The sequence below is a fragment of the Bacillus sp. SD088 genome, assembly GCF_017355205.1.
In the GTDB taxonomy this organism is placed as follows: Bacteria; Bacillota; Bacilli; order Bacillales; family Bacillaceae_C; genus Lederbergia.
This window is the reverse complement of the sequence record NZ_JADIJK010000009.1, coordinates 1-57671: the sequence shown is the minus strand read 5'-3', so window position 1 is coordinate 57671 and position 57671 is coordinate 1. Positions and strand designations below refer to the sequence as shown.

Annotated in this window: 40 protein-coding genes (1 of these 40 running past the window's edge); 37 read left to right on the top strand and 3 right to left on the bottom strand. The window is 39.2% G+C overall.

The window, feature by feature from the left end:
* The 3 genes from IPU53_RS09730 to IPU53_RS09720 form a co-directional block, all read right to left on the bottom strand.
* On the bottom strand, positions 1-22 hold the 5' end (the start) of the coding sequence (locus tag IPU53_RS09730; RefSeq protein WP_207450246.1) for an extracellular solute-binding protein. 1292 nt of this gene lie to the left of the window's left edge; the window shows 22 of its 1314 coding nt (coding positions 1-22); its start codon is at positions 20-22; the stop codon falls past the left edge of the window.
* 265 nt (positions 23-287) lie between these two features.
* On the bottom strand, positions 288-1160 hold the full coding sequence (locus tag IPU53_RS09725; protein WP_207450244.1) for a carbohydrate ABC transporter permease: 873 nt from the start codon (positions 1158-1160) through the stop codon (positions 288-290).
* A 17-nt stretch (positions 1161-1177) separates the two neighbouring features.
* A complete protein-coding gene (locus IPU53_RS09720; RefSeq protein ID WP_207450242.1) occupies positions 1178-2134 on the bottom strand; it encodes an ABC transporter permease in 957 nt (318 codons plus the stop codon).
* Between the two features lie 537 nt (positions 2135-2671).
* Here IPU53_RS09720 and IPU53_RS09715 point away from each other — a divergent pair.
* From IPU53_RS09715 to IPU53_RS09535, 37 genes are all read left to right on the top strand, one after another.
* A complete protein-coding gene (locus IPU53_RS09715) occupies positions 2672-3691 on the top strand; it encodes a response regulator transcription factor (RefSeq protein WP_207450240.1) in 1020 nt (339 codons plus the stop codon).
* A 124-nt stretch (positions 3692-3815) separates the two neighbouring features.
* Positions 3816-5654, top strand: a complete 1839-nt coding sequence (locus IPU53_RS09710; RefSeq protein WP_207450238.1) for a sensor histidine kinase — start codon at positions 3816-3818, stop codon at positions 5652-5654.
* 102 nt (positions 5655-5756) lie between these two features.
* The gene (locus IPU53_RS09705) at positions 5757-7313 is read left to right on the top strand and encodes an extracellular solute-binding protein (RefSeq protein WP_207450236.1); all 1557 of its coding nucleotides are present in this window, start codon (positions 5757-5759) and stop codon (positions 7311-7313) included.
* Positions 7267-9690 carry a glycosyl hydrolase family 95 catalytic domain-containing protein gene (locus IPU53_RS09700; protein ID WP_242698203.1) on the top strand — a complete coding sequence of 808 codons (2424 nt, stop codon included), beginning with the start codon at positions 7267-7269 and terminating at the stop codon, positions 9688-9690. The genes IPU53_RS09705 and IPU53_RS09700 overlap by 47 nt, the downstream gene beginning before the upstream one ends.
* A gap of 198 nt (positions 9691-9888) precedes the next feature.
* Entirely contained in the window at positions 9889-12096 is a 2208-nt protein-coding gene (locus IPU53_RS09695; RefSeq protein WP_207450235.1) for a glycosyl hydrolase family 95 catalytic domain-containing protein, read from the top strand.
* Between the two features lie 34 nt (positions 12097-12130).
* On the top strand, positions 12131-15067 hold the full coding sequence (locus IPU53_RS09690) for a discoidin domain-containing protein (protein WP_207450234.1): 2937 nt from the start codon (positions 12131-12133) through the stop codon (positions 15065-15067).
* A 355-nt stretch (positions 15068-15422) separates the two neighbouring features.
* Positions 15423-16196, top strand: coding sequence for a sugar phosphate isomerase/epimerase family protein (locus IPU53_RS09685; protein ID WP_207450233.1), 774 nt, complete (start codon positions 15423-15425; stop codon positions 16194-16196).
* A gap of 369 nt (positions 16197-16565) precedes the next feature.
* A complete protein-coding gene (locus IPU53_RS09680; protein ID WP_207450232.1) occupies positions 16566-18338 on the top strand; it encodes a cache domain-containing sensor histidine kinase in 1773 nt (590 codons plus the stop codon).
* A complete protein-coding gene (locus IPU53_RS09675) occupies positions 18328-19980 on the top strand; it encodes a response regulator transcription factor (protein WP_207450231.1) in 1653 nt (550 codons plus the stop codon). Before IPU53_RS09680 ends, IPU53_RS09675 begins: the two co-directional genes overlap by 11 nt.
* A gap of 97 nt (positions 19981-20077) precedes the next feature.
* Positions 20078-21457 carry an ABC transporter substrate-binding protein gene (locus tag IPU53_RS09670; protein ID WP_207450229.1) on the top strand — a complete coding sequence of 460 codons (1380 nt, stop codon included), beginning with the start codon at positions 20078-20080 and terminating at the stop codon, positions 21455-21457.
* Positions 21458-21534: 77 nt separating this feature from the next.
* Positions 21535-22431, top strand: coding sequence for a carbohydrate ABC transporter permease (locus IPU53_RS09665; RefSeq protein WP_207450227.1), 897 nt, complete (start codon positions 21535-21537; stop codon positions 22429-22431).
* Between the two features lie 18 nt (positions 22432-22449).
* Positions 22450-23349 carry a carbohydrate ABC transporter permease gene (locus IPU53_RS09660; RefSeq protein ID WP_242698202.1) on the top strand — a complete coding sequence of 300 codons (900 nt, stop codon included), beginning with the start codon at positions 22450-22452 and terminating at the stop codon, positions 23347-23349.
* 313 nt (positions 23350-23662) lie between these two features.
* Positions 23663-24961: an alpha-L-fucosidase gene (locus IPU53_RS09655; RefSeq protein ID WP_207450415.1), complete on the top strand. Its 1299-nt coding sequence runs from the start codon at positions 23663-23665 to the stop codon at positions 24959-24961.
* A 24-nt stretch (positions 24962-24985) separates the two neighbouring features.
* A complete protein-coding gene (locus IPU53_RS09650) occupies positions 24986-25858 on the top strand; it encodes a sugar phosphate isomerase/epimerase family protein (protein WP_207450225.1) in 873 nt (290 codons plus the stop codon).
* A gap of 92 nt (positions 25859-25950) precedes the next feature.
* Positions 25951-27327, top strand: coding sequence for an alpha-L-fucosidase (locus tag IPU53_RS09645; protein WP_207450223.1), 1377 nt, complete (start codon positions 25951-25953; stop codon positions 27325-27327).
* A gap of 306 nt (positions 27328-27633) precedes the next feature.
* Positions 27634-28959: an alpha-L-fucosidase gene (locus IPU53_RS09640; RefSeq protein WP_207450221.1), complete on the top strand. Its 1326-nt coding sequence runs from the start codon at positions 27634-27636 to the stop codon at positions 28957-28959.
* Positions 28960-29044: 85 nt separating this feature from the next.
* On the top strand, positions 29045-30379 hold the full coding sequence (locus tag IPU53_RS09635; RefSeq protein WP_207450220.1) for an ABC transporter substrate-binding protein: 1335 nt from the start codon (positions 29045-29047) through the stop codon (positions 30377-30379).
* Positions 30380-30394: 15 nt separating this feature from the next.
* Positions 30395-32095 (top strand): alpha-L-fucosidase, encoded by a 1701-nt coding sequence (locus IPU53_RS09630; RefSeq protein ID WP_207450218.1) that lies wholly within the window; start codon positions 30395-30397, stop codon positions 32093-32095.
* Between the two features lie 106 nt (positions 32096-32201).
* Positions 32202-33542: an ABC transporter substrate-binding protein gene (locus IPU53_RS09625; protein ID WP_207450216.1), complete on the top strand. Its 1341-nt coding sequence runs from the start codon at positions 32202-32204 to the stop codon at positions 33540-33542.
* Positions 33543-34157: 615 nt separating this feature from the next.
* The gene (locus IPU53_RS09620) at positions 34158-35126 is read left to right on the top strand and encodes an ABC transporter permease (protein WP_207450214.1); all 969 of its coding nucleotides are present in this window, start codon (positions 34158-34160) and stop codon (positions 35124-35126) included.
* Between the two features lie 27 nt (positions 35127-35153).
* Complete coding sequence (locus tag IPU53_RS09615; protein ID WP_396019936.1) at positions 35154-36050, top strand: carbohydrate ABC transporter permease; 897 nt, start codon at positions 35154-35156, stop codon at positions 36048-36050.
* Positions 36051-36147: 97 nt separating this feature from the next.
* Positions 36148-37776, top strand: coding sequence for an ABC transporter substrate-binding protein (locus tag IPU53_RS09610; protein ID WP_313886471.1), 1629 nt, complete (start codon positions 36148-36150; stop codon positions 37774-37776).
* 23 nt (positions 37777-37799) lie between these two features.
* Complete coding sequence (locus tag IPU53_RS09605) at positions 37800-39116, top strand: alpha-L-fucosidase (protein WP_207450212.1); 1317 nt, start codon at positions 37800-37802, stop codon at positions 39114-39116.
* 151 nt (positions 39117-39267) lie between these two features.
* A complete protein-coding gene (locus tag IPU53_RS09600; RefSeq protein ID WP_207450210.1) occupies positions 39268-40671 on the top strand; it encodes a sulfatase-like hydrolase/transferase in 1404 nt (467 codons plus the stop codon).
* A gap of 348 nt (positions 40672-41019) precedes the next feature.
* Entirely contained in the window at positions 41020-43308 is a 2289-nt protein-coding gene (locus IPU53_RS09595; protein ID WP_207450208.1) for a glycoside hydrolase family 95 protein, read from the top strand.
* Between the two features lie 80 nt (positions 43309-43388).
* The gene (locus IPU53_RS09590) at positions 43389-43634 is read left to right on the top strand and encodes a hypothetical protein (protein WP_207450206.1); all 246 of its coding nucleotides are present in this window, start codon (positions 43389-43391) and stop codon (positions 43632-43634) included.
* Positions 43635-43803: 169 nt separating this feature from the next.
* Positions 43804-46215: a PDZ domain-containing protein gene (locus IPU53_RS09585; protein ID WP_207450204.1), complete on the top strand. Its 2412-nt coding sequence runs from the start codon at positions 43804-43806 to the stop codon at positions 46213-46215.
* Between the two features lie 145 nt (positions 46216-46360).
* Positions 46361-46699, top strand: coding sequence for a UxaA family hydrolase (locus IPU53_RS09580; RefSeq protein ID WP_207450203.1), 339 nt, complete (start codon positions 46361-46363; stop codon positions 46697-46699).
* Entirely contained in the window at positions 46686-47846 is a 1161-nt protein-coding gene (locus tag IPU53_RS09575) for a UxaA family hydrolase (protein WP_207450201.1), read from the top strand. The genes IPU53_RS09580 and IPU53_RS09575 overlap by 14 nt, the downstream gene beginning before the upstream one ends.
* A 27-nt stretch (positions 47847-47873) precedes the next feature.
* Positions 47874-48683, top strand: coding sequence for an SDR family NAD(P)-dependent oxidoreductase (locus tag IPU53_RS09570; protein WP_207450200.1), 810 nt, complete (start codon positions 47874-47876; stop codon positions 48681-48683).
* Between the two features lies 1 nt (position 48684).
* On the top strand, positions 48685-49458 hold the full coding sequence (locus IPU53_RS09565; RefSeq protein WP_207450199.1) for an SDR family NAD(P)-dependent oxidoreductase: 774 nt from the start codon (positions 48685-48687) through the stop codon (positions 49456-49458).
* A gap of 24 nt (positions 49459-49482) precedes the next feature.
* Positions 49483-50376: a fumarylacetoacetate hydrolase family protein gene (locus IPU53_RS09560; protein ID WP_207450198.1), complete on the top strand. Its 894-nt coding sequence runs from the start codon at positions 49483-49485 to the stop codon at positions 50374-50376.
* A 19-nt stretch (positions 50377-50395) separates the two neighbouring features.
* Positions 50396-50827, top strand: a complete 432-nt coding sequence (gene fucU, locus IPU53_RS09555) for an L-fucose mutarotase (protein ID WP_207450197.1) — start codon at positions 50396-50398, stop codon at positions 50825-50827.
* Positions 50828-51236: 409 nt separating this feature from the next.
* On the top strand, positions 51237-53438 hold the full coding sequence (locus tag IPU53_RS09550; protein ID WP_207450196.1) for an AraC family transcriptional regulator: 2202 nt from the start codon (positions 51237-51239) through the stop codon (positions 53436-53438).
* A 244-nt stretch (positions 53439-53682) separates the two neighbouring features.
* Positions 53683-54648 (top strand): ABC transporter permease, encoded by a 966-nt coding sequence (locus IPU53_RS09545; RefSeq protein WP_207450195.1) that lies wholly within the window; start codon positions 53683-53685, stop codon positions 54646-54648.
* 12 nt (positions 54649-54660) lie between these two features.
* Positions 54661-55563 (top strand): carbohydrate ABC transporter permease, encoded by a 903-nt coding sequence (locus tag IPU53_RS09540; RefSeq protein WP_207450193.1) that lies wholly within the window; start codon positions 54661-54663, stop codon positions 55561-55563.
* 164 nt (positions 55564-55727) lie between these two features.
* Entirely contained in the window at positions 55728-57386 is a 1659-nt protein-coding gene (locus tag IPU53_RS09535) for an ABC transporter substrate-binding protein (RefSeq protein ID WP_207450191.1), read from the top strand.
* Positions 57387-57671 lie beyond the last annotated feature (285 nt).

The window sequence follows — 57671 nt, the reverse complement described above, 5'->3', positions numbered from 1 at the left end:
TTCCTTTAAGTAAATTCATCATTTACATCCTTCCGCATTTTTAATTTGTTTTTGTTTCTGACAAAAGGAAACGTCGGATATTTTTAGACCGTTCATCACTCCCTCTAACCGATAGATTTCGTTTTTACATTACATTCCTCTTCCTTATTAGGTTTCCAAAATCGTGTGCTTCTCCTCCTTCTTTATTCGTTTTGTTTGAACAGGCTATAATGAAAAGACAATAAAAATAAAAGCAACTACAAGTAGTTTTTTTATAAAAAAGTCTCCTTTCACCTGTTCTCTTTACATTAAGATTTAATAGAACCAATCATTGCACCTTTCACAAAATGCTTTTGCAAAAAAGGATACACTAACATAATTGGTAGGGTGGAGATGACAATCACCGCCATCTTAATCCCTTCTGGTGACATTGTCCCTGCTATTTCCTCTACCATCGAATTAGCCTGCCCGAAGTAGTCGCTCATAACAATTTCCCGAAGGCGGACCTGCAAAGGATACAACGTCCGATCATTGATGAAATAAAGTGCATTTGAATAGGCATTCCAGTGTGTTACTGCGTAAAATATTCCCATCGTTGCCATGACGGGTTTGGATAACGGTAAGACGATATTCCATAAAACACGTATTTCTCCACTGCCGTCTATACGCGCTGAATCAATCAATTCTTTAGGAATGTTCATAAAGAAAGAACGCATGATAAAAAAATTAAATGTACTAATCGCACCTGGTATCACCAAAGCCCATAACGTGTCAAGCATTTGCAATTCCTTAATCAATAAATAATTTGGAATGAGAGGTGCTTGAAACACCAAGGTTAGAAGTACCATGATCAAGACTACCTTTCTACCGACATATTCCGATCGTGATAATGGGTATGCTAATGACGAGGTAGCCATAAGGTTAATAAAAGTTCCGCCAACGGTAACGATGACACTAATGAGAAATGCTCTCCAAACAGAGTGATCACCAATCACTGCCTCGTAATTAGAAAGGACAAATTCTATGGGAAAAAAAGTAATTTTCCCGGAATTGATGGCAACGTTACTGCTAAAGGACTGTGCTATTACATGAATAATAGGAAGCACCATCATTAAGCTGATCAATACAAGCAATCCGTAATTGAAAATTTGAAATACCCGTTCTCCTTTGCCCATCTTCATATTTGCCCCTCCAAATGTTAATATAATCCCTCACCTGTCGCTTTTTTGCTTAGGGAATTACCAATGATGATTAAGAGAAATCCGACTACAGACTTAAATAACCCAATAGCCGTTGTATAACTATACTGTCTATTCAGCAATCCAACCCTATAAATATATGTGTCAAGAATGTCCCCATTTTCTGTATTAAGGGAATTTAAGAACACATAGACACGTTCAAACCCAAAATCAAGGAAATTTCCAAATTGCAATAAAAACAACATAACAATTGTTGGAAGTATTGCAGGGAGTGTAATGGAAAGTGTCTGCCTCCAACGGTTTGCTCCATCAATGGAAGCGGCTTCATAAAGGCTTGGATGAATGCCAGCAAGGGCGGCTAAATAAATAATTGTGCCCCAGCCGCTGTCCTTCCAAATGCCAGCACCAACCAAAATACTTCGGATATAATCGTTCTCACCAAGGAAGTAAATGGGGTCAATCCCGAACCATCCTAATACCAAGTTTATGAAACCGGTACGTGGTGATAATATTCCGGCCGCAATCCCACCAATAATTACCCAAGATAAAAAATGCGGCATATAAACGACTGTCTGCAAAATTCGTTTGTGTAAAGTGATTCGAATTTCATTTAGCAGTAAAGCGAGAATGATCGGGATAGGGAAAGCAAAAATAAGATCGTAGAGCCCAATCAGTAACGTGTTTTTCAGTATGGTCAAAAACTCGGGATATTCCAGCATTCTCTGGAAGTGATCCAAACCGACCCAAGGGCTGCCCGTAATCCCTTTGAATATATTGTAATCCTGAAAAGCAATAACGGATCCGAGCATGGGAACGTATTTAAATAACAAAAAATAAACAATTCCTGGTAACGATATTAAATAAAGTGCTTTATATTTCCAGATAAATCGAAACGTACTCCCCTTATTCGGATGACGGGAAACCAGACGAGCGGATGTTTCTATTTTACTTGCCATCGAACTCTCTCCTTTGATTACGGCCTATGTAAAGAATGTATTCCTGATAAACTGACTAGAAAATATCGAGAGCGAATTGGTCATTCAGTAACCCTTACTTTATTTTACAACGTCTTAACCGTGATAAACGATGTGTAAATTTTTATTAAGTTGTGTTTTTTTACGATATGGAGATAGGTTATGAATATGATTGTTTTCCAATCATTTACTTAAGCAAGAAGTTTGTAGCCATTTCATTCGGCTTATTATAAGACAAAAAGATATTATTATATTCCATTTTCATTTGTTCACTAATCTAATAAAATTAGATTGTCGCAATTTTTTGTCTTTAGGGAATCCCAAAAAATGCCAAGAAGAAGGTGCTTTCCAAGTGAACAAACCTATGCGTTAAGGTGAGGGTTGTAGTCAAGATGGACAAATTAATATGTCCAGCCTAATGGATAGAACACGTATGATGATCGTTATGGCCAATACCCACAAAGTATGATGGAGCCTATTGGAGAAAATAATTTATTTAAAAGGGGGACGATGACTGTTATGCATCTATTAGTAGCTGATGATGAAAGGGTTATCCGAAATGGCATTGCTAAGATGGCGTCACAGTATCAACATTCTTTTTCTTCCATTCGTACAGCCTATGATGGTTTGCATGCTCTTGAGCTCATTAACGAATACGTACCTGATATCCTATTTGTTGATATCCATATGCCAAAAATGAATGGAATGGAGCTGTGCAAACGTATTAATAAGCAATACCGAAATATTATCATGGTGGTTATTTCCGGTTACGACGATTTTGAATATGCCCAAACATGCATGTCTTATGGGGTAAATCGTTATTTACTAAAGCCCATAACGACAAAAGATGTGCAAAAAGTGATGGATGATATTTTGACAGCGCATTCATACCCTTCCGTATTTCTCTTGGAGTGTGAGGATTGGGTGAAACGAATAGAAGAGCATTTATGGTTGTTACAATGGGATGAAATTGAAAAATGTGTTTTACAGTGGGAAGAAGATTTATCGACACGAATGAATGTATTTCAAATTAGGAATCTTTTGAATGACTGTATGAAAATGTTAATCAGACGATTAGGGGAACGACAATTTACTCCTATAAGTCCCATAGAGGAAATGAAGTCTTATGTTGACTATGAAAGCCCTTTCGGACATTTTAGAGCGCAATTACGCCAAGTTGGTAATGACCTGGTTAAGTGGCGAAATGGCAATATTAAAGACCCACTTGAAACGGCCAAATCATATATCGACCATCATTTATCAGAAGAACTTACCTTGGAAAGTGTTGCTGAAGTAATCGGTATGAGTACTTCTTATTTCAGCGCATTTTTCAAGAACATGACAAATGAAACCTTTGTTCAATATCGTACCAAGAAACGAATTGAAAAAGCGAAAAGGCAATTGGCGGTTCCCTACATTCGAATTGTTGATATAGCGGCAGAAGTTGGTTATGAAGATTACCCGCATTTTTCGAAAGTGTTTAAAACGGTAACTGGATACACGCCATCTGCCTATCGTAAGAAGCTAGGGATTAAATAATAAAAGGTCCAACCGAAAGATATCAAGGGTATAGTTTTAATGAATCTAAAAATATCCGACTTTCTCCTTTGGGTGGCGGTCATTAAGGAAAATTGAGAGGTTGATAGGTTGTCAGGGGGCCATTATGAGAAATAGTTTAGCTCGTCAATTGTTTTTTTGCTTTCTGGTGATTAGTGTGTTCTCCCTAACTTCAGTTGGTTGGTTTACTTACGAACAATCCTCAAGACAATTGGATGAACAAAATTACAAATACATGGAACAAATTATAAACAATGCACTTAATCATTCAGACGCCTACTTAAAATCTTACGAACGTTCGATTGTATCTTTAATAATGAATAAAGACATCAAGCAGTTTATCGACCAGCCACCCCTTGAGGGGTATGATCGCTATTATTATCGTTCCTTAATGAAGGAGCACTTTCGACCTATTTTTATCCATAACCCGGATGTGATTTCTATTTACATTATTAGTTATAACGGGAATGCTGTTTATGATTACAACAATATGCAAGGATCCTCATTCACATCTGCAGAAGTAGCCGAACAATTGAAAGTTTTAAAAGCCCAAACACAAAACGATGGAAAGGTTAGTATCTTTGGAAAGAGCTTTTTAGATCATAGTACCGGTCCCGTCATTACTTTGGCCCGTAAAATACGTGGACTTTCCTCAACACAATTTGAAGGCATATTGGCGGTAGAAATGAATTCCGCAGAACTTTCGAATTTATGGAAAGGAATTGAATTGGGGGAGGAAGGATATTTTTCCATCGTTGATGAGAATGGAAGTATCATTTTTCACCCGGAACGTTATAAAATTGGTACTCAGTTAGATGGGGATCTTAAACATCGCCTGTTGAGATCGCCCGAGGAATATTTTATAGACAAGGAGCACCGACCTAAAAGGGTCTATATGACCCGCCGTTCAGATTATTCTGGTTGGCATCTTATTATTTCAAATTCATACAACATGTTACGGGCGCCTGTTTCCGTTATTCGCATGACGAGCATTACGGTTGGACTCATGACCCTGGTATTAGCGTTGTGGATTTCCCATCGTTTTGGACGATCAATCACTAGACCCATTCAAACCCTAAGAAAAAGTATGCAGCAGACAGAAAGTGGAAACTGGTCTATCATTCCACCATCTCATCGAAAGGATGAAATTGCTGACTTGACAGAAAGCTATAACCGAATGGTGTACAAGTTATCTGAATTAATTGAGCGCGTGTATGAGACTAGGTTGCATAATCAAAAAGTTTTACTTGCACGCCAAACAGCTGAATTTCAGGCGTTGCAAATGCAAATAAATCCTCATTTTCTGTATAACACATTGGAAACAATTGTTTGTTATGCTGCTGTTAAGGATTCACCCGAAATTGAGGAAATCATCAAATCTCTTTCCTATATGCTAAGGTATTCTGTACAGACAAATTTAAAAGAAGTAACCGTAGAGGAAGAGTTAGAACATGTCCTTCATTATTCCGCTATTTTGAAACACCGTTTTGGGACTGATTTTAAAATTGAGGTGGCAGTTGATGAGGAATATTTATTATACAAGATGGTTCGGCTTACCTTGCAGCCTCTTGTGGAAAATGTGATCAATCACGGCTTTCCCAATGGGAGAAACGCTGATCATTTTATACGTATTAAGACCGCGGTGGAAGGTGGTATATTTTTAGTTATAGTGGAGGATAACGGTGCCGGCATCAGAAGAGAACAATTAATTAAGTTATTGAGCAAATTGCAAACGAGTTCTCTATTGGACGAAGAGTCTTTACAATCACAAGCATCCAAAGGAAGCATTGGACTAACCAATGTCCATAAGCGTATCCGAATGGCGTATGGTGAACAGTATGGTTTACAAATTCATCAACGAGAAGGAGGAGGGACAATTGTTTGTATGTTAATGCCCGCCGATCCATTGCATACCGATCATTCATTCACCACCAATAGCCCATAAAAAAACACAATAAGATGATAAAAAATAACATTCTGTCCGATGGCGGAAAAATATAAGATTGAGTCATAATTAGGTTTGCTAAGTGTTTAAAGGAGAGGGGCAATGAAAGTGAGGAAAATGGTAGTTTTTCTGTTAACTAGTGTCTTAGTGATGGGGGTATTTTCAGGATGTAGCGGGGCTACATCAGGTCAAAAAGCAGATGATAAGGAAGATGGCAAACTTACTTTTTCTATGTCAATGACATCCAGTGGAAACAAATATGCTGAAAGCTCGTCAAATATTAATGAAGAAAAATGGGTAAAGGAACTGGAAGAACTGACAAATACGAATATTGATCTACGAATGTTTCCATTAAAAGATTTTGATCAAAAAATGTCCCTAATGTTTACTTCGAACGATATACCGGATGTGGTACAAAATGTTGGGGGTGCCACTACAACAGGAATGTCTGGTTCTGTGGAGGCAGGAGTTTTTATGCCACTTGATGACCTTTTGAATGAATACGCCCCCAATCTTATGAAGGCGGTGCCAAAGGCGGCTTGGCAAGAAACAAGTTATAACGGAAAGATCTATGGCATCCCTTCTTGGTTATCCAACCCTTCTCGGCGAGCTACTTTTGTTCGCGCTGATTTACTTGAGAAAACGGGGTTAGATCAACCAAAGACAGTTGAGGAATTTTTGGAGGTTATGAAAGCGTTTAAAAAACTTGGGGTTGAAAATCCTTATCAAATGCGTGAAAACTTCAAATATGCAGATACAATACTTGGGGCCTTTGATGTTCTCCCCTCACAATTCGAAGTTCAGAATGGCAATGTCGTCCCTAAATTCTTTGATATTGAGAATATGACAAAGGCATTAGAAACTTATAAGACAATGTACGCTGAAGGCTTGATTCCGAAAGACTTTGCCACGCTTAGTATGACCGACTATAGCAAAAGCATTGAATCGGGCAAAGCTGGTATGTGGTCAGCCAATGCACAAGGTTTATCCAATTTCCGCACTAAAATTAAGGAAGCGGAACCAGAAGCGAAAATTGAAATTATACCCTCACCACATGGACCTGAAAATCGTGGCGGACACCTTCTGTATTCCAGCCTAGTTACATCCTATTACATTAATAGTGAGGTTCCCGAGGAGAAGGCTATCCAGATTATAAAGTTTTTTGAGTGGATGACGACATCGGAAGCAGAAAGTTTTTTCTCCTTTGGTATTGAAGGTGAAGATTACACGGTAGAAAACGGTAAGGTTCATTTTACACCACCTACTACAACTAAGGCGATTGATGAAGACGGATTCCGCAGCATGTTCTGGTTTGTACATGACAGCATTTATAACAAGGCGAGGGAAGAATTGACTGAGGACGGGCGTGACATGATGCAATACTTAGATACGATTGTTTCTAATGAAGGGCTTGGTACAGTCCGGTTTGTACCTGCTCCTGAATCGTTCTCAAAATATCCTGATTTGGCTCCACAAGCAGACGACGTTGGTCCAAAACTGATCATAGACCATATGATCAAAATGATTTATGGCAAGGAATCGATTTCAGATTGGCCAAAAGTGATTAAGGAATATGAGGAAAAAGGAGGAAATGAAATTTTAGAGGAGATGAATGAAAAGTATAAGGAAGGTAACGGGGTTATCGAAATGGAAAACTGAGAGGATTATGTATGAAGGAGGTCACTATCCGATGAAGAACAATATTAGTATGCGTTATCCGGCTTCTTGGTGGCACTCCATGTGGAGAGAAGCTTTACCTTCTGGAAATGGAAGGATTGGTGCATCCGTATATGGTGGAATCCACGAAGAAACGGTATTACTCAATCATGAAGGGCTATGGAGAAATGGTCGTACACCGGAACTGCCTGATGTGAGTGATCGCCTTACTGAAGTTCGCCATTTATTATTGAAAGGCGATGTTTCTAAAGCGGACCGTGTGTTGTCCGATGCGTTAAACGAGAAAAATTATAAGCCAAAAATAGCTTCCCCCCTTCCACTGGGTGACTTAAAAGTCTTTATGCCGCTTCGTCAAGCCTTTCAGCACTACAGGAGAAAACTTAACATGGAAACAGGTGAAGTGTCTGCTTGCTGGACAGACGGCGAGACACAATATGAACGGATGCTATTTGTATCTAGAACTGATCAAGCAGTCGTCTATGAAATTCGCAGAGAAGGACCAAAACAAGTCGAGGCAAGCTTCCTTCTTCAATTGCATGATAAACATCGACCCGATATTGTGTTTCCCGAGCAGGAAGAAACGAAATGCGAGGGAGAGTATATTTATTATGCCGCTCAAAACAACGACGGCACTGACTTCGGTGCGGTTGCCCGGGTCGTTAGCCGCAATGGTCACATGGAAGCCGGGGCGGAAGGACTTCATGTTCGCGACTCTGACTCAGTCGTTGTAATCGTGAAGCTGTTTGTACAAGGAAATAGGCACACGGAGTGGAAACGGCTAAAGTGGGAAATATCATCGTTGAAACCATGCTATGGATCGTTGTTGGCTTCACATGTTATCGAACATGGTAGGCTGTTTAGAGCTATGGAATTAGATCTATTTGCATCGGGACGTGAACTGTCTAATGAAGAATTGCTTCTGCAGGCTTACGATGGGGAAACTCCAACTGTCTTAGTAGAGAAAATGTGGGCATATGGAAGATATTTACTTATATCGAGTTCACATGAAGAGGGACAGCCTTGTCATTTATATGGTTTATGGTGTGGTGATTACAATGCTGTTTGGGCTTTCCATATGGTGAATGAAAATATGCAAATGATCTACTGGCAGGCATTCTCTGGCAATATGCCAGAACTTGCACTACCTATGTTCAATTATCTGGAGAAGTTGATGGATGATTTCCGCTTAAATGCTGCGCGTCTTTATGGTTGTCGAGGCATTTTTATCCCAGCTCCAACTGCTCCCGATTCCGGCTTACTTAAGCATACATCCCCCCATATTGTTCATTGGACTGGCGGAGCAGGATGGATGAGCCAGCATTATTATGATTACTACTTGTATACGGGAGATGTTGAATTTTTACGTAAGCGGGCGTTGCCGTTTATGCGGGAGACTGCCCTATTTTATGAAGACTTTCTTACCGTTGGCGAAGACGGTTATTACGTGAGTGCACCATCCAATTCACCGGAGAATACGCCGGGAAATTTTAGAACGGATGCGCATAAATCGATACAAACAACGATGAATGCAACGATGGATTTTGCTATTGCCAAGGAATTGTTGATTCATCTCATTGATGGAGCACGGGTAGCTGACAAATATGTAGAAGACATTCCTAAGTGGCAGGAGATGTTAAATCGAATATCGCCTTACCAAACTAATGAGGATGGTGCGATCAAAGAATGGATGCATCCATTCTTTGAAGACAACGATCACCATAGGCACGAGTCACATTTGTATCCTATTTTTCCAGGAACGGAGGTAACTCGTCACAGCGACCCTGACTTATTTCGGGCTTTCATGAAGGCAGTTGAGAATCGACACGTCACCGGATTAAAAGAACAGACCGGTTGGTCCATTACCCATATGGCTAACTGTTATGCCCGGGTGGGTAAAGGTGACCAGGCACTTCAGTGTTTGGAGATTTTGCCACGCTTCTCTTTGATGAACAACCTCATGACACTGCATAATGATTGGCGGGGTATGGGTATCGGTGTTGATATGGAAAGGGTTCCTGTACAAATTGACGCCAATATGGGGTGGACCGCGGCAATTCAGGAAATGTTACTTTTTTCCCTCCCTGGTGAACTTCATATTATGCCCGCATTACCTTCACGCTGGGAGAGAGGGAAAGCGGGACCATTGTTGGCAAGGGGCGGAGTGGAATGTTCAATGAAATGGGATATGGACAAGGGGGAGATGGAGCTTACTATAGTTTCAATTGACAGGGAAAAACAGATTGACATACTTCTACCTCCAACAGTAACGTCAGTCAAAGGATATCCGAAGGGTCAACAGAAATTAAAATCCGTAAGAATTTGCGAGAAGCCATTGCATCTGCAAGTTTTCTTGAAATGAACACAATTAAACTGAATGAAGGTGCACATTTTTATTTCACTATAATAAAAATCCAAGTCAGTAGAGAGGAAACAAGTAAGAGTTGGGGATGTAATCCTAAATAAACCTTAAGAACTACGGTGATCAACTGCTTTGCGCTTTAATGTTTGAGGTTAAGAAATAAACGGACCGATGATTGAAATCATAGGAGGGAGACACATGGAAAAAATCGAACGAATCTTGAGAGATGCGGAGATCCACCTTTGTGAAGAACAGTGGGAGGATCGGAAAGGAATTTTTCTCAAACCTCCTGAGCGCATTCCGACTGAGACATGGACGGATGCTCCGCTTCTAGGGAATGGAGATGTCGGAATTGCCATTGGCGGAGGACCCGAGGAGCAGACATTTTATATTGGAAAAGGCGATTTCTGGGTGCAACCATATCTTGGGGAAACAGCGGAACAGCGGGTCGACCGACTGCTTAACGACCAGGGGAGAAGAACCGGGGCCCGAATGATAACAGTTGGTCAACTTTCGCTGTCCATTCCCGATCTTAACAAGGCAAAGTATCGGCAAGAACAGGATATTCTCAATGCCGAGGTGAAAGGTTTTTTTCGTGGCGAGCAGGTGGAGGTCAATCTTTGTTCTTGGGTTGCAGCCGATTCGAATATGCTTGTCAATGAGTTGGAGTGTGTTAGAGGGAAACTGGACATCTTAATGAAACTTCATGCAGGTGAGAAAACAACTAATGAGGTATTCAACTATGAGAATGGGGTAGATGATGATTCAATGTGGTTCAGATATGCCACAAATTCAACCAATGTTCCCGAAACGAGGCGGGTAGCGGTGGTTAACAGTGTCTTAGGGAGGAAAGCTAGCTATCAATGGAATTTCCATGATGTCGAGGCCCAAATTTCCATGGTATCCGGAGACCGTATTGTCATTTTAACGGCAATCGTTAGTAATCGTGACAAGAATGATTATTTCAACACTGCGCGAAACCTTGTTGAAACATACGGACAGAAAGACCAGATCGTTACGCTTAAGCGAGACCATCGTAACTGGTGGCGAAGGTTTTGGACGGCCTCACAGATTGAGATCGGTGATCCCGTGCTCGAGAAATATTATTATGCCTCTTATTATATCATAGGCTCTTGTATCCGTGCCGGTAAGACACCTCCAGGGCTCTTTGGCAATTGGATTACGACAGATCGACCGGCCTGGACAGGTTCATACACGATGAATTACAACTATGAGGCACCATTCTGGGGGCTATATGCAGGTAACCGTGTTGACCTTGCGGAATCGTATTGTGAGCCACTTCTTGCATTCCTTCCCTTTGGCAAAAAGTTCGCAAGGGAAAAGCTGAACTGTCGCGGTATCTATATGCCTGTTGAGCTAGGAGCAGATGGTATGGTCTGTTCGATGTTTTTTCATGGACAAAAGTCGAATGCCGCTTTTGCAGCTGTGAATCTGCTCATGCACATCTATCATACGTATGATATGGATTATGCTGGGAAGGTTTATCCCTTTTTAATTGAGGTCGGTAATTTTTGGGAGGATTACCTTGTTTTCGAGAATAACTGCTACGCTATCTACAATGACGATATCCACGAACGTTCGAAAGACAAGAAAAATCCAATTTTATCGCTTGGTTTTATCCGTATGATTTTTATGGCTTTATTGGACCTTAGCGTTGAGCTTAAATGTGATGAGAGGCGACGAGAAAAATGGCGCCACATTTTGGATCACCTTAGCCCTTATCCGATTTTGGAGCGCAATGGGAAAACAGTGTTTCGCTTAACAGAAGAAGGAATGGATTGGAATCATCGCAATTCTTTGGCTGTGCAGCATGTGTTTCCCGCTGGTGTGATTGGCTTGGATAGCCCTTCGGAATTACTTACTGTTGCTTGGGATACAGTAGATGAGATGCAGCGTTGGAGCGATTTTAACGCATTTCCGACTTATTATGCTGCTGCCGCAAGAGTGGGATATGATCCGCGTGTTATTTTGGATCGTTTGCGAACAGAATGTAAAGAGAGGTCGTTGGAAAATTTGTCGATTCATCACGGGGGAGGTGGAATTGAGGATGCAAGTGCCGTCCCAGTTTGTTTGCAGGAGATGCTTCTCCAAAGCCATCAAAAAACCATTAGACTGTTTCCAGTTTGGCCAGATGATCAGCCTGCAAGTTTTCGTAAACTAAGGGCGGTTGGGGCGTTTCTTGTTAGTAGTGCCTATTCAGAAGGCAGTGTGACATATGTTTTAGTAGAAAGCGAGAAGGGCCGTACATGTCGAATTCAAAATCCATGGCCAGAAGAGCGTGTAGTCGTATATTGTAACCATTACAAAGAGGTTCAAGTGCCGGGGGAGTATATAGAACTAGAAACTAAAGCAGGTGACCAGCTGGTCTTATTTAAGGATGATTAACCGTTTCTAGCAAACAATTAGAGGAGGACGGACAATGAAAAGAAACCTATTCAAGTTTGTCTTTGTGAACCTATTGATAGTTGCGTTGTTGCTATTTTCCTATGTGCCTTCCTTGCAAGCAAAGGAAGAGATGGCTTCGAACTTAGCTCTTAATAAGCCGGTTACTGTAAGTAGTGACACGAGTGTTGGAAAAGCGAGCAATGCTGTTGATGGGGATATTAAAACGTATTGGCAACCGTTAGCTGCCGATCGCGCGGACGGTAATGTATGGATTACGATCGATTTAGAGAGTCGTCAATCATTTAACACGTTACATGCGATGTGGAATAGGACGGACAATATAGGAAAGTATGAGATCCTATATTCAGACGATGGAGAAACATGGAAAAAAGCGTTCGAAGGAATATCTGGATTTAATAAGGATGAACAAGTGAGTTTCGATACTGTCACAGCACGGTATGTGAAATTGGATATTACCTTAAGCCGTAATTTAAATTTGCAGACTTTTGAACTGGCAATCTATCAATTGGAAGAAGGGGAGGACAAACCAATAAATTTGACAGATATTTATTTTGTTGATGATTCCGGGAAGGCTTATTCGGAGAATGCCTTTATTGATCTGAATAAGGGAGAGACAAATCAACTCCAACTAAAAGGAAAATTGAAGTCGGGGGAAGAGGTAGACCTAACCGAAGTGAAAAAACAGTACCATTCCTCGACCCCAAATGTAACCATCGACCTTTCTGGAAAAGTTACTGCTGTCGAAGTAGGAGCAAGTATGGTGACAGCAAAGGTCGAATTGGCGGACGGAAAAACCTTAACAACTCCTTATATGTGGTTATATATTTATGATCCGGAGGAATTTTTTGCTGAATCGTATGTTGCCCATACAGACATTTCACACCCTAATATGAAGATGGAAATCGGTCAACCGGCCGTACTTGAACCTAAAGATGATTTCCCCACCTTAAATGTTCGAGCGAACGTTTCCATAAAATTGTCAGGCGAAGTGGTGAAAGACGGAGAAGATGTGGTCGCACAAATCCCGCAGCATGCATTAGCCAAGGATGAGAAAAAGGACATTGTCATTGCGGGGAAAATTCCCGAAAATGGTCAATACGAGATTCGTTTGACCCTGCAGGAGGCGGGAAAAAATCCGGTTTATGATACATTTTACTTTACAGCTTTACAACAGGGGGATATTCCTGAAGGGCAAAGTAGCATTGTGTTTTTGAATGACGACCATCGTTTAACATATGTTCCAGACTATAAAGGGAACCGGGTTTTAGATTTTTCTAATAGCGGTTATATGGGGGGCGGTGTAACAATCCCCAATGTAAAGGTCGCCGTAACAGTCGAGCCGGTTGATGGAGACGCCACACAGATAATCCAAGAGGCCATTGATCGTGTAGCGAAGTTACCAATTGATAAAGACGGGTTCCGTGGGGCTGTCCTATTGAAAAAAGGCCGCTATAATATTGGAGGTACATTGCATATTAATGAGAGCGGTGTTGTTTTACGCGGGGAGGGAGAAGATGGTACTCTCATTTATGGAACTGGAAGCGAGCGGAGAAATTTAATCGAGATTGGTTCTGGATCCGGTCCTTCTATAGACTCTGCATCGGCGGAAACGATTACAGATTTGTATGTTCCATCTGGCAATCGTACCTTCCATGTGGGTGATGCCTCTGCATTTAATGTCGGTGATAGCGTTATGGTACGCAGAGTTGGAAATGCGCGTTGGATCAGTGAGATCGAGATGGACCGCATCTTCATGCGACCCGGCGTCACTAGTGGGACGAATCAGTGGGCGCCTTTCAATCTCGACTTTGACCGCGTCATTACTGCAATCGACGGTAACGAGATCACCATTGATGCCCCTATTGCGAACGCAATTGATCACAAATGGGGCGGTGGTCAGCTCATGAAATATTCAGATGTCTCCAGGATCGAACAAGTCGGAGTAGAAAATATGCGTGCCGATAGTGATTTCGACCCGAGCATTACCGACACGGTCATGGATAACGGAAAAACCGATCCTTATTATGCGGATGAAGACCATGCCGAGCGCTTTGTCGTATTTAACAGTGTTAAAAATGGCTGGGCTCGTCATCTTTCAGCCACCCACATGTCTTACTCGCTGGTACAAATGAGCCGTAATGCCAAGTGGATAACGGTTGAGGACAGCGCAGCCAATGACTTTATCAGCATCATCACTGGTGGACGTAGGTATGCCAACCATTTAATGGGGCAGTTGAGCCTAGTACAACGTGTACACGTGGAAACGGCGCGTCATGCGTTTGTTGTTGATAGCCGAGTACAAGGGCCGAATGTTGTCTTAGATAGCAGTAGCGCAAGGGACTACAATACGAGCGAACCGCATCATAGGTGGTCAGTCGGTGGGTTGTTTGATAACGTAAAAGCGAAGATTTCGATTCGAGACCGGGCGTGGCTTGGTAGCGGTCACGGATGGGCGGGGGCCAATTACGTGACATGGAATACGGAAGGGGATTTGACCAGTCAACAGCCGCCAACCGCACAAAACTACGCCATCGGTCATGTTGGTCCGGTTGTCGCTGGACTTGTACCGAACAACTACGACTCAAGACCACGGAGCGAGGGTTATTGGGAGTCGAGGGGAAAACACGTTACTTTGGCAAGTCTTTACAAACAGCAGCTGATGGAACGATTGATACAGGAGGAAGGCGAGAGTGCCAATACAATACTGAAACTTGTTGAGCTTGTCCATTCGTGGGGTGATATCGAAGATAAAAACGTTGCGCGAACTTTGGAGACCCACTTAACAGCATTAAAACATTTTGAAAATCAAGGGGAATCGGAAAAAGTCATCAAGCACGTGAAGGGATTGAAACAGTTGCTTGATCATCAGCAGAAAGATGGGGGGATATCTGAACAAGCATACAATATGCTTCAGGATGGTGCTAATTCTTTACTTAAGAAATGGCAATAGATTTTGAAATTTCAAGAGGTCCCCTGTGGTAATGAATTGTATTACAGGGGATTTTCATTCAAGTGATACCCTTCAAAGGGGGGATTGGAAAGACAAAGAATTGAGATTTAAAAAAGAGGTGGATCAAAGAAGAACATCAAAAATAGATTTATTCAATTGGTTTAGTATAAAATGGGAAAAGAGGGTTATTATTATGAAAAATATCTGGGGGAGTCTTTCCCACAGGTTCAATGAGTAGCGATTGACCGCCTATGTAAGCGGTTTTATATTTTTTAAAACTTATAATAGCAATAGATTTATATAAAAAGAGAAGGTTAATAAGGATATGACACCGTTCTTAGAATGGAGGGAAGCGATGTTTAAGGTAGGTTTATGTTCGATAACCTTCAGGCAATTGTCAGTTGCTGAAGTGATTGATATATCAAAAAAGGCAGGCATCAGTGGTATTGAATGGGGAGGAGATATACATGTACCACCGGGAAATGTGGAAGGTGCCACTCAAGTCGCTTATTTAACAAAACAAGCTAACCTACAAGTTGCGTCTTACGGATCTTATTACCGGGTGGGCTATGAGGAAGACGGACAAGAATCTTTTGCGAAAGTATTAGAAACAGCCATAGCATTAACAGCTCCATCAATTCGAGTATGGGCCGGCCGGGTAGGATCGCGCGAAGCAAGTGAACAGGATAGAAAAAAGGTAGTGGACGATGCCAAAAGAATCGCTGAGTTAGCAAAAAATAAAATGATAAGCATCCATTTTGAATACCACCGAGGGACGCTTACTGATACGGCTGAGAGTGCTACACAGCTAATGGAAGAAATTAATCACCAAAACGTCTTTTTATACTGGCAACCTGCCGTCAATGAGTCTGTTCAGAAGAGGATAGATAGCATTGAAAGTGTTAGCCCTTGGCTATCGCATGTTCATGTTTTCTATTGGGAAAATACCAACCGACTACCATTCTCTTCAGGTGTAATCATGTGGGAGAAGTATTTAAATGCTTTAAAACGGGTGAAGGGGGAGCGCTACCTTTTAATGGAGTTTGTCAGAGAAAATAAGGTAGAGCAGTTTATGGACGATGTAGAAGTATTAAAAAGGATGGTTACTAATTTGAATCGACAATTTTAAAAAAAGAATATTAGAGGGGATTACCGAATTTTATTTGGAAAAGTGGGAGGTGAAAACTAAACGATTGATGCCATACTCAGGGTGGAGGAATGATGTTAAGGAGTGATTGGCAAACATTTTAACTGGGGTAAATGAACCTTAAAAAGTACTAGAACCTTTCAAAATACCAGCATATAATCATAATCATTGTCTAATGGAACCTTCCTACTGGGTGAAATTTATTTCACCCTTTTTTTGATAGAGTGATTCTATGAGATTAAAAGAATGGTAAGTAAATATAGCTAGATTTAGAAAACAGTTAAGATCGTGTGTCAGTATAGAGTTATGAAAATTTTAGGACGATCACCCCAAGTCAAGGAGGTTAGGATATTGAATCGTTTTTATAAAAAGCTGACATTTAGAAGTAAGCTTCGTCTAGCTTTCATTATTCTCGTTACAATTTCAGTTTCTTTTACGGGGTGGATTACATACTATATAACAGCTGATTTGTTGCAAGACAATGCTCTTAAAATGAACCAAGAAATGCTTAATAAATCATCCCAAGCCTTGGATGAAAAATTGAAGCAATTTCCAAAATCTTTAATGCTACTTTTTGTTAGCGATTCTTACAAAGATTTAATGAAAGATGTGGCTATTAAAGATAATTCTCGTTATTCTATTCACTATTCTGGATTACAAACAGTATTCACACAGCTAACTTTGAATGATGAATTATTAGAATCTATTCTGCTTGTGACCCCGATTGGGGACTTTTATTTAGCTGATGATGCACGGACGGGTACAGAGTTTAAAGAAACAAATATCTATAAACGGCTTCAAAAGAATAAACATGCTATTTGGATAGAAGGGCACAAAGATCCCTTTTTTTTCAGGGGGAATTCAGTGGTATCGTTTGTATTACCTGCTATTGGGGACCGAGTAGATATAGAAGATTGCTACATAGTGTTAAATATTAAGGCAGACAAACTTAATCGTTTTGTAATCAGCAATATTAACGAATCACAAGACGGTGTCACTGTGGTAAATGAGAAAGGGAACCCTATTTTCCCACATAGTCCCTTTCAGTATAATCAGCTTATCCACCTCTCTGACTTTATTGATCATATTAAAACAGGAGACGAAAGATCCTTTGAGTATGACCATAAGGGAAAACATTACTTGGTAAACTTTGCAAAATCGAAAGTCAATGATAAATGGACACTCATTAGTGTGAAGCCAAAACATAAATTACTTGAACAAGCTAGAACCATTAAATGGACGACAACGGCAGTTACTCTAGGGGCAATCATTCTTGCCATTATCATTTCCAATGTCTTTATCAAAGTTCTTATGAGGCCACTTATCCAGCTACAAAGCCTTATGAAGCGTGCTGGCCAAAATGATTTAAGTGTTCGTTTCTCGAATGATAGCAATGATGAGGTAACACAAGTTGGGTTGCAATTCAACCAAATGATGGAACAAATCCGTCAGCTTATTCGTCATGTGAAAAATGCTGAAAAGGAAAAATACAGAGCAGAAATCAAGGCGTTACAGGTCCAAATCGTGCCCCACTTTTTGTACAATACGTTGAATACGATCTATTGGAAGTCAACGCTTCATAAAGAAAAAGATGTACAGGAAATGGTAATGGCTCTGTCACGTATGTTTAGGTTGGGATTAAATAGCGGAAAAGAAATTACTACTGTGGAAAAAGAAATAGCGCATGTCACGCAGTATTTAAACATTCAGCAGAAATGTTACGAAAACTTATTTACATATCGGATAGATGTTGATGAGGAATCGGCGATTCGAGACCAACCAATATTAAAATTGATACTTCAGCCGCTAGTGGAAAATTCAATTAATCACGGTTTTAAGGACAAACGTGAAGGCGGTTTTATCGAGATCCGTCTTAGTAGGAAAAATGATTGGATGTGTATTACTGTATCTGACAATGGGGTGGGAATGGATACAGAAATGGTTCAACGGAATATAGAACAAGAAAACGACGCTCATAAAGGCTTTGCTTTGTACAACATATTTCAGAGGATCCAGTTGTATTACGAGAATAAAGCGGAGATGAAACCGGAAAGTACTCCAGGGTTGGGAACAACTGTGAAATTATCGTTTCCGTGGATGGAGGCCAAAAAAGATGAAGGGTGAAATGATTCGTTTATTGGTTATAGATGATATTAAAAGTGTAGTGGATGGAATTGCCAGTCAAGTTCCGTGGGAGCGGTATGGGATCCGAGTAATTGGCAAGTGCCTGAACGGTGAAGAGGGACTAAGCATAGTGAAAAGTCTCTCTCCAGATATAATCCTAACAGATATTCGCATGCCGAAACTAGATGGACTATCTCTTGCTGAGGAGACGAGGAAATCAATGCCAAGATGTAAAGTTGTCTTAATGAGTGGTTATGATGACTTTGAGTACGCGCAGCGGGCCGTTCGTCTTGGGGCTTTCGATTTCGTGACAAAGCCTTTTTCTTTAGAAGACATACTGGAAGTGGTTCTGAAAGCGAAAAACGCAGTCGAACATGAAAAGAGTCATTTGATGCATCTACAAAAGCTTGAGCAAAGGAAAAAAGAAAGTATACCCCTTCTTCGTCAGGAATATCTTTCTCTTCTTGTTCAAAGTGGTGGTAACGAAGACGTTAACATTTCTAATAGATGGAATTTTTTTGATATAGAGCTAAAACCACAGGATTTTGTTGTTATGTTGGTTACGATTGAAGAGTTTACAGAACACAAAATAGATTCGCCTGTAGGTGAAATTGAGCTGGCTCACTTTGCTATTCAAAATGTTTTGGAAGAAACGATTGCAAATTATACAAAATTTGTAGTTTTTCGTGAAACATTGGATCGTTATGTGATTATTTACAATGTCTTTTCGACTAATTTGTCCTCTGAACTTGCGGATAAATGTCGCAAAAATATAACGAATTTTACAAAGTTTACTCCCTCCTTCGGAATTGGTTGTCCGGTGAAGCAAATTGTAGAACTGTCATTATCATACCAACAGGCACATACCGCTCTAAAATACCGTTTTTACACAGGTGGAAATTCTGTTATAAGTTATGAAGATATCTCACTTACTGAACATCACATACCAAGGTATCCATCTAAACGGGCGAAGGAATTGGCATATGCATTGCAAACAGGAGATAAGGCGAAAATGATAGAAACCTTAGAGCAGATTCAAGACGAATTAGCTCACTCCGATTCTTTACCAAATCCAAGGTACTTGGTTCCTCTTTTATATGGTCTTGCCAACATGATGGTTCGTAGTGTAGCCGAAAAACTAGCTTACGAACAAGTCAAACCGCTTGAGGAGATGCTCAAAGAATTACAAAACGAAACAAACCTGTCACTTCAAAATGTATATACGCTACTTAAAAAGATAGGTAGCACAAGCTGTGCACTTGTGCAAAAGCATAGTAAATCACACACATATATGGTAATTGAAAGGGTCACTGCCTATATTCAGCAGAATTTGTCTGCTGATTTAACGGTCAATCACTGTGCGAAGATGATTTACCTAAGTGAAAGTTATTTTGCTCATCTATTCAAAAAGGTGACAGGTGTAAGTTTTAATAAATATGTAACGAGAGAACGGATTGAAAAAGCAAAAGAAATGCTCATACAGAACAAACAGGTTCAGGAAATTGCATCTGCCGTTGGTTATAAAGAGAGAAGGTATTTTAGCGATGTTTTTAAGAAAACAACTGGTTTGACACCTTCTGAATTTCGTCAAAAGACGGAAAAAACCATACCAATAGTGAATGAAAATAACGAACATCATTGAATATTATCCCTCGACCGTTGTTTTACAACATTTCCTATTAGAACAGAAACGTTTATTCTAAAGGTGACTAGAAATAAATCATTGGGGGTATCGTAAGATGATGAAAAGAACAATTGCTTTTCTTCTGAGTCTATTGCTTGTCATTCCCATTGCGGCATGTGGAAACGATGTCAATGGAAATAGTAAAGATGAAAAGTCAGATGAAGAAGGTACGAATGAGCAGAAGTTAGAAATCACTTATTGGTCTGGCGATCGTCATGATGCAGAATATATTAAAGGTCTCATTGAGCAATTCAATCAAACGAATGAAGACAATATTGAGGTTACACAGAAAATCATGTCCGAAGACTATGTCCAATCCATTGACCTTGCCTTTAGTAGTAATCAAGCGCCAGATATATTAAATCCAAAGTTTGATTTCATTAATATGGCAAAAAAGGGGTATTTCGAGCCGTTGGATGATTATATGTCTGATGAAATGAAAGAGCGTTTCAAAGATACTTTAAGAGAAAATGCAAACGTATACAATGGTAATATCGTGACCCTCCCAAATTATGGTACAACTATACGGCTTGTGTACAACCAAGAATTATTTAATCAGGCCGGCATTGACAATCCTCCTGAAACGCTTTCGGAAATGGTAGAAGCAGCCAAAAGGATTACAGAGGTTGGCAAGAAGGACGGAATTTATGGTTTTGCACTAAATTTCAAAAATCCTATCAGTGCCATGGAACGTTCGGTTCGTAATATTTTACAACGGAGCGGCTATGGAGTCGATGGATTTAATTTTAAAACAGGAGAATATGAGTTTGCTGGTTATAAAGAAGTCATCACTGCGTTTAAACAAATGTACGATGACGGAAGTATGCTACCTGGAGTCGAATCACTAGATATCGATCCGTTACGCGCCCAGTTCGCAGAAGGTAAAATTGGTATGTATCTATCGTATTCTGCAGAAATGGGTGTTTATGAAAATCAGTTTCCGACTGATATCGATTGGAAAGCAGCTCCAGTCCCAACAATTAATGGTGAAGTCAAAGGGAAAAATGGCATGAACGGTGGTCAATGGTTAGCTATTAGTAGTCAATCGGATCAAGAGAAGAAAGACGCAGCGTGGAAGTTTCTTAACTATATGTATAGCGAGGAAAATCTAATTAAATATGCAGAAACAGGTCTTGGCTTGCCAGTATTGCAAGCAGTTGTGGATAAAATGGAGGAACCGGATGTCTATAATTATGAGAGCTTCGCACCGACAACAGATGATGCAATTTGGCCAATAAAACCGAACGTCGATGGATCGCTTGAAGGTAGGAAGTATGCGGATGCCTTTTGGGAATATATCTTAGAAGGCGGAAATTTAGATGACATCATCCATGATTTGTCAAAAAGTTATAATGATGCCTTGAAGAAGGAAATTGAAAATGGCAATATTAACTTCTCACCTGATCCAAATTTTGATCCTTTAAATATAAAATAATTAATAACAGAAATAATTGGTAGGGTGGCATTCAAGCCCTACCAGATTATCCATTTTTGAGCAATGGGGGAAACTAAATGAAAAAACTTAAGCTTTATAGTACTGGTTATCTGTTTATTTTTCCTAGTCTGTTTCTAACACTAGTGTTCGCTGTATACCCCATTGTCTGGGCCATCCGGTATATGTTTTACGATTATCAAGGGTATGGTGAAGCCATATTTATTGGCATCGAAAATTTCACCCGATTATTCCATGACAAGCTTTTCTGGGATTCTGTTGTGAACACGTTTGTTTATGCTGGTGGAAAACTTATCCTTACCTTACCACTGGCACTTATTCTTGCTGTTATTTTAAACCGTGCCATCCGCGGCCGACAAGTGCTTCGAGCTATCTATTTTATGCCTACCGTTATTAGTGCAGCCGTAATGGCCGTGATTTTCTTCATCATTTTTAATTCTTATAATGGGTTGTTGAATAAGTTGTTGACAAATTTTCACATTATTTCCGAACCGATAGACTGGCTAGGTCCTAAATTTGCTATGTTAACCGTTATTTTAATTGCGGTTTGGGGTGGATTAGGCAATTATATGTTATTATTTCTGGCTGGATTACAAAATATTCCGAATGACGTGTATGAGAGCGCGGCGCTAGACGGGGCAAATGAGTTGCAAAAATTTTGGTACATCACGATTCCGATGTTAGGTCCTGTTCTTCAAATTGTCATTATGTATGCAATCATTATTTCCTTGAAAGGTTATGAAAGTATCATGGTATTGACTGAAGGCGGTCCTATAGGAAAAACAGAAGTCATGTTCTTGTATGTATATAAACTGTTTTTTCCTGTTTCTACCGGTTCCGGCGTAGAGCAGCAGTTTGGGTATGGTAGTGCCGTCGGATTTATGACAGCTGTGATTGTAGGGATCATAACAGTATTGTATTTTTATGTCTCCAAACGATTGAATAAACTTTATTAAAGCGAAAGGGGTAGCTTGATGCGTGTAAAAAATATTGCGCCTACCGAGAAAACCAATGCTTTTACAGCCAAATATTCATTTTCCCCTCATCGAATTATAGGATTTATCGTACTTTGGGTTTTTTTGTTATCGGTGGTAATATTCACTACCTTTCCAATTGTATTAGCCTTTCTTAATTCATTCAAAACTAACAAGGAAATTAACCTTGGTGAAACATTGCTCCCTAAAGTATGGCATTTAAGTAATTATATTGAAGCGTGGCAGCAGGCTAATTTTTCGATCTTTACTTGGAACAGCGTGTATATCAGCATCGCGTCTACTATTGGGACATTAATTGTGGCATCACTAGCTGCTTACGCAGTGGATCGAATAGCTTTCCCGGGAAAAAAATGGTTCGTCTTTATACAGGCGGCAACGATGTTTATTTCAATTGGTGCAGTTGTATTACGACCGCAGTACGACATTATGGTAAGTCTTGGTCTTAACAAGTCCCTTTGGGGAGTGATTATTATTCTGATTGCCGGACATGCTACTACATTTTTTCTTCTACTCGGTTTTTTCCGGGGAGTGCCAAAAGAATTGGATGAAGCCGCCATGATTGACGGTTGTGGTTATTTTAAGATTTATTGGAGGATTATCCTACCATTGATTACACCGGGATTAGGGGTTGCGGGGCTATTTATGTTCCGCCAAGCTTGGAATGAATACATTTTACCGCTCGTTTTTACGATGACGACACCGGAATTGCAACCCCTTACGGTTGGCCTCGCTAATCTCAGATACGGATCTTCCGGAGATGCAGCACAGATGCATTTAATGTTAGCCGGGGCGTGCATTTCCATTTTGCCTATTCTTATAGTTTATGTATTCGCCAATAAATCATTCATGCAAATGTCTGCCGGGTCACTTAAAGGTTAGTTTTAGTAGGAGTAGAGATCGACGTGAACATCAAAGTGGCCCTGTACAGCATTCACACTATAAACAGTGTTTTTTACTCCATATGACAAAAAAATAGTTGATGGCCGTAATGGTATCAACTGTCTTGCCTTGTTTATTTTTCATAGTTATTGCAAAAGTTGGGAGTAGGGTGATCCGTTTTATGGAAAAAAGAAACGAATAAATCAAATGGACTTTCCATAAACGAATTGACAGGGATGTGTCTTGATGTTACCCTGATATTACCGGTAACAAATTCGTTGCAGTCCAATTGAAAACACTTTCTAACAATCAAATGTTTCGGGATGGGGTGTCTGAATTGAATGATCGCGCTAAAAGAACTAAGTGGTTTTTAGAAGACCGTTTTGGCCTATTCATCCATTGGGGATTGTATGCGATTCCAGCTAGAGGAGAATGGGTTCGTAGTTTTGAAAAGATGAGTAATCAAGATTATCAATCGTATTTTGAAGAATTCAACCCAACTCACTATAAGCCGAAAGAGTGGGCGAAAGCAGCAAAGGCAGCAGGACAGAAATATGCTGTTTTAACAACGAAGCATCATGATGGTTTTTGCTTGTTTGATAGTCAATTGACCGATTATAAATCCACTAACACGCCGGCCAAAAGGGATTTAGTGCGAGAATATGTAGAGGCTTTTCGAGAAGAAGGTTTAAAAATAGGATTTTATTACTCTATCATTGATTGGTACCATGAGGACTATCCAGCCTACGGTGATCGCCAGCATCCAATGAGAGATCATGAGGATTTTAAAAATAAGACCGTTGATTTTGATCGCTATCTTGAGTATATGCATGGGCAAGTAAAAGAATTGCTTACCAACTACGGGAAAATCGATGTGATGTGGTTTGACTTTTCATATGATGATATGACAGGAGAAAAATGGAAGGCAACAAAATTAATCAACATGATTAGGGGGGTGCAACCTGAAATTATCATTGATAACAGACTTGGTGGCAACATTATGTCAGCTAATCCGGAGGTGTACGCTGGTGATTTCTACTCACCAGAACAAATCATTCCTCCTCAAGGCATATTAAATGAAGCAGGTGAGCAGGTTCCTTGGGAAGCTTGCATTACGTTAAATGATCATTGGGGCTATCATGCAAAAGATAAAAACTATAAATCAGCGAAACAAGTGATTCGCACACTTGTGGAATGTGTCAGTAAAAATGGGAATTTACTTTTAAATGTTGGTCCAGATGCGAAAGGGATCGTTCCAAAAGAGTCCATTGATATTTTAGCAGAAGTTGGGCAGTGGATGGATCGAAACGGTGCAAGCATCTATGGATGTAAAGCAGCTGATTTGCCAAAGCCAGAATGGGGGCGCTATACGCAAAAAGGCAATACATTATATGCCCACGTTTATGATCGAGGGATTGGTCCGATTTACTTCGCAGGTCTAAAAGATAGAATAAAAAAAGCGAGATTGCTAGCGGATGGATCAGAGTTAAAAGTCATGACACCATGGATGGCGGAGCGCTATTCCGATGAATCCGGTGCTTTTATTACTTTGTCGGGCGCACGTTTGCCAGATGACAATGATACCGTGATTGAGCTGGAATTGTACGAATAAAAGGAATTGAAAGGATTGTTCAATATGAAGATAGGTTTAAGTACATATAGTTTGTTGGGTGCGATTAATAAAGGAGAAATGACGGTATTAGATGTTGTCCAATGGATTGCAGATAACGGAGGAGAACATATGGAAATCGTTCCATATGGCTTTACCCTAGTTGATAATCTCGAACTCGCTGATGCTGTACGTGATAAAGCAAAAGAAGTGGGCATTGAGATATCGAATTATTCGATGCCAGCCAACTTTGTCCAAGAAACAGAAGCAGAGTTTAATCAAGAGGTAGCTAGAATTAAGGAGCATGTGGACTTGCTGCATCGAATGGGGATCAAGCATATGCGACATGATGTAACAGCGTTTACTTTACCACCAGAAAAAATCACAATTGAATGGTTTGAGAAAAACCTACATTCTATGGTAGAAGGCAGTCGGCAAATTGCAGATTATGCCGCACAATTTGGTATTACGACAACCATTGAGAATCATGGACAATGTGTGCAACATAGTGACCGGGTGCAAAGGGTTGTATTAGAGGTAGATCGACCAAATTTTAAAACAACGGTTGATGTCGGAAACTTCCTTTGCGTAGATGAAGACCCGATTGTAGGGGTAAAGAAAAATTTACCATTTGCTTCTCTTGTCCATTTTAAAGATTTTTATATTCGCCCTTATTATGAAAATCCTGGCGGTGGTAAATGGTTTACATCAGCGAATGGCAACTATTTAAGAGGTTCGATTGTTGGGCAAGGAGATGTGAATATACGTCAAATTGTAAAACTAATCAAGGATTCAGGTTATGATGGCAACATCACCCTTGAGTTTGAAGGGATGGAAGAATGTAGAGAAGCTTCCAAAATAGGGATGGAGAATCTAAAACGTTTCTGGGGAGAGGTTTAAGGGAGGATATCGGGTGATGCTTATCATCCGATATTCTAAAAACTATTTGTAAGCGGTATCATCAAATCATCATAAAGGAAGGAGATGAAATAATGGTTAAGACCTATGAAAAAGTGGACATGATTGAGCATGGTGTGCATAAATACAGTGCAGCAAAAAATTGGGTAAAACCAAAAGACCCTTTATTATTAGAGAGATTGGAGTGGTTTAAGGACCAAAAATTAGCTCTAATGATCCATTGGGGTCCGAATTCACAACTTGGGGTAGGAATGTCCTGGCCACTTAGTGATGATGATAAAGAATGGTCGCGAGAAACGGTCGATTGGACGGACGATGATGAAGAGTTTAAACGCCAATACATTGATTTAAATAAAACTTTTAATCCTATTCGTTTTCAACCGGATGTATGGGCTGATTTAGCTGCGAAAAACGGATTTAAATATTTGATTTTCACAACCAAACATCATGATGGATTCTGCTTGTGGGATACAAAAACAACGGATTATCGTATTACCGCAAAGGATTGTCCGTTTCATACCCATAAATATGCAGACATTACGAAAAATGTGTTTAATGCTTTTCGTGAAAAAGGTTTAGGGATTGCAGCCTATTTTTCAAAACCAGATTGGCATTCACCATATTACTGGGCGCCTGGGATGGAAAGAGGTAGCTTTACGGATCGTAATCCCTCCTATGACCCAGAAGAGTACCCATGGTTATGGGAAAAGTTTACTGAGTTCACACATGAACAAATGCTAGAATTAGTTTCTAATTATGGATCGATTGATATACTGTGGTTAGATGGTGGACAAGTGAATGGGGGAAAACAGAATATTAAGCTTGGGGAGGTTGTTGGGAAAGCGCGAAAAATAAAGCCTGATTTGATTGTAGCTGATCGAACCATTGGCGGTGACTTTGAAAACTATCTTACACCAGAACAAACGATACCAGAACATGCGCTTGATGTACCTTGGGAAAGCTGTATCACGATTGGTAAAACCTTTTGTTATCGATATGATGATCACTATAAGTCATTGCAGGAGATTATTCATATATTAATAGAAGTCGTTGCCAAAGGTGGGAATTTAGCGCTTAATGTATCACCACAACCAGATGGCAGGTTACCAATAGAAGCAATTGAACGAATGAAAGATTTAGGAAAATGGCTTGATAAATATGGGGAGGCAATTTATAAAACAAGAATTTGTGCCCCTTATTTCACAGGAAAATTTGCTTTTACGAAAAGGGAAGATGCCGTTTATTGTTTTAGACTTTATCGGGCAGATGAACAAAGGGAAAAGTACTTAACAATACCTTTTAAAGAAGAAGTTCAACAAATTGATATAGTCGGTGAAGAAGAAAATATTCCTTTTGATACTTCAGATGACGGTTTAACTATAAGAATACTTAATAATAAGCAAAGTAATGAATCCCCTATTGTTGATGTATTTAAGCTAACTACACAATAAAGCCATTGTAGATGGGTGTTCGTATAAACGAGCAATTGGTAATGACGACGTGAACAGTTAGTGAATATCATGATGCAATCAGAATACCGATCATATATTGCGAGCTATACCTTTCTAAAATATCCTCGGTAATAATAGAGGGAGGTGACTAGAATGAGGGATCTGATGTTAATGGAAAGCATCCAAGCTTGCCCTTTCTTTTTACACGAATATTAGCAAACAATAAGTATTAAACAATTGTTTGTTTTAAAGGAGAATCCGACAAATAGGCAGATTAGATTAAAAGAATGCGAGGGAGATAATATTATGAATACACAGGGTATTTACGCCTCTGAACACAAAAATTGGCCAACTCATTACGGGAATCCAGAATGGTTCATTCATGATCGTTTTGGATTATTTATTCACTGGGGACTGTACTCCAGTGCCGCACGTCATGAATGGGTCATGAATCGAGAGAAAATTCACCCAGATACGTACAATAAATATTTTAAATTTTTTGAACCTGATTTATATAATCCGAAAAAATGGGCGGAGGTGGCTAAAAATGCTGGCATGAAATACTTTGTGATTACAACAAAACATCACGAAGGATTTGCCCTTTGGGATTCCAAACTAACAAATTATAAGGTGACAAATACACTAGCGAAACGTGATCTGTTATTAGAAATGGTCAATGCTTTTAGAGAAGAAGGATTAAAAGTAGGTTTCTATCATTCTGTTATTGACTGGCATCATCCAGAGTTTCCTATTGATGGTTTACATCCACAGCGAGATGATGAAGCATTTAAAAAAGAAGCCGCTAATCGCAAGATGGAAAATTATGTTGAATATCTACATGGGCAAGTACGTGAATTATTAACGAATTATGGAAAGATTGATTATCTTTGGTTTGATTTTTCTTATCCGAATGCTGATTGGGGCTGGTCAAAAGGAAAGGGTGCGAACGATTGGAAGGCCGAAGAATTAGAAAAAATGATCTTCGAATTGCAACCAGATATTATTCTTAATGATCGACTTGATTTAGGGCGCGGAGTAAAAACACCCGAACAATATCAACCAAATGGGCCACTTGTAGAGAATGATCAACCAATTATTTGGGAGGCTTGTCAAACACTCAATGGTAGTTGGGGGTATGACCGAGATAATTTAGATTGGAAGTCACCTGAAATGCTGATTAAAATGCTGATTGATAGTGTTTCGAAAGGAGGCAATCTCCTGCTTAATGTGGGGCCCAATGGGCGTGGAGAATTTGAACAAAGATCTGTTGATACCCTAAATGAAATTGGCGAGTGGATGCGAGTGCATTCGCGTTCTATCTATGGGGCAAACGCAAGTGAACTTGTTGCTCCCGTGGATTGTCGCTATACACAAAAAGGTAATCGTTTGTATTTGCATATCTTCTCTTGGCCATTTAGACACATCCATTTAGAGGGTCTAGCTGGAAAAATAGAGTATGCTCAATTGTTGCATGATGCATCAGAGGTTAAATATAAAGAACATGATCCTAGTGAAGAGGTGACACATATGACAACGAGAATTACACCGGGATCTGTCACATTGGAGCTGCCAATTCATAAGCCTGACATTGCGATTCCAGTCGTTGAGATTTTCTTGAAGGAAGAAGATTAATGGAAAGGAGGTGAAAATCTCCTTTCTATAAAATACGAATAAGTCGAATACAAATACAGCTATAGATAACTAAGGAGGACAAGTGATGAAAAGAAAGTTTATTTTATGTGTATTATTTATTTTTAGTATAGGTATGATCCTTTCTGCTTGCAGTAGTTCTGATAAATCAGGGGCTCAACAGGAGAAGAAAGAAGAAAAAGAGGAAGTTGTTACAGAGGTTTGGGATGAAGAAGGGGAGCCAACTACGGTAAAAGTCCTGTATCCGTGGGGGGAAGATGCATTTGAAGACCAAATCGTCAAACCATATAAAGACGAAATTCCAAAAAACATTACAATTGAATGTGTATGTGAGGCTGCTCAATTAGAACCGCTTCAGGAAATGAATGCGAAAGGAATTGTTCCGGATATTATTTTTGCCAATTGGGGAATTGAGCCACTTGTTGAGTTGGATATGTTGGAACCAGTCGATGAGTTTGTACAAAAATATGATGTAGATTTAGATGCATTTGATGATAGCGTAATTGCTACATACCGTGCAATGGACCCTGATGGGGAAGGTCGTTTAATCGGTATGCCGACAGTTGTTGACAGGCTTGGTTTATTTTACAATAAAGAAATTTTTGATCTGTTTGGGGAGCCTTATCCAGATCCAGAAAAACCAATGACTTGGGCTGAAGTCCATGACCTTGCCGCCAAGCTGACTGGAGAGAGAAATGGCGTTCAGTATCGCGGATTGGAAATGGGCTCAGGACTCACAACCTATGAAGCTACTGTTCCATTAAAAGAATTCGGAATTAATTGGACAGATCCAGAGACAGGGGAGGTTTTGATGGATGAATCTCCTGAGGTGAAACAGTATTTGGAGCTTATGAAGCAAATCTATAACATCCCCGGACTTTACGATCCTGCTAAAGAGGCAAGAGAAACAGATAAATTCGGTCAAAAAAATGCAGCGATGGCGATTTCGTGGCCAGGTTATTTTAGATGGGGATTAGGGGGAGTTCCTGAAGAAGCGACAATGATTGATGTAGCACCTATTCCAGTATGGGAAGAGGGAGGGCCGGGTCCATCATTATGGGCTCATCCATATGTACTCAACAAATATAGTGAGAATAAAGACGCGGGTTTTCAGGTGATGTTGGCTATTTCCACAGTAGACAATATGGATCCACTTACACATCCTAACAGTGAATTCAGTGAAGCACATGAAAACTATCCGATTTATGAAGGGAAGAATATGAAAGCATTTTGGAATTACGAAGGAGCGATGCCACCTGAACAAATTAGTAAGTGGGATGATTATGTTGACCTTGCTGGAAGCTTGGAAAAATTAGCAGAAGGAAATATGGACACAAACGAATTTCTGCGGATACTGAAGGAAGAATCTGATATCGCAATTAAAGAGGCCATGAATAATTAGATTTGGAGGTTCAGGATGTTAATAAAAGAGCAAACAAAAGAAACGGAACGTTTGAAATGGTGGAAAGAGGACAAGTTTGGGATGTTCATCCACTGGGGGCTATATGCAACCTTGGCAAAAGGTGAATGGGTGATGGCAGCATCCAAAATTCCTGTAAAAGAATATGAACAGTTTGCTACAGAGTTCAATCCCAGGGAATTTAATGCAAAAGAATGGGTGGGTGCAGCAAAACGGGCTGGGATGAAATATATCGTCGTTACAGCAAAGCATCATGATGGTTTTGCGATGTATCATTCACAAGTAGAAAAATTCAATATTGTGGACGCTACTCCATTTGGACGTGATCCGATGAAGGAGCTAGCTGAGGAATGTCAAAAACAAGGAATAAAGATATGCTTCTATTATTCTCATGTGATTGATTGGCATCATCCTCATTCTGTGCACGAATACTATAACAACACATGGGATTATAAACTTGAGGAAAAAGCGTTCTATAACTATTGGCATAATCTTGCGAAGCCGCAAATTAAAGAATTATTGACACAATATGGGGATATTGGCTTATTATGGTTTGATACGGCAGGTGGCTTATCTAAAAAAGATAGTAAAGAATTGGTGGAATTTGTTCATCAGTATCAACCGAATTGCCTAGTGAACAGTAGAGTTAGCCACTGGCCGAATATAGGAGATTATCAATCAAAAGGAGATAATGAAATTCCCATGTATGGAGAAGATTCGGGGCCATGGGAAACACCGATGACCTTAAATCAATCATGGGGATATAGTGATAAAGACCAGGTGTGGAAAACACCTGAATCCATTATCCGCAAGATGGTGAATATTGTCAGTAAAGGAGGGAATCTGCTATTAAATGTAGGTCCATCTGCTGAGGGTGTGATTCCGGGAAAATCGGTGGAAGTATTAGAACAAGCTGGAGAATGGATCGAGCGCAATGGAGAAGCAATATATGGTACAAATGCCAGTCCATTTTCGTATGAACTTGAATGGGGAGCTGTCACAATCAAGCCAAAAAGAATGTATCTTCATGTCAACAATGAAAAATGGACAGGTCACCTCAAGTTGTTTGGCTTAAAAAACAAGGTGCTGCGAGCGTATTTATTGGCAGATCAAGAAAAGGAGAATTTGTCCATCACGCAATCATATACAGAATCTCTGGATCATCATATCTTTGAGATCAATTTACCAAAGATCGCTTCTGACCAATATATTTCCATTATCGTACTTGAATTAGATGGAAATGCCCAAGTGGATGAGCAATTTATGCAACAAGTATCTGGTTCAGTCAATCTTGATTTAGTCCATGCGGAGACCGCTGTAGAAATGAATGAGAAAACGGCGAAATGGGATTTTAAAATCACACAGCCTGGCACTTTTAATGTAGTTTTGGTGAATTTTAAAAAAACAAATACCGTTTGGGAAGAGCATTATAATGAGGAGGTGAAGGTAGAAATAGCTGGCCAAGAGCTTAAAGGGATTCCTCAGGAAGATCAACTAATAATAGATTCGCCAGCATGTCAATATCCATATAGCGAGGTTCATTCTGTGCTTGGGTGTATTGATATTGTCGAAACTGGAAATTTTCCTTTAACGTTAACAAGTAATAAAATACGAGAAAAATCAATTGGCACGGAAATTTGGCAAGCCGAAGCAGTTAAGTTGCGCTCTATCAAATTAGTACCGATTTCTAAGCAATAAATGAATTTGTTTTCTCTCTTCAAATCATAGGGGTGGTAAACTTCTAGAAAAACATCTTGATAGAAAAGAGAATGAATAAAAACATTCTGATTTATGGGGGTTATCAATGATGTTGGTTCAAAAGAAGTTTGTGTTGATGATTTTTATGCTTGTTTTGCTGGTAATGATGTCAGCTTGTCATAATGACACAAAAGAAACTGTCCAAAAAGATGCTGAGACAACAAATGATCAAACCGAAGTTCCGGAAATGCCAGATGCCCCGATAACATTATCCGTTATGCTTCCCTGGGATGATGAAATGTTTGCAGAGTATATTAAAGATGATGTTGAAGAACATTTTCCGAATATTACATTGGAACTGATTGATCAAACAGTAGACGCCACAGGACTTGAAGAAACTTTTTCTAAAAATATGAATCCAGATATTGTGTTAGCACATAATGGCTATGAAGTTTTAAAAGAATTCGATGTCGCTTATCCTTTGGATGATCTTGTTGAACAAAATCAGTATGATTTAGACCGATTTAGAGAGGGACTTATTGATATAGCTCGTGCTCGCGATCCTTACGGGGAAGATAAACTTTATGGCCTGCCGTTTGAGGATCTTGTACCTGTTCTCTATTATAACAAATCTATTTTTGATCAATTTGGATTGGATTATCCAGAAGATAATATGACATGGGATGAAGTGATTGATCTTGCTAGAGAGGTAACGGGAGAGAAGGGAGGAACAACTTATCGTGGGTTAACATTTGGCTCATCATGGTACTATTCTTTCCCACTAAGCCAATTATCTGTCAATGGAACAGACCCAGAAACAGGTGAAGTTTTGTTTACACAAAAAGAGGAATTTACAAGATATTTAGATTTAATCGATCAGATTACTTCCATACCCGGAAATTTTGAGCAAGGAATGGAGTCTACTTTCGTAAATCAAGACGTCGCAATGACAATGCATCATTTAACGAATATATCAAGCTTTGTAGAAGCAGGAATTGATTTTGGGATGGTTAGTTTCCCAGTTTGGAAGGATAAGCCAAATTCAGCACCGTATAAATTTATTGGCCAGACTTTAGCAATCAGCAAGCATAGTGAGAATAAGCTTGCAGCATTTAAGGTCATTGATTACTTAACATCTGTAGAAAAACAAACGAAAAACGCAAGTGTAGGGAGAATTTCACCTTTAAAAGATCTAACTGTTATGAATCAATTTTTAAGTGAAGCATTTCCAGATCATGACTTTAATATCGAAGGTGTTTTGTCCGTTCCCCCAGCGGAACCTCCCGTTTATTCAAAATGGGGGCCAGATATTCAAGTCAACCCGAACGATTTTTATAGTGATATTGCCGTGGAATTTATTGAATCTGGTGATGATCCGACTACGGTGTTAAGACGGATGGAAGAAACTTATCAAACAAAGGTAGAAGAAGAGATGAATAAAAACTAAAATATTGTTCGCAAAGACTTCGTCAACTTAGTCTCAAGTTTTCTTTAATCAGTGGGGATGAAAAATCACCACTGTTTGAAGTTTTGTATTAGTATCTAGATAATTCGAAAAACTATTGACAATTATTTTTGTCGATGTTAAAGTAACATTACCGATAACATATCATGTCAACCGTGTGAAACTACCGCCTTGTGTATGCGCTAACGTATATAAAACAAGGCATTTATTTTAAATGTATCTTGCTTTGTAAGAGTGAAAAAATGAACAGGTATGAAACTAGCTGAAATGATGAGGCTGGGACAAAACTAAAATGTTAAGCTCAGAAAACGAACAACACATTATTTTAACGGAAGAAATATACTGCGGGAAGTAAGAGTTAGCCAAGACTCCAAAAGACAAAGCTCAAAGCCTGAGGAGGCTTGCCACCCGCCTGCGGAAAGCGAAGTATAGTTCCGGAGCGCGTTTTATACGCGCTAGTAGTTCGATTTTTTCTTTAGTGAAAACACTTTTGTCCCAGCCTCATCTTTCATTATAAATGTAAGCGATAATAATATATTGACTATTGCTATTATTTCTAGAAATCTGATTGCATTTTACTCTAAAGGAGGGTTTCACATGAGAAACATAGTACTAGCGGAAAAATCAAAGGGGGGTATTGCGCTTAAAAAAATAAAAAAGACTTCACCCATACAGGAAATGAAAAATAGCTGGCAACTGTATGTTTTATTTTTTCTTCCACTTCTCTATATTATTGTCTTTCATTATATCCCCATGTATGGCGCGACTATCGCTTTTAAAAATTTTAATCCTGTTCAGGGCATTTTAGGAAGTAATTGGATTGGTTTTGATCATTTTGAACGTTTTTTTAAGTCTCACGAATTTTGGCGAGTTATTAAAAATACGCTTATTTTAAGTTTTTACCAATTAATCGCGAGTTTTCCTTTTCCTATATTGCTTGCATTAAGTTTAAATTATGTAAACAAAAAACACTTCAAAAAGACCGTGCAGATGATTTCTTACGCCCCTCACTTCATTTCAGTTGTTGTAATGGTTGGAATTATCCTTGTGTTCTTAGAACCACAAGGGCCGATTAATAGTTTACTTACCATGATGGGAATGGAACCGATTCATTTCATGGGAAATGCAGGATATTTTAAATCAATCTATGTTTGGTCAGGGATATGGCAAAGTGTTGGTTTTGGCTGCATTATCTATTTAGCTGCCCTCTCAAGTGTCAGTCCAGCCCTCCATGAAGCAGCGATTATCGATGGAGCCTCGAAATTACAAAGAATATGGCATATAGATATTCCCGGTATATTACCGATAACAATTATTTTGCTGATTCTTGATATGGGAAACATCTTAAATATCGGCTTTGAAAAGGCCTTATTATTACAGAATCCTCTGAATTTAAGAAGCTCTGAAATTATTGATACGTATGTATATAAAGTGGGCCTTGTGTCGGCTGTACCCAATTATTCCTACGCAGCTGCGATCGGATTATTTAAATCAATTATTGGTCTTATTCTAATCTATTCTGTTAATAGGTTTTCGAAAAAAATAGGACAGGAAAGTCTATGGTGATGAATCAAAGGGAAAGAAGTGATCATAGTGAATGTTAATAGGGTCAATGATACAAGAGTTGATAAAATTTTCTCGATAATAAACCATGTGATTTTAAGCATTTTGCTGATTGTGTTTCTTTACCCTCTGATCTATATCGTGAGTTCATCCTTTAGTTCTTCAGATGCCGTGACAGCGGGTGAGGTGTGGCTATGGCCAGTTAATTTTAGTCTCGAAGGCTATAAAGCTGTTTTTGCTTATAAACAAATTTGGACGGGATATGGAAACTCATTATTTTATATGATAGCCGGTACACTCATTAATATCTCCTTAACCATACTGGCAGCTTATCCATTATCAAGGAAGGATTTCTATGGTCGCAATTTCTTCATGCTTTTATTTTTATTCACCATGCTTTTCAGTGGCGGGTTGATTCCTAATTATCTGCTTGTTAAAGAATTAGGGATGTTGAATACCCGTTGGGCAATGATCATTCCGAATGCAATGTCTGTATTTAATGTGATTATAACGAGAACATACTTTAAAATGACGATTCCAGATGAATTACATGAGGCAGCTAAAATGGATGGCTGTAGCGATTTCAGGTTTTTAGCAAGAATTGTACTTCCATTATCAGGGCCGATTATTGCTGTGATGGGATTGTTTTATGCTGTTGGTCACTGGAATGCTTTTTTCAACGCATTAATTTATTTGCGAGATCAAGATTATTTTCCTTTGCAATTAGTTTTAAACAATATTCTTGTTCAAAACGAAGTGGATCCTGAAATGTTTATGGATGTAGAATCACAGGCTGCGATTTCCGGTTTGCGGGAACTTTTAAAATACTCCTTAATCGTAGTGGCTTCTATTCCAGTCCTTGTCATTTATCCTTTTGTTCAAAAACATTTTGTTAAAGGTGTGATGATTGGCTCATTAAAGGAATAGCCTTCCTTGGATTGGCACATTTCCTGGTTTAGAAAGGGGGAAGACACTGTTTATATGTTCTGATCTATCATCCAAGTGATATGGAGGGGGGATTTTAGTGGAAAAGGTAAAATTATCTTGTTTATTCTTTGTTGTATTGACTTTTCTTGTATTTTTAACGGCTTGCAATAATGAGGAGAAAGCAGGTGGCAAAGCCAATGATACAAAAGACATTGAACTAACGGAGCCTGGGACATTCCCTATCACGAAAGAAAAAGTAACAATGAGGGTATTAGCACCTTCGCATGCTTTAGTAGAAGATTTTAAAACAAATGAATTCACAAAATGGTATGAAGAAAAAACCAATGTTCATATTGAATGGGAAGTAATCCCCAGTCAAAATGCAGAGGAAAAACTCAATTTAGTCCTATCCAGTGGTGATTTGCCAGATGTCATTATGAACAGTCCGGTTACGCTTTCACAATTAATGATTTATGGAAGTCAAGGAATGTTTTTACCTTTGAATGATTTGATTCAGGATTATGGAACAGATGTGAAAAGTTTCTTAGATGAAAGATCAGATATTTTAGAGTCGATTACGGCACCTGATGGGAATATCTATTCAATGCCCTACATCAATGAATGTTACCATTGTACATTGGCGCAAAAACTATGGATCTATCAACCTTGGCTTGATGAGCTTGGACTAGAAATGCCTGAAACAACGGAAGAATTCTATCAAGTTTTGAAGGCTTTCAAAGAACAAGATCCAAATGGAAACGGTAAACAAGATGAGCTTCCGATTGCTGGCAATAAAGATTTATGGCCTTTTCCTAGTTACTTGATGGATCCATTTATTTACAATGAAATGTATGTTGAAAATGGAAAAATTCAAGTCCCTTACACAAAACCTGAATGGAAAGAAGGGCTGGAATACATTCATCAATTGTATTCGGAAGGTTTAATGGCAAAAGAATCCTTGACACAGGATCAAGATCAATTAAAGCGTCTAGGAAATTCCAAGGAAACGATATTAGGAATGGCGATGGGATATTGGCAGGGTGATTTTATGACTGGTGGTGGCAATAGCGGGAAATGGCTAGATTATGTGGCCGTACCTCCTTTAGAGGGACCAAATGGAAACAGAGTTGCTTGGTATCAACCACCTGTACCAGGCAGAGCTTCTTTTATTGTTACGAATCAAGCGAAACATCCGGAAGTCGCCTTGCGCTGGGCGGAAGGATTCTATCAAGAGGAGATTACATTAAGAGCTGTAATTGGTGAAAAAGATAAGAATTGGCGTTGGGCTGAAGAAGGGGAAGTGGGAATTAATGGCGAACCAGCAAAGTGGGTGCGTTTAGCCTCCTATGGTGAAGTGCAGAATACTCACTGGGCGCAGCAAGGTCCAGTCATTAGAACAAACGAATTTAGATTAAGTGAAATGACAACAGATGAACAGCCCCTAGAAGCACTCCTTTATGAAGAAACGAAGGAAAAATATGAACCATATAAGCCTGATGAGGATATGATCGTTCCACCACTTTATTTTAACGAAGAACAATCCGCCGAACTAGCAGAGATTGAGGCAACGATCCAAAACTTTGTTGATGAATCAAATGCCCGTTTTATTTCAGGGGATGATGATATTGAAAAAGGCTGGGATCAATACCTTGCCACACTGGAAGGAATGAATTTGGAGCGTTACATCGAAATTTACCAAGAAGCATATGACGAGAAATATAAATAAACATTAGAGGAGGAGAAGAGATAATGCAAAAAGAAAGTGTTGCAGTTCAAAATACCAATTGGCCGGCTTATTATGGGAATCCAGACTGGTTTATTCATGATCGCTTCGGATTATTTATTCATTGGGGGCTGTATTCAAGAGCTGCTCGTCATGAGTGGGTGATGAACCGGGAGAAAATTCATCCAGATGTGTATCGTAAGTATTTTGAATTTTTTGATCCTGATTTATACGATCCACAAAAATGGGCAAGGGTGGCAAAAAATGCGGGAATAAAATATTTAGTGATTACAACAAAACATCATGAAGGGTTTGCTCTTTGGGATTCCAAACTAACAAACTATAAGGTGACAAACACCCCAGCAAAAAGGGATCTCTTATTAGAAATGGTCAACGCCTTTAGAGAAGAAGGATTGAAAGTTGGTTTCTACCATTCTTTGATTGATTGGCATCATCCCGAATTTCCAATTGATGGGTTGCATCCCCAACGAGATGATGAAGATTTTAAGAGAGAAGCCACTAATCGTAAGATGGATAATTATGTGGAATATTTACATGGGCAGGTACGTGAATTATTAACGAATTATGGGAAAATTGATTATCTCTGGTTTGACTTTTCATATCCGAATAGAAATTGGGATTGGTCAACTGGAAAAGGGGCGGATGATTGGAAATCTGAAGCATTAGAAAAAATGATTTTCGAATTGCAACCAGATATTATCCTCAATGACCGACTTGATTTAGGACGCGGGGTGAGAACACCAGAACAATACCAACCAAGTTCGGCTTTAATAGAGGATGGTAAGCCAGTTATATGGGAGGCTTGCCAAACATTAAATGGCAGTTGGGGATATGATCGTGACAATTTAGATTGGAAGTCACCGGAAATGTTGGTAAAGATGTTAATTGATAGCGTTTCAAAAGGTGGGAATCTTCTTCTAAATGTAGGCCCAAATGGGCGTGGAGAATTTGAACAGAGATCAATTGACACTTTGAATGAAATAGGCGATTGGATGAGGGTGAATGCTCGTTCCATTTATGGCGCTAATGCAAGTGAATTTACCGCTCCAGTTGATTGTCGTTATACACAAAAAGGTAACCGCTTATATCTGCATATTTTTTCCTGGCCATTTAAACATATTCATATAGAAGGCTTAGCTGGAAAAATAGCATATGCTCAATTTCTGCATGATGCTTCAGAGATCCATTATAAAGAACATGATCCAAATGAAGTGCACTCTCATATTTCAACTAGAGTCACATCTGGATCAGTTACATTGGAAGTACCTGTGCAGAAACCGAATATTTCTGTTCCTGTTATAGAGATATTTTTAAAAGATTAATCGTGTGTCTTATTAAATTCAGAAGATTCTCTTGCTTGAATCCCGAATCGAATGGCAATAAGGTCCCATTAAATGAAGTTATGCTGATTGGTAAGTTTGTCAGCATAGCTTCGTTGAGTTGTGGATGGACAAAGGAGATTATGAATTTGAAATGAGTAGACCAAATATTATTTTGATAACTGTTGATGATCAAAGATATGGAACTATAAATGCCTTGGGAAATAAAGAAGTCATAACGCCTAATTTAGACGAATTAGTTAAAACAGGTACCTCGTTTATCCAAGCACATATTCCCGGTGGAACAACAGGTGCAGTATGTATGCCAAGTAGAGCGATGATCCATACTGGAAAAAACCATTTTAATTGGCCGAGCGATGGAGCCACTATTCCAGCTGATCATACTTTATTAGGCGAGGCCCTTCAGCGAGAAGGTTATACTACATTTGCAACAGGCAAATGGCATAATGGAGCGGAAACATTTAATAGGAGTTTTTTAGATGGAGAAAATATCTTCTTTGGTGGAATGTGGGATCATTGGAATGTACCTGTTTCAGATTATGATCAAACGGGTCAATATAATAATATAAAAAACTTTATTACGAATCCGATGCTACAGGATTCCGTAACTCGGATGCACTGTGATCGAATTTATCCGGGAAAACATTCCACAGATCTATTTGCTGAAACAGCGATTGACTGGTTAGATTGTTATCAAGAGAAAACACCTTTCTTTATGAATCTAGCATTTATGTCCCCTCATGATCCAAGAAATGCACCTAGGAAGTTTATGAATATGTACGACCCAGATAATATTGAGCTACCAATCAATTTCGTTGGAGAACATTCGCTTGACTTCGGTGTTAATAATATTAGAGATGAGGTTTTACTTTCCCATCCAAGAAAAGAGGAAGATGTAAGAACACATATTGCTCGATATTATGCAATGATTACCCATCATGATGATCAAATCGGACAAATCATCACCAAACTAAAGGAAAAAGGACTATATGAAAATACCATTGTTGTGTTTGTAGCAGATCATGGACTGGCACTTGGGCAACATGGATTACTGGGTAAACAAAATAATTATGATCACAGTATAAGGGTTCCCCTAATTTTATCAGGACCAGGCATACCAGAAAATGAGTTAAGGGATAGCTATGTCTACCACTTTGATATATTTCCAACTCTTTGTGAGTTAATTGATATAGAGATTCCTACTTCTGTAGAAGGGCTTAGTATGCTGCCTGTACTAAATGATCAAACGGTCTGTTTACGTGAGAATCTATATTTCTCCTATGCAGATAAAGTACGTGCAACAAAAGATAAGCGCTTTAAATTAATAGAATATGCTGCAGATAACACAATTTATACGCAGTTATTTGACCTATTTGAAGATCCAGCAGAGATGAATAATTTATATGATGTGGAAGGGTATGAAGAGATTATCAACCAATTACGAGAGCGAATGAAAAAGTTTAGAGATGAATGGTTTGAGGAACGGCATCCAACAGGAAAAGCTTTTTGGAAGAATTATGAAAGGATTGAAAAATAAACATATGGTTGTGTATAAGAGGGGCTTTTGAAAGGGGCTTCTATATACCCCCGTAAAATATTAGCAATATGAAAGTTATATAAATAGGGAATATTTCCGTGATCGCTTTGCTGAATTTATATCAAGCCAGGAAGATACGAATACGTTTATTCGGGAGGCAACTGAGGAAATAAAAGTCTTAATCAAAGAGCGTCAGGGTGAAGAATAATGATGTATGGATCAATTAATGCTCACTTCCTAGTATAAGTTACAACTGGAAACTAAGTGATTAATTATCTTAGCCCTTAAAATACCTAGGTTAGCACGTATTTCAAGGAAATTCTAATTCAATTGAAATGAGGTTGAACATTGCAAACGAATCAAAAACTTTGGTATAACCAACCAGCAAAGAAGTGGACAGAAGCTCTCCCTATCGGAAATGGCCGATTAGGGGGGATGATTTTTGGAGGAATCCATCAAGAGAAAATTCAATTAAATGAAGATTCTATTTGGTATGGAGGCTCGCAAAACGCCAATAATCCAGATGCCAAAAAGTATTTACCTGAAATCAGGCAATTACTATTTTCCGAAAAGCAACAAGAGGCAGAGCATTTAGCGAGAATGGCGCTGTTATCTCAGCCAAGATATTTACATCCTTATCAGCCACTAGGAGATTTCTATTTATGGTTTCTTCATGATGATGAGTCTGCGGATAAATATTGTAGAATTTTAGATTTGGAGACAGCTATTACAACGGTTCAATATAATGTAGGAAAAGTAAAATATTCACGTGAATATTTTAGCAGCGCTGTGGATGAAACTGTGGTCATACGCTTAATAAGTGATAGGCCGGGAGCCTTGAATTTTAGTGCGAATATGATGCGCCGTCCATTTGATCTAGGGAGTAGAGCTATATCTCCAAATATTCTACTCATGGAGGGAGAGTGCGGGCGAGATGGTGTAGAATTTCGTACGGCTATCAAGGCAGTAAATGAAGGTGGAAAGGTTAAAACGATCGGGGACTCGATCTCAGTTGAAAACGCAGATGCGGTAACCCTTTTTCTAAGTACGGCAACCACTTTTCGTTATCAAGACCCTGAACGGGTTTGTCTGGAGCAAATAGAAGGCGCATCCATACAAACGTATGATGAACTAAAAGAAGCACATATGAAAGAATATCATGAAAAATTCGCACGGGTTCATCTGGATCTTGTAAATGGAGAAGAAGAAGAGCTATGTTCATTACCAACAGATATTCGCATCAAACGTTATCAAGAGGGAGAAGAAGATGTAGATTTAGAGTCTCTCTTTTTTCAATACGGTCGCTATTTACTTATTTCAAGTTCAAGACCAGGTAGTTTGCCCGCCAATTTACAAGGAATCTGGAATGATCAATTCACTCCTCCATGGGAATCAAAATATACGATTAATATTAACACCCAGATGAACTACTGGCCTGCGGAGATGTGTAACTTAGCTGAGTGTCATCAACCACTTTTTGATTTAATTGAAAGAATGAGAGAAAAAGGAAGAGTGACAGCAAAGGAGTTATATGGATGTCGCGGGTTTGTGGCCCATCATAATACGAATTTGTGGGGAGAAACGCATATAGAAGGGATCCCTTTATCTGCATCGGTTTGGCCAATGGGTGGCGCATGGTTATCTTTGCATCTATGGGAGCATTATCGATTTGGACAAGATGAAAATTTCCTTCGTAATTGTGCCTATCCTGTTATGAAAGAAGCAGCTGAATTTTTCTTGGACTATCTCGTTGAGGATGAGAATGGTCAGCTAGTGACAGGCCCGTCCATTTCTCCCGAGAATACGTTTAAGCTTCCAAATGGAACAAAAGGAAATCTTTGTATGGGGCCTGCTATGGATAGCCAAATCCTACAATTTTTATTCACGGCTATCCATGAAGCTGGGAAGATTTTGGAGAATGATGATGATTTTATGATGGAAATAGAAAAGGCGATCAAGCGATTGCCGAAAACGGAGATTGGGCAACTTGGTCAGATTATGGAGTGGATCAAGGATTATGAAGAAGTGGATTCAGGCCATCGCCATATCTCTCATTTGTTTGCCTTACATCCAGGGGAAGAAATCCATCCCATTCATACTCCTGGATTGGCTAACGCTGCTAAACAAACTCTAGAAGGGAGACTTTCAAATGGTGGAGGCCACACAGGTTGGAGTCGTGCTTGGATCATCAATTTTTGGGCGCGGCTACTTGAAGGGGAAAAGGCATATCAAAACGTTCGTCAGCTTTTGACAACTTCGATTTATCCGAATCTATTTGATGCACACCCACCTTTCCAAATTGACGGTAATTTTGGGGCAACAGCCGGTATAGCGGAAATGCTGCTGCAGTCGCATTGCAGGGAAATTGTTTTCTTACCTGCATTGCCTAAAACATGGTTGAATGGGTCTGTCAGAGGGTTGCGAGCCAGGGGAGGATATGAAGTCGACATCATATGGAAAGACGGGGAATTCCATTCCGCGAAAATCAAACCAAAGGTAGAAGGAATTTGTAGAATTAGGACTGATATACCGCTTTTAGTTTGTAATGGGGAGAGGTTGGTAAACACTACGTGGCATGATTCTATTCTCGAATTTAGATCGATAAAAGGTGATGTGTACACCATCCAACCATCGTAACTAAGAAGTTTATCGATATTTTATATTCGTTTGTAAAGGGAACGCCCTATAAAAAATTCTGAAGGTAGGTTGTGCATTTTTTGCCTTCAAGTACACGGGTTCCTAACCAGGAATATGGAGCAGATAATCCACTCATGGAAGGAAAAAACGTAGCGGCATTGTTAGTCAATACACTTGCACCGCCACCAGAAAGAAAAAGTCCTTGGGATAGCTTTGTCGAGTTTGACTTTGAGAAATTAAAAGAGAGTTCAGACATTCAAGAGTTTTTAAGAAGAACCCAGGAAGAGTGGGAAATTAAAATTCAAGAGGCAAAAGCAACACAATAATCTCACTATCTGTGTAGAAATTCAAAATCAAAAAAATAGAGTAGATCATCTGGAAATGTAACCTACTCTAATTAGGTTTCAAAAGTAATTACACTTTTTAAGATACTTGGTTAAAAATGCGGTTTACATTGATAAAATTAATTTTTACGTTTGACAGGAGGAAAAAACTATGATGATGGCGTCCAGTTACTCTGAAAATTCTAGTAACCAGTGTGAAGGAGAAGTAGGGGCAGTTACATTCTTCGTCTCATGCGTAGGAGATGATAGAAACCCCGGTACAAAGGATGCGCCATTTGCTACATTAGATAAAGCGAAGCATGCGGTACGTGCTACCAAACGTAAAGCTGTAGCTCCAATTAGGGTCTATGTGCGAGAAGGTACGTACTTTTTAAAAGAACCACTTCAGTTTACTGCTGAAGACTCTGGCTCGGATGAAGTCCCTATTTTCTTTGAAGCTTTCGAAAATGAGCACGTTGTGATTAGTGGTGGAACTTCATTAAAATTAGCATGGACTTATTTTCGTGATGGGATATGGCAAGCGACTGTTCCTGAAGATTTAGAGATAGATGAGTTATTCGTAAATGAAAGACGCTATTGGATGGCTCGTTACCCGAATTATGATCCCACTGTATCTATTTATAACGGTTACTCTTCCGATTGCTTAAATGAAAATAGAATTGCAGGTTGGTCTGATCCCAGCGATGGCTATATTCATGCGATGCATAAACACATGTGGGGCGGTTATCATTATCTCATAACCGGCAAAGATCCAAACGATAAGTTGACTTATGAAGGAGGCTGGCAAAATAATCGCCAGCTTGGCATGCATGATGAATATCGTTTCGTAGAAAATATTTTTGAAGAACTAGATGCACCCGGTGAATGGTATTTAGATCGTCGTAAGAATATTCTTTATGTCTACCCAATTGCGGATACTGACTTGCAGAATGCAGTTGTCGAAGCCGATCAGTTACACCATTTAATCGAATTCGATGGAACCGAGGCATCGCCTGTATGCAGAATCACGCTTAAGGGATTTACTTTCCGTCATACATCTAGAAGCTTCATGGATACCCGTGAACCGCTGCTTCGTAGTGACTGGACAATTTACCGCGGTGGTGCGATACTCTTCGAGGGAAGCAAAAACTGTCATGTGGAAGACTGTTTTCTAGATCAATTAGGGGGAAATGCCATTTTCGTCAGCGGTTTCAATCGTGAGATTTCAGTACGTGGTTGTCATATTGCTAATGCTGGTGCAAACGGAATTGCGTTTGTTGGACAAGCTTCAGCTGTACGCAGCCCGTTATTTGAATATAATCAGAGACAAAAACTGAAAGATATGGATCAGACACCTGGCCCTTTGACAAATGAATATCCTGCTGATTGTCTTGTGGAGGATTGTCTTATTTATCGGAGTGGTCGATATGAAAAACAATCTGCACCAATTCAAATTTCAATGTCGCGGAACATTACAATTCGCCACTGCAGCATTTACGAGGTTCCTAGAGCAGGGATAAATATATCAGATGGAACATGGGGTGGGCACCTAATTGAATGTAATGATGTATTCGATACTGTGTTGGAAACAGGTGATCACGGTTCTTTCAATTCTTGGGGACGTGACCGTTTTTGGGGGCTGGAGGATGTCGACCTGAATCGCCTAAACCTTGTAAACGAGAAATCAGAACCTAGCGAGCTTCCAATTCTAGATACGATCAAGCCCGTCATTATCCGCAATAATCGCTGGCGTTGTGACCATGGCTGGGATATCGATTTGGATGATGGGTCAAGTAACTACCATATTTATAATAATCTTTGCCTTAGTGGCGGAATAAAGCTAAGGGAAGGCTTTTATCGTAAATGCGAAAATAACATTATCGTTCATAATTCGTTCCACCCTCATGTATGGTATAAGGGTAGTCAGGACATCTTTCGAAATAATATTGTCTTTGAGGCTTACAAACCGATTCTCGTACCCCAACCTTGGGGATTAGAATGTGACAACAATCTGCTTCATAGAAATGGTGAAAATGTCGTTACACCAGCAAATTCTCTTCAGCAGCAAAGTGACAGGGATTCGAATTCGATCATAGGGGACGCTAAATTTATCAATCCTGATATCGGAGATTATCGAGTAAAGGACGATTCACCAGCACTAGAAAAAGGATTTAATAACTTTCCGATGGATCAGTTTGGTGTATACAAAGAAGAGTATCGCCAAATAGCGCGTACCCCCCAGTTACCGAAAACCGAAGATTTTACTGCTAGCACCCGTGACGGGGAGACTTGTGAATGGATGGGAGTTCAAATCAGAAATGTGACTGGCATTGGTGAAGTATCAGCATTCGGTCTTCCAGATGAAATCGGTGTATGGATCGAAACAGCACCGGAAGAGAGTGAATTGGTAAATGCTGGTCTGCAGGAAAAGGATGTCATTATTGAAATTGCAGGTTATAAGATAGGGAGTTTGAAGGATATATTGAACCTTAATATAAATTCTAAAGGAGAAAAGCCTATCAAAATATCTATTTTCCGAGACCAACAAATACTAGATATTCAATTCGTTTCTCGCAATTTATAACGAAATACTTCACTATCCGATAACACACTGGTCAATCATGTTGATAAGCTTAACCTTTAAAATAATTAATTGACATAAAAGCCAATGATTTGTTAAAATTATGATACCGATAACAAAAAATACTAGATAAAAGGGAGGTCTTTTTATGGAGAAAGCGTTTCAATCAGGGATTACATGCATTGTCATGGACGATAAAGACAATGTTGCAACCCTTTTAAAAGATATAAAAAAAGGGGAGATGTTAACTTACATCCAAAAGGAAAATGAGCAACAAATAGAATTGAAAAATAATGTGGATTTTGGTCATAAAGTAGCCATTGTACCAATTCAGAAAGGGCAAGAAGTGCTCAAATATGGTGAAGTGATCGGAGCAGCTACCATGCAAATACAAGTGGGCGAACATGTTCACATTCATAATATTGAAGGCATTAGAGGTAGAGGAGATAAAAAGAGTGAGGAGGCGCAAAAACATGCAAACGTTTAAAGGCTATCGGCGCGAAAATGGAAAAGTTGGAATCCGTAATCACCTACTGATTTTACCGACTGTTGTTTGTGCGAACCAGGTATGTGCAAGAATTCAACAGCAAGTTCCGGATTCAGTCGCAATTCCGCACCAGCATGGCTGTAGTCAGGTAGGAGATGATAAAGAGAGAACACATAAAGTCTTGGTGGGAATGGGGAAGAATCCCAATGTTGGAGCAGTTTTAATTGTTAGTCTTGGTTGTGAGGTAATCGATGCTAAAGAAGTCAAAGCGGAAATTGAAGAAACAGGAAAACCTGTTGTCTGGATTGATATCCAAACTGAAGGCGGTTCCATTAAAACCATTCAAAAAGGGATTATTGAAGCAAAGAAATTAGTAGGTGCAATTCAAGAAATACCCACGGAAGATGTACCGGTTTCTGAATTAATTGTTGGAGTAAAATGTGGAGGATCTGATTTCACCTCTGGACTATGTAGTAACCCAGCACTTGGAAAAACGTCTGATATGCTTTTAGCCAATGGTGGAACGATCATCATGGGGGAAACAACTGAAATTATTGGAGCTGAGCATCTTGTTGCAGCGAAAGCAGTAACTGAGGGCGTAAAAGAAAAGCTTTATAAGGCGATTGAAGGGTTTGAAGCTGAAATTGAGCGCATGGGTGTTGATATGCGCGGTGGGAATCCAAGCCCAGGGAATATAGCTGGAGGACTATCTTCGATCGAAGAAAAATCGCTTGGGTGCATTAGCAAGGCTGGAAATGCACCATTAAAGGATGTTCTTCCATTTGCGGATGATATCCCTGGCAATGGTTATTATTTTATGGATTCCCCGGGAAATGATATCGAATGCGTAACTGGAATGGCGGCTGCTGGAGTACATATGGTCGTGTTTACAACGGGAAGAGGAACACCGACTGGAAATCCAATTATTCCAGTAATCAAAGTAACTGGAAATGAACTTACAGCTAAACGAATGGCTGATAATATTGATATCGATACAAGCCTTGTTTTACAAGGGAAGAAAACATTAGATCAAGCCGGGGAAGATATCTATGATTTCATCTTAGAAGTTGCAAATGGAGAACAAACAAAAGCGGAAATATTAGGTCATGCCGAATTTAGTATAAGTCGGATTGGTATTAGTTTATAATGAGGATCAACAAAAAGGAGCAGAGATATGAAAAGACTTGAAAAACGTGTGGCACTTGTGACAGGCGGAAGTAGTGGAATTGGAGCTGCGATTGTGCGCAGGTTAGCAGAAGAAGGAGCAGACGTAGCAATCAACTACAAGTCAGTTGAAAATCTTGAACAAGCAAATGCTTTAAAAGAGGAGTTACAAGCATCATATAGTGGGAAATTTATGGTTGTGGAAGCAAATGTCGGCATCAAACAAGAGGTCGATCAGATGATTGATGAAGTAGAAAAAAATCTAGGAACTGTAGAGGTGCTCGTCAATAATGCGGGAATTGCTCCATTTCAACCTTTTCTAAATGTTTCAGAGGAATTATGGGATGAAACGTATCAAACAAATGTAAAATCGATTTTTTTAACTTCTCAACGTGTCGCGAAAAAGATGATTGAAAAAAGGTATGGAAAGATTATTAATATTGCTTCAACGGCTAGTTTACTTGTAACAAGCCCTGTTATTCCACACTATATTTCGTCTAAAGCTGCGGCCAACCAATTAACAAAAGCCTTGGCGATAGAGTTAGGTCCACACAATATTAATGTCAATGCAGTCGGTCCAAGTACGGTGGCGACGGACATGTGTAAGGAATTTTTAGCTGATCCGGCTATCCATGAACAAGAAATTCAAGCAAATCCAATGAAACGTTTGGGGACCGAAAAGCAGATTGGGGATGCGGTTGTCTTTTTAGCATCAGATGAGGCAATGCAAATTAATGGTCATTTATTAATGGTAGACGGAGGGTTGACAGTGAAAGCAGCGCAACCGGAGGATCATATGCAGGAAGAACGGGGGTTATAGAATGAGATTAGCAGATAAAGTGGCGATTATTACAGGATCAGGCAGTGGAATTGGACAAGCAACCGCTCTTCGTTTCGCCGAAGAAGGAGCTCATGTCATCGTCAATGATGTCAATCCAGAGCATGGCCAACAAACTGTACAGGAAATTCAGCAAAAAGGGGGAAAAGCCTCGTTTTTTGAAGCAGATGTAACAAAGCCAGAATCTGTGAAAGCTTTAGTAGATTATGTAATCAAAGAACATAAAAAGATTGATATTCTTTTTAATAACGCTGGCATTAGTAATGTTGGCCGTGTCGATGAAGTAGAACCAGATGTATGGGATAAAGTGATGAATGTCAATGTAAAGGGCGTTTATTTAGGCTGCAAGTACGTCGCTCCTCATATGATTGAACAGCAGAGCGGTTGCATTATTAATATGTCTTCTTGTGTAGCTGAAATGGGGTTAGCAAAGCGTGCTTTATACGGTGCTTCTAAAGGGGCGGTGTTATCCTTAACAAAGTCGATGCAAGTGGATTATGCTCCCTATAATATTCGTGTTAATGCTTTACTTCCAGGTACCATTTACACACCTTTTGTGGAAAACTATTTAAAAAATTCGTATGATGATCCTGAGGAAGCGATTAATAGTATTAAAGGGCGGCAACTAAGTGGTGATCTTGGAAAGCCTGAAGATGTCGCTAATGCTGCCCTATTTTTAGCTTCAGATGAAGCGAAGTTTATGATGGGCTCCCCGTTATATATTGATGGCGGCGTTGTATTTGGGAAAGATGCATAACAAATAGAAAAGGAGATACTGACTATGAAACTATTAACATATGAAGTACAAGAGGTACATAAATTAGGTGTTCAAACAGATAAAGGAATTATCGATGTTCAAGCAACTGCAGAGAAAACGGGTAACTCAGATGTGGAAACAGATATTATGTCTGTCATTGCTGGAGGGGAGAAGGCAACTAAGCAATTATCAAGTCTATTGGAGCAGGCAGAAGAGACAAACACGACTGTATATGTAGATTCTGAAAATCTTGTATGGGGACCAAGTGTTACAAGTCCGCATAAAATCATCTGTGTAGGTTTAAATTATCGAAAACATGCAGATGAAACAAATGCACCTTATCCAGAAGTTCCCATCCTCTTTAATAAATTCGATAATACACTAACAGGTCATAAAAGCGAGATTCCTGTACCGAAAGTGACGGAAAAACTAGATTATGAGGTAGAACTTGCCATCGTAATTGGAAAAAAAGCAAAGAACGTAAAAGAAGCAGATGCGCTTGATTATGTATTTGGCTATAGCGCAGCGAATGATTTATCTGCTCGCGATTTGCAAATGAGAACACAGCAATGGATGCTTGGAAAAATTGGTGATAAATTTAGTCCATTAGGACCTTATCTTGTAACAGCAGATGAAGTGGGTAACCCTGATGATCTAAATTTGAAAACAACCGTTAATGGGGAAGTCAGACAGGATTCCAATACATCAGATATGATTTTCAATTGCTCGGAAATTGTGAGCTATCTCTCGCAATATCTAACACTAGAACCTGGAGATGTTATTTTGACAGGAACCCCTGAAGGTGTTGTTCTAGGTTTACCAGAAGATCAGCAAGTCTATATTCAACCAGGTGATGTGATTACCTGTGAGATCGAAAAACTAGGTGCTATAACAAATTATTATATAGAGGAAAAGTAAAGAACGGGTGTGACGTTGTATGTTAAAAGGAATTCCTTCAATTATTTCGCCAGAACTTATGAAAATATTAATGGAGATGGGGCATGGGGATGAAATTGTCCTAGCAGACGCAAATTTTCCGTCTGCCAGCCATGCCCAGCATCATCTTATTCGCTGTGATGGACATGGGATACCAGAGTTATTAGCAGCGATATTAAAATTCTTTCCTCTTGATACATATGTGGAACATCCTGTGACATTAATGGATGTGGTGGAAGGAGAGCAATTTCAACCTACGATTTGGGAAAACTATGAAACCTTCATCCAAAAAGAACAAGCTATCTCTCTCCAAATGGAATATGTGGATCGCTTCGCATTTTATGAGCGAGCCAAAAAAGCCTATGCAATCGTGGCTACTGGAGAAGCGGCTCAATATGCCAATATTATCTTAAAAAAAGGTGTCCTTACATAAAGCCATTTAATGCTTAAAGTGTCTAAATAAAGGCTCCACACCATATCTTTTTTAGAGATAAGAAAGTATAAAATTCGGCTAGTGTTTGGATCTAGCTCCAGCGCCCAGCGACTAGCAAACTTTTAGCTTCTTCTTACGATAAGTCAACATCGGCTCATACTTCGCCGTGTATCATTTATCTCGTTAGAAGCTTAAAAAGTTTGTACATCGCTAAACGGGCGCTTTTGCTTTTCTTAAGATATGCCAATTCGTTATAACCTTCAACCTAGTGATGAAAGCCCCGATCTGTATGGATCATACGCCTTCGAATGCTCCAAATTGGAAAGACATGCTATCATTTTTCGTCTATGGTAAGGATTTGTTGAAATCATTGTAATGCTCTGATTTTATTTTGGAGAGGGGAAAATGTATGAAGCGTAATTGGTTTCGCCAAATGTTATTCGCGTACACACCTGTCTTTTTTATTATTATCCTTGTTTTATTCTTTATTTTCTTTCAAGTCTTAAATGAACAGAGTAAGCAGGAAGCTCTAAATATAAACGAGTCATTAGCTGGACAAGCGTATCGCTATGTCGATCGTAGTTTGAAAGAGATTGATCAGCGGATACTAAGAGAATCTTTGATCAATAAAAGCTTTAAAGCGTTTTTAGAGGGAGAAGATATAGCTGATGTACCTAGAAATCTTGAAGCATATAAGGCATTGCAAGAGTTAACCATAAATTATCCAATGATTGATTCTGCTTATTTAGTTCGTGATCATGATGAAACCGTTTTAAGTCTTAGTACTGTGACGAAAGTATTGGATTATGGAGACCATTCCTTTATTGAAACCACTTCCACTGGACATTCATCTCATTGGACGGACCAACGCCTTTTCCGAGAATTCCCAAAACAAGATAAAAAAGCAGTTGTATCCTTGAAACGACCTGTTCCTTTTCACGGAAAAGCCAAGGGGTTTATCGTGGTGAACGTGAGTGTAAACGAGCTAAAAAAGAGGATTCAGGAAATGTATGATCCAGAAGTAAGCTTTGTTCATCTGACTGATAGAAGTGGAACGGAGCTCTTGAATGAAAATGTTCATCCGGTAGAAGATCGGATTCTTACGCGCTTCACATCAGATTATACCGGGTGGACAATAGAAAGTGGGTTTTCTAAAAGCAATTTGACTAGAGTCATAGAATCTGTTCGATTATTATGGATTATTGTGTCCATTTTTGTCGTTTTGACGGGTGTTATCTTGATTATTTACATAACGAAAAAAGCTTACAAGCCGTTGGAACAACTAGTTAGAAAGATTAATGGAGGGGTATTAAAAGAGCCGCACATTCCTTCGCAAAGAAATGAATTTACCCTCATTGCTCACACCTTGGATCAAATGTTAGAGCAATCAAGTCGCTATCATGAAGTGGAAGATGAGGTTCTATTGCTGCGCAGGAAATATGGATTCGAGCAAATTTTAATGGGGAAGGATGGATTTCCAGATTGGGAGAAAGAGATGGAGAAAATGGAATTATCGCCAATATTCTCCCCATCGATCGTGTTTCTAGTAGAAATTGATCAGTATGGTCAATGGAAGCGAGAATTGGGCGCAGAAAAACTCCTTCAAGTGAAGGCTATGATGGAAAAGAGAGCAAGTGAAATGGACCATGATTCAATGTCCATTCTTTGGTGTGGCTGGGCGAATGAGTATCGTTTCGTTGGGATTGTGCAAATGTCTGAGGATATCGATCCGTATCACTACTTTACCCACTTCAAACAAGTGATAACTGATCAATTGCCTTTCACCGTTACACTCGGATTTAGTAGGCGGATTACAATTCCAGAAGAAATACGTAAAGCATTTGATGAAGCAACGGGAGCACTTGCCTACAAAGCTACACTTGGCTTGAACCAAACCATCCAATACGAAGAAATAACATTAACAGAAGTAGATGTTTACCGTTATTTAAAGCTTGCCCAAGAGACCGTGTTTGCTTATCGCTTAAGTGATCCGAATTGGCGTAAAAAATATCATGAGCTATTTGAACAAATTATTCAAGCGAAACTGCGGAAAGAAGAAATTATTCATATTATTAACTTTTTCATTTTTCATTTGGAACGGGAGAGACATTTGTTCCCACAAGAAATTCAAGAACTCTGGAGCGAGCACGCCGTTTCCCGACTAGCCGATCAGCTGGAACAATTTGATACAGTAGAAGAATTGAAAGAAAACATGTTTACGATATTGGACGAGATGTTCAAGCAAATTATTTCTCATAGACAAACTAAGAGCTATGATGAAGTGTTGCTGGAGATTAAACGATATATTGAAAGTCATTATAAGGAAGTCGATCTATCTCTTGATCATTTAAGTGAAGTCTTTAATTTAAAAGGAAAATATATTAGTAAACTCTTCAAGGAGCATTTTGGTGAAAAATTTGTCGATTTTTTAACGAGAATTCGGATGGAACATGCAGAAGAGTTATTGAAGACATCTGATCAACCAATAGTAGAAATCAGTAAGCAGGTCGGCTATATCAGTCCCAATTCATTTACAAGAGTTTTCCGGAAAGTATATGGAATTTCGCCAGGAGAATATAGAAAATTGCACAAAAAAACGGATGAATCGTAATTTATTATGCTAGGTATCTCCTCTTCAACCATTTCGAAGTAGAGTACCTAGCTTTTTTAGAGCATTTACAGAGGGTGAAAAAAGAATCATGGAGAAAATGGTTATGTTTATCACCTTTCATCGTTGTAGATAAGCGGAATGCGAAAAAGGATAACCCAAAGAAATTTGCTTGTTGTCAGATTTTGTTGTCTGTCGCTATGATACATGTAATCCCTTACATAAATGACAGAAAGGAGAGGATGGAATGTCAACTGGGAAAGCTGTTATCGAGAAAAATCCGCATCATCTTCTTACTCAGAAAAAAAGAGCAAGAAATTGGAAGTTAGTAAAAAAGCATTGGCAACTCTATTTATTAGTATTAATTCCTCTATCATTTTTAATTACATTTAAATATGTACCTATGTTTGGAAGTGCGATCGCTTTTAAAGATTACAATGTAGTGAAAGGGATCTGGGGGAGTGATTGGGTTGGGTTTAAACATTTTACTCAATTTTTTCATCTACCTATCTTCTGGGATATTATTAAAAATACACTCGGAATTAGTCTTTACGGTCTTGCGATCGGTTTTCCTGCACCGATTATATTAGCACTTGCCTTAAACGAGGTACGCCAGGGCTTATTTAAACGATCTGTGCAAATGGTCACGTATGCACCATACTTTATTTCGACGGTTATTATGGTTTCGATCATTATTGTGGCGTTATCTCCAAATACTGGCATTGTGAATAGCATTCTAGGATTGTTTGGAGTGTCTCCAAGAAACTTTATGGGGGAACCGGGCCTATTTAAGACGATTTACGTTCTCTCAGATGTTTGGCAACAAACAGGATATGGAGCGATTATCTATTTGGCTGCGCTAGCAGGTGTTAATCCTGAGTTATATGAAGCGGCAAAAATAGATGGTGCTTCCAGATGGCAGAAAATATTGAATATTGATATCCCTAGTATTTTGCCAGTGACCGTTATCATGTTGATCCTAAATGTTGGTAATATGATGGCCATTGGTTTCGAGAAAATTTACTTAATGCAAAATCCATTGAATGTCCCCACATCAGAAGTTATTTCTACTTATGTGTATAAAGTTGGGTTAATTGAATCAAATTTTAGTTTCTCAGCAGCAGTGGGATTATTCAATTCGATCATTAATTTGATTTTACTTGTATTCGTCAATTTTCTAGCAAAAAGAATATCCAATAACAGTCTGTGGTAAAGAGGTGAAAAAATGACTAAGAAAACAAGTAAAGTACGTGAATCATTTGGCGATCGTGTATTTTTAACAGGGATTTACATTTTTTTAATACTAGTATTACTGATTATATTACTGCCTTTAATGAACATTCTCAGTTCTTCCTTTAGTCACCCAAGTGCCGTGGTCGCAGGAAAGGTCTGGCTTTTTCCAGTCGACTTTTCGCTTGCAGGTTATAAAGCGGTTTTTGACAACCCGAATATCATACTTGGGTTTAGAAACTCAATTTTGTATACAATCGCTGGTACTCTTGTGAATGTCGTGTTAACGATTATGATTGCCTATCCGCTTTCTCGGAAGACTTTTTATGGGAGAGGTCTTATAATGGCCGTTCTTGTCTTCACTATGTTATTCGACGGTGGGCTCATTCCCTATTATTTAGTTGTCAAAGCTCTCGGTCTGCTGAATACACCATGGGCGATGATTTTGCCTGGTGCGGTTGCCGTTTTTCAGGTGATTATTGCGAGAACCTTTTTTCAGACAACTATACCAGATGATCTGTATGAGGCGGCAGAAATAGATGGTTGCAGTGACATGCGCTTTATTACAAGCGTTGTCATTCCCTTGTCGAAGCCAATTATTGCAGTTATGACTTTAATGTATGCGGTGGGACATTGGAATGCTTATTTTCAAGCATTGATCTTCCTAAGAGATCCTAATTTATTTCCATTGCAAATCATTCTTCGAGAAATTCTCGTATTAAATTCCGTTGATCCATCGATGATGTCTAATGTGGATCAAGTTTTGGCCTTGGCAGGATTAAAGGAACAGCTAAAATATGCATTAATTGTTGTTGCTAGTGTTCCAGTCTTACTCATATACCCATTCGTACAAAAGCATTTTACCAAAGGAGTGATGATTGGTTCGTTAAAATCCTAGCCGATTATAAGGTTTTGCTCTTTTGAAAGGGGGGATGGAGCCCAACAGGATGTTGGTCAGAACGGCGCTTTGATGCAAGGATTAGAAGGCAGCGGAGCGAACTAAACCGTTCATCCTTTAGACAGGCATTTGTCATTTTCTTATAAAAAAAGGAGGGTCATTTTATGAAAAAGAAAAAATGGATTGTTCTAAGCATTGTATTTGTGATGGTGTTCCTTGCTGCTTGTCAGTCAAAGGAATCAGGAAAGAATGGAAGTAAAAGTGAGAGTACAGAAAATATTACCATTAATCCGGTTGGGGAATTGCCTATTGTGGATGAAACCATGACATTGCAAATGTTTGCTCCACAATATCCAACAATCGAAAATATGAATACCAATACCTATACCAAATGGTTGGAGGAAGAGACAAATATCCATATTGAATGGGATCTTGTTCCACAAGATGCGTTAAATGACCGTAAGCAATTAATGCTTGCAAGTGGGGACTATCCTGAGGTCATTCTTCACGGGAATTTAACACCTGAAGAACAAATGCGCTATGGAGAACAAGGGGTCTTTTTACCGCTAAATGATTTAATTGACCAATATGCACCAAACATAAAAAAGGCAATGGAAGATCTTGATTATCTTGAACAATCGATTACAGCACCAGATGGCAATATTTACTCGATTCCCCAAGTAAATGAATGTTACCATTGCTCCTATCCGAATAAATATTGGATCAATAAAGACTGGCTTGACGCATTAGACCTTAAGATTCCTGAGACAACCGATGATTTATATACTGTATTAAAAGCTTTTAAAGAAGAAGATCCCAATGGCAATGGAAAAGCGGATGAAATCCCTTTAACAGCGGCTACAGAAGCAACGATGTGGGGCGGGAATTTTGCCGTTTATCTGATGGACCCATTTATTTATAATGATGGAGATACCTATTTAATCGTTCGTGATGATAAAGTGTCACTTGCTGCAAATACAGATGAGTGGAGAGAAGGCCTAGAATATATGAGCAAGTTATATTCAGATGGACTAATCGATATGGGCGCCTTTACTCAAAATAATGATGCTGTGAATCAACTTGCGAATCGCGACGAGAATGTGATGGGTTCGGTCACAACTGCATTATTAAGTTATGCTCTATCACCTGATGACAAAACACCGCGTCATAAAGAATATGTGACCGTACCAGCATTAAAAGGCCCTAAAGGGGTGCAACAGGCAAATATTGAAGCAAGTGTGGCCAATGGGCAATTTGCTTTAACCAATAAGGCAACAGAAGAACAGCAAATTGCGGCGATCAGACTTGTTGATTTCCTTTTTACGGAAGAAGCGATTCTTTTACAAGAATATGGACCTGAAGGCAAAGGATGGCGTAAGGCGGAAGAAGGGGAGCTTGACTATGATGGAGAACAAGCAAAATATACTCAACTACCAGTTGAGGGCGGACAAACTCATAATGATGGCTGGGAGCAACTAGGTCCTTCTTTGCGGACTTTTGAATACCGAGCATCCTTTACAGCTCCAGAGGATCCTTTAGCTGAAGATGGCTACGGCACTCGTCTGCATCAAGAAACAAAAAATAATTATGAGCCATATGCAACAACAGAAAACTATCCAAGTGGTATATTTATTAATTTGGAGGATTCAAGTGAAGCGGCTCAGTTAAAAACAACGATTGCGGATTATATTGAAACAAATTTGGCTCAATTTGTAACAGGTGATAAGAATTTTGATAAGGATTGGGATGCATACCTAAAAGGCTTTGAAGGTTTGCAACTAGATCGCTACCTGGAAATCTACCAAGAGGCCTATGATAGATAATAGATTACCGTCTGTTACACGAATTGCATAACATTGGTGCTACCAGCATTCCTTCATAGCTGCTGGTAGTGCTTCTAATTGTAATTTTACCGATAACAAACTATAATTTTAGTGTAAGAGCTTTCATGAAGAGGTAGAAATTCAAGCAAACGATATTTTTCGTAGAGGAGTCGATTTTCTTGCAAACAAGCAAATTACCATTGCCTTCCATTCCTCAAGTTTTCTGGCAAAATCTCGATCTTGGGATGTTTTGCCATTTTGGGATGAACACCTTTTGTGATCAGG

Bases quoted from the DNA above. Each gene is read 5' to 3' on its own strand.
- IPU53_RS09565 (WP_207450199.1), top strand. From the start codon at position 48,685: ATGAGATTAGCAGATAAAGTGGCGATTATTACAGGATCAGGCAGTGGA.
- IPU53_RS09690 (WP_207450234.1), top strand. From the start codon at position 12,131: ATGAAAAGAAACCTATTCAAGTTTGTCTTTGTGAACCTATTGATAGTT.
- IPU53_RS09705 (WP_207450236.1), top strand. From the start codon at position 5,757: ATGAAAGTGAGGAAAATGGTAGTTTTTCTGTTAACTAGTGTCTTAGTG.
- IPU53_RS09700 (WP_242698203.1), top strand. From the start codon at position 7,267: ATGAAAAGTATAAGGAAGGTAACGGGGTTATCGAAATGGAAAACTGAG.
- IPU53_RS09725 (WP_207450244.1), bottom strand. From the start codon at position 1,160: ATGAAGATGGGCAAAGGAGAACGGGTATTTCAAATTTTCAATTACGGA.
- IPU53_RS09635 (WP_207450220.1), top strand. From the start codon at position 29,045: ATGAAAAGAAAGTTTATTTTATGTGTATTATTTATTTTTAGTATAGGT.
- IPU53_RS09630 (WP_207450218.1), top strand. From the start codon at position 30,395: ATGTTAATAAAAGAGCAAACAAAAGAAACGGAACGTTTGAAATGGTGG.
- IPU53_RS09720 (WP_207450242.1), bottom strand. From the start codon at position 2,134: ATGGCAAGTAAAATAGAAACATCCGCTCGTCTGGTTTCCCGTCATCCG.
- IPU53_RS09560 (WP_207450198.1), top strand. From the start codon at position 49,483: ATGAAACTATTAACATATGAAGTACAAGAGGTACATAAATTAGGTGTT.
- IPU53_RS09715 (WP_207450240.1), top strand. From the start codon at position 2,672: ATGCATCTATTAGTAGCTGATGATGAAAGGGTTATCCGAAATGGCATT.
- IPU53_RS09580 (WP_207450203.1), top strand. From the start codon at position 46,361: ATGGAGAAAGCGTTTCAATCAGGGATTACATGCATTGTCATGGACGAT.
- IPU53_RS09575 (WP_207450201.1), top strand. From the start codon at position 46,686: ATGCAAACGTTTAAAGGCTATCGGCGCGAAAATGGAAAAGTTGGAATC.
- IPU53_RS09545 (WP_207450195.1), top strand. From the start codon at position 53,683: ATGTCAACTGGGAAAGCTGTTATCGAGAAAAATCCGCATCATCTTCTT.
- IPU53_RS09685 (WP_207450233.1), top strand. From the start codon at position 15,423: ATGTTTAAGGTAGGTTTATGTTCGATAACCTTCAGGCAATTGTCAGTT.
- fucU (WP_207450197.1), top strand. From the start codon at position 50,396: ATGTTAAAAGGAATTCCTTCAATTATTTCGCCAGAACTTATGAAAATA.
- IPU53_RS09535 (WP_207450191.1), top strand. From the start codon at position 55,728: ATGAAAAAGAAAAAATGGATTGTTCTAAGCATTGTATTTGTGATGGTG.
- IPU53_RS09660 (WP_242698202.1), top strand. From the start codon at position 22,450: ATGCGTGTAAAAAATATTGCGCCTACCGAGAAAACCAATGCTTTTACA.
- IPU53_RS09655 (WP_207450415.1), top strand. From the start codon at position 23,663: ATGTTTCGGGATGGGGTGTCTGAATTGAATGATCGCGCTAAAAGAACT.
- IPU53_RS09605 (WP_207450212.1), top strand. From the start codon at position 37,800: ATGCAAAAAGAAAGTGTTGCAGTTCAAAATACCAATTGGCCGGCTTAT.
- IPU53_RS09620 (WP_207450214.1), top strand. From the start codon at position 34,158: ATGAGAAACATAGTACTAGCGGAAAAATCAAAGGGGGGTATTGCGCTT.
- IPU53_RS09710 (WP_207450238.1), top strand. From the start codon at position 3,816: ATGAGAAATAGTTTAGCTCGTCAATTGTTTTTTTGCTTTCTGGTGATT.
- IPU53_RS09585 (WP_207450204.1), top strand. From the start codon at position 43,804: ATGATGATGGCGTCCAGTTACTCTGAAAATTCTAGTAACCAGTGTGAA.
- IPU53_RS09640 (WP_207450221.1), top strand. From the start codon at position 27,634: ATGAATACACAGGGTATTTACGCCTCTGAACACAAAAATTGGCCAACT.
- IPU53_RS09570 (WP_207450200.1), top strand. From the start codon at position 47,874: ATGAAAAGACTTGAAAAACGTGTGGCACTTGTGACAGGCGGAAGTAGT.
- IPU53_RS09600 (WP_207450210.1), top strand. From the start codon at position 39,268: ATGAGTAGACCAAATATTATTTTGATAACTGTTGATGATCAAAGATAT.
- IPU53_RS09695 (WP_207450235.1), top strand. From the start codon at position 9,889: ATGGAAAAAATCGAACGAATCTTGAGAGATGCGGAGATCCACCTTTGT.
- IPU53_RS09675 (WP_207450231.1), top strand. From the start codon at position 18,328: ATGAAGGGTGAAATGATTCGTTTATTGGTTATAGATGATATTAAAAGT.
- IPU53_RS09540 (WP_207450193.1), top strand. From the start codon at position 54,661: ATGACTAAGAAAACAAGTAAAGTACGTGAATCATTTGGCGATCGTGTA.
- IPU53_RS09625 (WP_207450216.1), top strand. From the start codon at position 32,202: ATGATGTTGGTTCAAAAGAAGTTTGTGTTGATGATTTTTATGCTTGTT.
- IPU53_RS09650 (WP_207450225.1), top strand. From the start codon at position 24,986: ATGAAGATAGGTTTAAGTACATATAGTTTGTTGGGTGCGATTAATAAA.
- IPU53_RS09645 (WP_207450223.1), top strand. From the start codon at position 25,951: ATGGTTAAGACCTATGAAAAAGTGGACATGATTGAGCATGGTGTGCAT.
- IPU53_RS09670 (WP_207450229.1), top strand. From the start codon at position 20,078: ATGATGAAAAGAACAATTGCTTTTCTTCTGAGTCTATTGCTTGTCATT.
- IPU53_RS09550 (WP_207450196.1), top strand. From the start codon at position 51,237: ATGAAGCGTAATTGGTTTCGCCAAATGTTATTCGCGTACACACCTGTC.
- IPU53_RS09665 (WP_207450227.1), top strand. From the start codon at position 21,535: ATGAAAAAACTTAAGCTTTATAGTACTGGTTATCTGTTTATTTTTCCT.